A 57,671-nucleotide genomic window follows, 5' to 3' on the forward strand; every position below is an offset into this window, starting at 1 on the left:
CGCTTTTCAGAGCTATTTGGTGATCGTTGGGCAGTCCTGTTGACGAGTGTGGGATTCGGCCTACAACATTATTCGCTTGGTTTTTCTTGGGCTATATGCCTTGCTTTTTCGATAGGAGGGATATTCTTCGGAGGCGTTACCATCAAATCAAAAAGCATCGGGCCTTCAATTCTTTGGCATATGCTGCTAAATATGCTTATGTTTTTAAGTGGAATCATTTTCTTATAGATTTAACTTAAAAACAGTACAACAGAATTTGGATTTTTTTCCTCACGTTTACTATACAAATATTAGTAATTCTTTCATTTAGGGGCTTTTTAAAAACAAAATTCGACATTAAGAATTTATAAAATATAGCTTATCGTTGAAAATATAAAGCTGATTTTTTAAAAAAACACGCATGTTTTATTATCTTAATAAAATTCCAATAAAATTGTTTACTTATCATGCTATAGCGGAAAGTAATTGAAAAACAACACCAACAAGAAAGCGGGGAGGCTGACATTGCAGTCTTCTCCGCTTTTTTTTTAAGGTTCAACGGGAGCAACAAATTATTTATGAACTCTATTCAGTTAATAGTTTCATAGTAAATACCCGTTGTTTTCATAAATATGCAGTACCGTGCAACTATTTACATTAATAAATTGTCCATAATTTTTTTGTTGGTTGGTGAAACTTCTATTGAAGAAGCGGAACTCAAAAGGAATCGAAACATTTTTTAGAAATATATTTTCGACAATTGAAGAAGATATATAAGAAAAACGTTTTTGATTTCAGAATTAAAAGAATATTCTATAACCCTTTACATATTTTATGGCATATTATAGGCTTAAGGTATCGAAAAACAAAGTTTTAGTGATACGGAAACAAGAGTTATGGGCAAAAAGTATAAATTTTTGTCATTTGTGTCTAATAATAAATTATTGAATTTTCTAAATAATTGTCTTTTGGAACGTATGGATTATTCAACAAGGGGTGGAAGGAATGGTTGAAGTGGTAGATACTGATTCACAAGTATTCATTATAGAAAAAGTAAGCAAGTTGCTGGATATAGAAGTTGAGAGAGATTCGGAAATCTGTCATTTCAAAAAAAAGAGAACGGCCGAAGCACAGAAAAACTCCAATGTGTATGTAAGCTGGGCTTTAGATCTGAAGGTCTCCATTCGTTCACTCGAAAATGATGGACAAGCTGTAAATGAGGCAGAAATTTTTCTTCTGCCTGAGGAACTGCCAACTTTTACATCGGCTCTTATCCAGCATTCCATTTTGTTTCCGACAAATTTTTCACAGCAACTTTCAATGGAGCGTGGAATGTATTGCATCCGCTTAAAGTCACAGGAATCTCCGATAAATTTTGCAGAACGCCTTGTCGGAGCGCTTAAATCTCTTGCATAAACACCTTTGCTAAAGAAAGAAAAAGGAAATGGCCTTATTATTTTTGAGAATCCAGATTGAAAAGTGTAAAGGGGAGCATTTGAATGGCACAAATACAGCATATACCTCAAAAGTCTGTTGGCTATTATTTTCTTAAATCAAAAGATGTACATATTGAAAATGGTTCATCTTTTATAACATTCTTCGCGCGTCTGACACGGGAAATCCTTCATGAAAAAGAAGGAGAGAAACAAACAGAGGTACAGACCGTATGGGTCAAAATAGATGAAGTACAGTTGGAACAAGCCTCTGAAAAAGTGAAAGCAATGCCGAACTGCATGCAGCGGTATGAACTCACGCAAAATGTCTTCTATAATTTATATCAATTGTCCAAGCACTGTCCGAAAGAACTTTTTTTCGTGACACCATTTCACAGCAAATCCCAAAGGGAAAATTTCATCACCTGACATCATTTCACGCATTAGCTAAAGTAGGAACTAACGGATTCTATTTAAAGCTATAATTTTTTAGCTGAAATAGAATTCGAAATAATAGCATTTTTCGAAATATATTACTTTTCAAGCTGACAGTAAGGATTGTAGGAAATGAAATAACTGCCATGGATTAGAGAAGAATTACAAGCGGAACCATACCAAGGAGGATGAATTATATGAATGTTGTGATCAGAGAAGAAAAAAGAGTGAATGGCCAAACTACATCTTATTTGCAAATGTATCAGGAATTTATCAAAGGCTATAAGCAGTACAAAGAGGAAAGAGCAAATCAATATACTAAAGCTGCCAAGGCTGAAAGCGATGAAAAATGAAGAATATTTAAGTAAGCTTAAAACCGAAAAATTCTACTCTTATAGCCACTTGGATAAGGCCAGAGCTTCTTCACCGGATACTAGATCCGCCAATTTGCGGTTCAGCAGGAAAGTGGCGGAAAGCGGATCGGAGAAAGCCTGGTATGAAAGCTTGGTGAATATTGAAAAGTATTTGAGCGACAAGAAATAACCAGCGAGAGCTTAGAAAAAATCACGGATATTAGGCAACTTAAAACATAGACAAAAGGTGAAGAATTTGCTGATGACCAGCTTATTCTTCACCTTTTTCTTTTTTTGTTATTCAGGTTTTCAATTTTGGAGCTCTTCTATTTTTATTTGATGATTAGCGTCCACTATCATTTTTACAGTGGCCTTAGCTAAGTTCATCACAGTATCTAATCTGGTGCTATTTAAAGAATGGTGGGGGAATTGAGCATCCAGATAGTTTACCACTGCCGTCAAATGGTAATCACCGATGTCATGAAGCCCTTTGTTTAACGCTTTGCCCGGTTTGAATGGCCCTTCTTTTAAGTAAATAGAGCCAATTTGATGGTAATCACCGAGGCCGGCATCGATTCCGATAACGATTGAATTTTTATGATTTCTTTTTATGCCTTTTAATACTTTCTGCAGATTTAAGGCATGGACAGGCTCTGATAAAGTTCCATAGACAGGATACGGAATGAGGCTTTCTTTAAGCATGGTCCCGACCAAAGGGCCATAGGAATCTCCTGTAGAACGATCTGAACCAATGCATAAAAAAAGGACATCATTAGAGGCTTGAGCAATTATTTTCTTCAGTTCAAAAGTAAGTTTTGCACTTTCTTCTTCCAAATCCTCTAATTTGCTGCGGTGAATCACCTTTTCTTCTTTCTTCAGCATTTTTTTTCCTCTAATATGGTACATCTTTTATCCCCCCAACCCTGCAATAGATGATTTGAATAGTATTTATGCAAACTTTTTTCTTCTATAATAGAGGAGCTATACCAATCATACAAGTGGAAAAGCCAAAGCTGCCCAAAAGCGAAATTAAAATATAGAAAAATCAAGATGCAAATTAATATTGAAGAAAGCAGTAGAGTTTGTCAGATATGTAATAATTGGAATATAAAAGCAAGGAGGACTCAATTTGAATTTGCGGGCAGAGGCAATGAATAGAACACTAGCTGAAGAGGTACTGAACTGGAAATACACAGCACCTTATGATTTTTATAACAATGATTTAACTGATGAAGAAATCTCTGAACTTCTTAATGGGACATATTTTGCATTGCTCAATGAAGTTAAAGAATTAGCGGGGTTTTTCTGTGTGGGAACGAGCGCTCAAGTCCCAATGGGGCACCGGTATAATGTTTACGGAGAGTCTTTCGTCGATATGGGGCTGGGAATGAATCCAAAGCTAGTCGGCAAAGGACAAGGAACGGCTTTCGGTTCGTTCGTCCTTAATTATATAGAAGAAAGTCATCCAGGGCTTCCCGTCCGGCTGACTGTCGCTTCATTTAATAAACGGGCAATTCATCTTTATGAAAAACTGGGCTTTGTTAGGAAAAGTAGGTTTAGTACTGATCGTGTTGAATTTATTACGATGATAAAAAATGAGGAGAATAGGAAAAAAGCTGAACTTGTATCATAGATGATGGCAATAGCTGTCTGGAAGTTCAGCTCCTGATAGAAAAACTAAGCTGCTTTTTTACTGCGCCGGCTAATAAGCATAAATCCACCTGTCACCGCTACCAGCAGGCCGAGCATTGTATAAAGAGGTCCGTTTGAGGCCGTGGTCGGCATTTCGTCACCGCCAGCCATTACAACTTGGCCGCGAATTTCCCCTTCAGGATACTGTTCTGTATGAAGGTTCACGTAGATATCGCCTGCTACAAGTGCTTCAGTAAATTGATCCCAACTCATGTCTCCGGCTAAGTCGGCTTCAGTCAGTGTGCCGCTTGCCACTTCTCCGTTATAATCCATTGGCTCTGCATTCTCAAATAGAAGCAATTCGACGGGCCCGTTTTCACCAGGAGGAGCACTATGGAAATGACCTGCTAATGTATTCTCCAAGTTCTGGGCATTTACCGTATACTCTAAGGACGAACCATCTTCGCTAAATTCAATTTGGGCGTCTCCAGATGCATTGCTTTCCACTTCCATGGGTTCCTGATCTGGGGTCATTTCCGCCATGAACTCCTGGCCTTCATGAGCTGCAAAAACCGACCCTGCAAATCCTGCGACTGCCAACACTGCGGTCAACGGCAAAACCATTCTTTTCTTCATATACCAATCTCCTCTATTGCATATTTCGCCATTCGACGATACTATAATTTATAACACATTTATCTCAAAAAAGTGAAAATTCTGATAAAATGAATATTTTATCCTAAGGTAAAGTATTTTACTTCCTTCTTATACAAACTGATAATTTTTTATATTGCATTTTAGGAGGAGAGGCAGTGAGGAAGAAACTTGCATTGATACTCATTTTAACAGGACTGATCTTTGCTGGGTGGAACGGGTTTTCATGGGTGAATGAGAGTTCTTCCGGCAAAGAAGCTATTGGCAAAAATGATATTGTCAAAGCGGATAAAACCACAAATCTGGAAGAAGTAAAATCAGTTGTTGAGCAGGATAAAATAGAAGAAGTTCCAAGCGAAAAAAACGGAGACTTTCTTGAGAAAGAAGCACTCATTTATTCAAATCAAACAAAGCCGGAAGAAAGAATTGAAAAACCAAAATCACGCAATTATGAAGAGTATGATCGAGGGGCAAAAATCGGATGGCTTTTTATACCTTCGATCGATATGAAATACCCGTTATATTGGGGAACAGATGATGAGACTTTGACACAAGGAGTAGGCTATCATGCGGGAGCATTCACAACGCCTCCAGATGGGCTCGGTCACACCGTTCTGTCTGGACACCGGGATACGGTTTTTCGTGAACTTGGTGAATTAAAAGAAGGAGCCAAGATGTATGTGCAGTTTGAAGGTGTCCAGTATGAGTACGAGATAAAGAAGACCTGGATTACAGATGCCGAGGACCGAACAGTAATCGTCAATAAAGAGGAGCCAACTCTGACACTCACTACTTGTTATCCATTCCGGTTCATAGGAGCTGCGCCTGATCGCTATATTATTGAAGCGCCTTTAATCAGCAAGACGGATATGTAAGGTTTAAGGCTGAAAGTGATACCTTTCAATCCAATAAAAGACATTTAAAAAGATAAGCAGCAAACAGAAAAGCAGCAGACCCTTTCAATATAAGGCCTGCTGCTTTTTTCATTTAATTGTTCACGTAATTTGCATTAAGCGCTTGCAACCCGATTTCTGCCAGGACTTCCTGGCCTGCAGCAGTCGGATGAATATCCCCCGGCAAGACATATTGCGCTTGGTTATCGCCAAAGGCGCTATAGGCATCAGCCAATACGACGCCGCTATAAGTATTCGCGATACCTGCGAAAGCAGCGTTAATCTGTGGCAAGAATTGATCTGCAATTTGATGCAGCGGGTTATTCAATTGGAACGGATTGTAAATGTTGTACAGGACGATGGGAGCATCGGTCAATGACCGTATTTCTCCAATAGTGTTAGCGACATTGGCAAATACATCACTGTTCGCCAGCTTTTGTGCAAGCAATTGCTGGAATAGCTGCGGATTCCCGCCACTCTCGGCATTTGCTGTTCTTAAAATGTCCAGGAAATCGTTGTTTCCGATGGTAATTGTTACATAATCAGCGTGGCTGACAGCTTGGCGGAACTTTTGATTTGTTTCCAGGGCTGTGAGCAAATCCTGACTCTGCCATCTTGGTACTCCCAGATTGCGTACCCGCAAATCGGCTTCGTCGGCTAATAAAGACGGGAAAGCGATTTTGGCAGGGTTGTTGTTCTTTTGGCTAAGGTTAAAGCCAAAAGGTATAGAATCACCTAAAGCGACGAGCGATTCTTTGCCTTGATCCGATTTTGCAAAAGCGGAAGGCGTTCCAAGCGATAAGGCAATCAACACGGCAATAAAAATCTTGAATAGTTTATTCATGTAGCATCTCCCTTCTTTTTCTGAGTTTAGTATAAAACATAATTTCTGAATTGTCTGTAAAATTTAAATGATGATGGAAAAGATGGAAATTTATTAGTTGAATAATGAGGTATGAAGATACCATAATAACCTCAATTCTGAGACTGTAAATATAAGCTTTTTTGGAACCCTTATTTTTATCGGTTCACATTAAAAGTACTATCAGCTTTTAACTGTTCTGATACTTGGATTCCATAGCTAGGTTTCTCTATTACCGTTACGGCAATTAATGTATATACGAAAAACCGCATTGTACAATGATATTAGTACCTAATACTAATAGTTGATGGTAGAATAGAGCGAGGACATCAAGAAGGGGCGAAATACATGATTACTTCAAAAGCAAGAATTACAGCTATCGGATCTTACGTACCGGAGAAGAGGCTGACGAATCACCACCTGGAAGAATTAGTGGAAACAAATGATGAATGGATTGTCCAACGGACTGGAATAAAAGAACGCCGGATTGCAGCAGATAATGAATTCACAAGCGACATCAGCTTTAAAGCTGTTGAAAATTTAATGGAACGCTACCAGAAATCCCTAGATGATGTGGATATGATCATTGTCTGTACGATGACTCCTGATTTTAAAACGCCGAGCGTCTCTGCGCTTGTACAGGCAAAACTTGGCATAAAAAATACAGGTGCCATTGATTTGAATGCAGCTTGTTCCGGATTTGCGTATGGTTTGCATATGGCGAACGGCTTGATTACTTCGGGCTTAAACCGAAAAATCCTGGTGATTGGCGCTGAAACGTTTTCCAAAATCCTCGATTACAGCGACCGCTCGACTTGCATTTTGTTTGGAGACGGCGGCGGTGCCGTGCTTGTCGAATTCGATGAAGAAAAGCCAAGCTTTATTGCTTCGCATATGGGGACGGACGGGGAATTGGCAAAAAATCTTTATTGTACGGATCTTTCCAATCAAATGTTTGGCAACGAATTGGCGGTAAATGGATTTGTTACTCAAAATGGGCGGGAAGTCTATAAATGGGCAGTCAATACGGTGCCCAAAGGCATGAAAGCATTGATGGAAAAAGCCGGTTTTACCAATGAGCAAGTGGATTGGTTTGTTCCGCATAGTGCCAACTTACGCATCATTGAATCGATCTGCAACAGAAACGGCCTTCCACTTGACCGGACGATTTATAGCCTTGAGTATTACGGGAATACTTCTGCAGCTTCGATTCCGTTGTCATTGGATAAAGGAGTGCGTGAAGGCAACATCAAAGCCGATGACAAACTTCTCTTATATGGATTTGGCGGCGGTTTGACTCATGCAGGGATGATTATCAACTGGACGATTTAAAAGATGGAAAGACGTATAGAAAAAGTGGAATTAATAACTTTATTAGCGGAAAGTCTTCTTCGATTTTGAAGAAGGCTTTTTTATTTCGTAAGGAAACCGTTGGATTTTCACTTAATTTTCATCTAAGCCTTTTAAAGTGATGGTATGGAAAAGAAATCAAATTGATAAAGAGGCGAATAAAAAATGAAGCTCCCGATTGAGCGGCAAGCACAATTACTGAATCATTGAAAAACGAACTGGCATCAAATTGCTCGGAATAGTGCTGGAGTATGCGACAGGGGGAGATTTTAATGCCTATTCGATAGCGAAGTTTGACAACGGCTATACCGAAAATTCAACGTGGAATCTGGCGGAAGCGCTTGGCAGTTGAGGCCACGTGCTAGGCCGGTTCAACATCATGTTATACAATCTAAACATAAGGTAACTCAAAAACAAGTTATACCGGATACTTATGCGGTATTGCTTGTTTTAATTTAGAGCAAAATATGTAAAGTGCCCAAAAAATATCGATTGAGAAGAAAAATTTAATCTAATCTTAACCTTCATGTGGTGTATTGGAATTAGAAATAATAACGCCGTTGGGAAGGGTGTTTGCTGTGAAGATTTTATTGGCGGAAGATGATGAAATGCTCGGTGAATTAATCGTTCATTTATTGAAGAAAAAAGGAGCCAAAACGGTCGACTGGGTGACTGAAGGGGAAGATGCTTATGACTATGCCGCTGCATCGTTTTACGATGTTATCCTACTCGACTGGATGATGCCGAATGGAGATGGCATCTTTATCTGTAAAAAACTTAGGCAGAGCGGATATGGCGGAGCGATATTAATGCTCACTGCCAAAGACGCATTGATGGATCGTGTAGAGGGCCTTGATGCCGGAGCGGATGATTATTTGGCAAAGCCTTTTGAAATTGAAGAACTGTGGGCACGGCTGCGGGCTCTGGCCAGGCGCACATATTCTCCGCTGCAGGAGGAAGTCGTAGAAGTGAACGGATTAAATATAAATCGTACTGCACATTCTGTCAGCCGCGGGGATCATCAAATCAATCTGACACCCAGGGAGTTTCAGCTTTTGGATATGCTTGTCCAAAACCGGGGAACTGTACTGACAAGGGAATTGATTTTTGACCGCATTTGGGGATTCGATACGGAAGTGTCGATGAAAACCATCGATGCGACGGTTAAATTGCTGCGCAAGAAAATCGACGGTGAGGAAAGCGGCAGTTTGATCGAAACGATTAGGGGAGTAGGTTATAAAGTTGAAAAAACCTAAACTGCTTAGAAAGAGCGAAAAGGATGTCTTTGCCCAGACACGGAACCGCCTGACGCTTTTTTACAGCACCATTCTCACTTTATTCCTCGCTGCTTTTGTGGCATTGGCGCTGTTCGTATTTTACATCGTCGTTACCAATGATCAGGACCAGACGCTTCGCATTCTGTCTGACCGGGAAGTCAATATGGCGGAACGTGCGCTTGATGGTAGCGGTGGAGCGTGGAGAGAGCAGGAGCGCCGTGCGTTAACCGGAAATCAGGTCTTTTATTACATTACTGATGTTAACGGAGAGTTGATCATCAATAATGATGACCATGAAGAGTTGCGAGAATTATACTTAGATGTTATTGATGGATGGATGACAGACAATATTGAAGTCAAACGAGTGGAAATCGGCATTCCGGAAAACGATCCATTCCTGGAGGACTTTTCTGAAATGGATTTGGAAGTGATGGTGCTTGCACGGCCGGTCATTCATAATGGAGAACGGATCGCCATGATGTACATGGCAATCGATAATACATTTTACAGCAGCATGATCAAGTGGGTTGTTCTGATTTTTGTGTCCATTGCACTCGTGTTTGCTGTTGTTGGTGTTGCATTGAGCCGTTGGATGTCTAAACGGGCGCTCGAACCGGCTAAAGAAGCGTATAATTTGCAGAAAGAGTTTGTATCGAACGCCTCGCACGAATTGAGGACTCCTCTCAGCGTTATTTTATCAGCAGTGGAAGCACTTGGAATGGAGGTGGATAAATCCAATCCGTTTAAAGAGAAAATGCTGGGCACTTTAAAGCATGAGGTCAAACGGATGTCGGGTTTGATCACAGAGTTGCTGGCACTAGCCAGGTCTGATTCCGAACAAGCTGCAACACAGTTAAAAAAAGAGCGTTTCGATATACGCCCGGCAGCAGAGCAAATGATTGAATCATTCAGCGAATACGTATCTCAAAAAGAAATCTGCTTAAAACTGGTTGCACCGGAGCAGCTGGAAGTGTCCGGGGATCGCGATAAGCTTATCCAGCTGATGTATATATTGACGGATAACGCTATTAAATACACTCCGGCTGGAGGCCGCGTGGAAATTGCTCTTGAACAGCATAATAACAAAAAGCAATGTGAATTCGTCCTGTCTGTGTCAGACTCAGGAATCGGAATCTCTCCGGAAGACCAGAAACGGATTTTTGACCGCTTTTTCCGGGCCGATAAAATGCGTTCCCGCAAAGAAGGCGGTTATGGGCTTGGCTTATCTATCGCGAAGTCCATAACGACGGCACATAATGGAGAAATCACAGTTGAAAGCAATACTGGAGAAGGTTCTGTTTTTAGAGCAAGGATTCCTTTCATAGCGGAAGCTTCAAAAACCATGCATCCTTCAGGAAAAGCTTTGAACCAGATCTTATAGAATTTCCTGATTTTGAAGAAGAGTCACTGAATCATTATTTCGATTGCATTCTGGACTTTTCATCTTGAGCCGGGAAGTGAAGATGAAGCGAAGCTGGTTTATTGGCTGTTCTGCGGTATGCTGGGCATAGAGTTGCTTTTGACTTGAAAAGAAAAATGCCGCTGTTGGAGTCGAGGACTCCAGCAGCGGCATTTTGTGTTTGAATACTTGTTATGTAAGATTAACTTGCTGAAGTAGCGTATTCACCCTTTACCAATGCGTATTTCAATTTTAACTGTAATTATTTCAGATGAGATGAAAAAATGAACTATTGCAGAGCAGTTTAATTAACAGTGGACAGGGAAGAAGTAATCATGTAGGGATTCTCTGAATAAGTGGCTTACTTAAAGAAAGGAAATGAAAATATGCAGCAATTGAAGGCGTTATTTTTAAACTGTTCATTAAAAAGCTCGAATGAAGTTTCCAACACTGAAGGGTTAATTAAAGATGTACAAGTACATTATAAACAGCTAGGCGTGGAATCCGAAATAGTTCGGTTGGCAGACTACCACATTGCTTTTGGCGTGCAGGAAGATATGGGCAGTGAAGATCAGTGGCCAGCGATTTTGGAAAAAGTGAAAGCTGCCGATATTTTAATCATCGGAACACCGCTTTGGCTTGGTGAAAAGAGTTCACTTGCTACGCTCGCTATTGAACGGCTGTACGGCAGCAGCAGTGTCACTAATGATAAAGGACAGGCTGTTTTTTATAATAAAGTTGGAGGAGCGTTGGTGACCGGCAATGAAGACGGCGCTAAACACGCATCAGCTTCCTTGTTATATGGCCTGTCGCACATTGGTTATTTAATTCCGCCGAATGTCGATGCTTATTGGGTGGGAGAAGCAGGGCCAGGAGCTTCTTATATTGAAGCAGGAAGGGATAATGATTTTACAAAAGCAGCAGTAGAACGGTTAGCCTACAACACTTATCATTTAGCTGGATTGCTTAAAAACAACCCTATTCCAGCTGAAGGAAATACATTAGAGTAACGGCGAAGCAAGGTATCCGGCATTTTATTAATAGGAGCAGAGTCAAAATCTTTCCAAATAATCTACAAAGTCTCCGGAAATGTCTGTATTATTGATCCAGCGACAAGAACCGCGTGCCCTGTTTTACTAGAGCACGCGGTTCTTTTTTATATAAATTTCAGGTTAAAGAACTACAATTTAACTTTTTCTTGAGGAGGGACTTCAGCGGGAACCGGCACTGGGATCATATACTTGAAATAAGCCGCTTTTTCGACTGTTTCTTGTTTTAATGTAAAATGCTTTATAGCATTTCCTATTGCTTCTGCATGCTTCCGAAGTTTAGCGTCATCGATTGTCACTGAGTCTATGGAGATGAAAGAATCGGTAACTTCAATAATCCGGACTGCTTGGTCATCAAGTGCTGCTGACAATTGAAGAAAAGTCCATTGCTCTCGGGCGGCGAGGGAATTGCAGTGATTATGGCCGTTCACGTAAAGCCCGGCACCTTGTTTTTTGCTCAGAATGTCCCACATTGGAATATCGGGATGGATGCAGCGCTTTTCTTTTTCTGAGTTTTTGGTAGTGGAGAAGACGGGATGGTGGGCAAACAGGATGAGTGGCAGTTCCTCTGATTCCTTGACAATGGAATCCAGCCAATATTGTTGTACACCGTCCATCGTTCCGCCCCAATCTTCGTAATCCTGTTCCCGTGCTGTATCGAGAAAAGCTAAAACCACTGAGTCGGTGGAAACTGTATGGAAATGCTGTTGCTTGGTTGTGGAAAGGACTGCTTCACGTGTCATGGCGTAGAGATCATGATTTCCTAAAACATGTTTGAAAGGTTTGTTATGCTTTCGAATGATTGCATAAACTTCCTCTAATTCATCTCTGCGACCAAAATTCGTCAAATCACCAATGGATACATACAAATCTGCCGGGATTGAGAAAAAACGTTCCAAAAACGTTTCGTAAAAACTTTGGCGGTCCTCTTCAATATAAGCACAACCATCTTTCAATGTCGGATAATGCAAGTCACCAATCACAGCAATTTTCATCTTCTTCTTCATCCCCTTCTGTTTTCTGATAATTCAAGTATCTCATCAAATTGTTTAGCTGCATTTAAGGAATTGTAAAGATTTGTTAAGTTGATCAGAAAAATTTTGGACGTTGCTGAAATTCAACTAAAGGTTCACTTAAGAAATATAGACTTTAACAATGGCTGAAGGGGTATGGTAATTAGAAAAAGACTGGAATGATAATAATGCCAAAGCTTATTGCTCCATAAGCGAAGAACTTTGCAGGGAGGGATACATTATGGAAGACAAATACCTTAACTTGATCAAAGACCTGTCAGATCCGGCACTCGGCGGCCGGGAGCCAGGCTCATCCGGCCATAAAAAAGCAAGAGAAATGATAGTCCGACATTTTGAAGAGCTAAAGCTAGAGCCTTTAATGGAACAAGGATGGGGACAGCGGTTTCCGGTCACGAAAGTAATTACGGGAGAAAACCTGTTAGCTAGTAAAAAAGGAAATACCCAGGACTGGATTCTGCTAGGGGCGCATTATGATCATTTTAAAAATATTCCAGGTGCTGATGATAACGCGGCTTCAATCGGGATTGTTTTCGATGTGATCGCTTCGCTTGCTCAAATTTCCCATAACTTAACAGTAGTGCTCGGCATTTTCGATTTGGAGGAACCTCCGTACTTTTTATCCGAAAAGATGGGAAGCGTCTATTTTTACAATCATTTGCCTAAAACACTGGCCTTCGATCATTTTAAAGGAGCTATTGTTCTGGACTTATGTGGACATGATATCGCGATAAAAGGACGGGAGCATGCGCTTTTTGCGATTGGAGCAGATTCGAGCCCGCTGTTGTCTGCCAGTATCGCAGAAGCAGCAGAAAAGAATGCAAACTTATCGGTTTATCAAATCCTCCGCAGGCCGCGACTGCATCTCTCTGACCATTATATTTTTGATATGCACAATCAGCCGCACATCTTTCTGTCATGCGGCCACTGGCCGCATTACCACACGCCTCAAGACACTTTCGAGCGATTGAATTTAATAAAAGTGGCCCATGTTGCTGATTTTCTGAAAGAAGCGCTTCTTCGGATTGAGGAAAACTTAGGAAAAGAAACGGCTTTATTGAAGAAGTTCACTAGAGAAGATGAACTGGCAGAAGTGGGACGGTTAGTCGGAATGGAAATGCCGCCGGTCCGCTCAATCGATCCCATCCTTGGTGTTTTGATGCACACCATTTCAAGGAAGAAAAAAAGCTCGCTCCGGAAAGTGCAATTGATGGTGAAGGTATTGTTAAAGGGATTGTGAAGCGACAACCAATGTGATTAAGATAGATTTAATTAAAATGATAAGCCTTATTCATTTCGCTCCAGGACGGACGCTTTCCGTGGGGTGCGGCCCTAAGCCTCCTCGCTCGCTGGCGAAAACCATGTGCTCCTGCATCGCTGCTCTAGCTTCGAGACATGAAATGGCGCTGCTCCTGCGCAAGCTCGTCGCAAAGACTTGACCACGCAGTCTTTAGCCAATCTGTGGGGCAGCGCAAGCGACGAGACAGCCGAGACCCCGCAAGGAGCGAAGCGGCTGAGGAGGATTGGGCGCGAGCCCGCTGCAAGCGTAGCTGGTTGGTGTAATATCAGTTAAAGGATGATCACTAATACAATTTTTAACTTTCTCAATATGCCTTCCAATAAAATGTGAACAGTCTCTTTAAATTTTTTTAATCGATGCAAATCTTTTTAAAACAACCTTAAACATCTCAAAAGGTTTGATGGCATGAAGTATATTAGAATTGTTGATTTTATTATGATATTTCCAGAGATGAATGAAAAAATAAAAAAATATATTTAATTCTGAAAATATAGAATTTTAAGTTAAAAGGGTGTATAATGTAGCTGGATAAAAATACATATAGATTACATAGAAGATGGAAGAATCGCCTTATGGCAACGAGAAAGATTGAAAGTACAAATCAGTTAACTTGAATTTATTGTCTAGAGGCATAAATTCAAGTTAAAAGAGGGCTGGTAAAACTTAAACTTAGTAAGTATATCTTTAACCATGCCTAAACTGCCAATCAGGAAAATACATTAACAACATTTTCAGAACTACTTACCTGACACTCAGTTTTTGTTATTAAAATTAGGAGGTAAGGAAAATGGAACAGCAATTGAATAATGCTTTTTCGTTTGCGCACGGGGAAGGAAAAGCGTATTGGTTTCTTGGCACGTTAATAGAAATGAAAGCAACTGGCGAAGACACAAATGGCGTTTTTAGTTTATTTGAAGAACTGCATCCACCAGGCTATGAGACGCCGCTGCATCTACACCGCAATGAAGATGAAATATTTTATGTAGTGGAAGGCGAAGCGACATTCACCGTTGGGGAAAAAACGATTGTGGGAAAACCAGGCACTTTTCTTTACGCGCCGCGAAATATCCAGCACAAGGTTAAGATAGAAGGATCTGTGCCTGCGAAAATTCTCATTATGTTAACGCCTGCCGGAGGAGAACAATTTTTTGTAGAAGCGAGTGTGCCGGCTGACAATTTCAAGTTGCCGCCAGAGACTATTGTGCCCGATATGGATCAGCTGATGGCAGCTGCCCAGAAGTTTGATATTGAAATTCTGGGATGACAGATGAACGAATCAATATCATTTTCTAAATTCCATTAATGAAGACGTGTAGAAGTTGCCGATTGCCCAATTTAGCGCCATAAATATTGGGAGGTAACGAAAAATGGAACAACAATTGAATAATGCTTTCTCATTTGCACATGGGAAAGGTAGAGCCTATTGGTTTAATGGCACGCTAATGGAAATAAAAGCAACAAGCGAAGACACCAATGGCGTTTTCAGTTTGATTGAAGGCCTGCTGCCACCAGGTTATGAGACGCCGCTGCATAAGAAACAGAATGAAGAGGACATTTGCTATGTTTTGGAAGGTGAAGTAACCTTCACTTTCGGGGAAAAAACGATTATGGGAAAACCGGGAACTTTTGTTTATGTACCGCGCAACCTGGAACATAAATTCAAGGTTGAAGGATCTTCACCTGCAAAAGTGCTCTTCATGTTTACACCTGCTGGAGTCGAACAATTCTTTATTGAATCCGGTGTGGCAGCTGATGAATTCAAGTTGCCAACGGATATCGATACTGATATGGAGAAATTTGCGGCGACAGCACAGAAATACGGTGTAGAAATTCTGGGATGACATACGGTAATAAGGTCGACTTCTACACAAAATCATTATAAAGTGGCGGAGATTATGGGAGTTGTACTAGAGCGCTAAATTTTATTTTATCCCTTATGCGGCTTTGCATTCTTGCTGAGCCGCACCTTTTTGAATCCAGGGAGTTTCTTTTAATATCCAAGGGAAAGAACTGACAAATACGTAATTTATCCACTTTACAATTTGGAGGCAAGAAAAATGGATCATCCACTAAATAAAGCATTTGCGCTAGCGCAAGCTGAAGGAAAAATATTCTGGTTCCTAGGCACTTTATTGGAAGTGAAAATAACAGGTGAAGAAACGAATGGGGTATTCAGTTTGCTCGAAGAAATAGATCCGCCAAACTTTTACACTCCATTGCACATTCATCATAATGAAGACGAATTCTTCTACATTTTAGAAGGCAAAGCCACTTTTAAGATAGGTGATAAAACAATTGCAGCGAAATCAGGAACTTTTCTTTTTGCACCTCGGGATATTGCCCATATGTACACAATCGAAGGACCTGCGCCGGCTAGAATATTAAGTATATTAATGCCTGCAGGATTAGAGAATTTTTTCATTGAAACCAGTATTCCAGCCACAGAATATAAGCTCCCTCCGGCTGATGTAGATGCAGATATGGATAAGCTGTTTGCAGCTGCAGCTAAGTACGGAGTAGAGATATTAGATTGATCATGAAGATGGATTGAATCCTTCATTTAAATGAAGGGTTTTTCTTATCCTTTCTCAAAAGTACAGTTTTCATTAGTGAAGCAAAGTATTTCCAATGTCGAAGTATATAGGGAATTGTAAGTTTTCTCTGTTCGTTTGGAAGAAAGACATGTAAAATAAAAGGTAAAAGATTACAGGAATGAAAATAGTATGGAAAAGAAAAAATACCTGGGGTTCGAGAATTGATTTTCTAACTCCTCTGATTGGAGAACAAGTGGATGCTAAAGGAACAGACTCGATATTCCAGGCTTGCCAATATAACGAAAGTCATCAATACCAAGCTTGAGCTCCGTGAAGTGCTTCAGCATGTAACCACGGCGATTTCTGAAGAAATTGTCCAATGCAATTCCGTAGGCATTTTTCTGCCTCACGAAGACGGAAGTTTCCGGGCGTTTGTCGGAAAACCAGAATTTATCAACGGCAATTCGTTCGATTCACAAGTGCTTGACCTCGAAATGGATTTGCTGGCAAATGAAGTTATTGAAACTCAGAAGACGATTTATATACCGGATACTTCAAAAGACCACCGCCCGGATCCAAGATCGGTGGAAGCCTTCGAGATAAAATCGCTGTTGGGCTTGCCTATTTCATTTGAAAAAGAGTTGTTTGGACTGGTTTTTTTGTTCGATCACGGAGCACCGATGAATTTGACGGAATCTGAAATTCAAAGTGTGGAAGCATATGTCAATATGGCAGCGGTTGCGATTCAGAATGCGAAAAACTTAGCCCAGAAAGAGAACTTGATCGCCGAAAATCAGATGCTGCTAAACATTTCCCGGGAGCTGTCGATGTGCTCTTCCATTCAGGAAAGCATCGATAAATGTTTTTTCTATTTGTCCAAAGTTCTTGGCAGCGATAACATGGTTGCTCATCTATTGGATCCACTTGATAAAAAGAACATTTCTTTAACCAAGTGCAGTGAAGGCTGCACTTGGGAGGAAGCGGACTGCATGGGAGACCCCCGCAATATGCAAATGGATCAAGGCTACGATAGCCTGATTCAAAAAGTAATCCAATCCAGAAAAGCGATGACGGTTCCGTGCTTGGCCTCTAAAAACCTGCTCATCATACCGCTGGTTTCAATGAAAGAAGTGCTGGGAGTTATTACAGTCTTAAATCGGGATGGAGAAAACAGCAGCTACGATGCCAGCCAAATTCAATTGGCACAGTCGATTGTCGACACTACGGCACCTACTTTTTCTAATCTGCTTTATATGGACCAGCTGGAAAATATGGTAGAAGAACGGACAAGCGCGCTTGCTGCTGCAAACGAAAAAGTGACGAGTGTCATCGAAAGCATAACGGATGGTTTTTTTGCTTTAAACAAAGAATGGGAAATCATCTATATCAATAAGCATCAGTATTTGCCTGACAATAAGAAACCAAAAGAGGTATTAGGGAAAAATATTTGGGATGTCATTCCTCCACATACAGCTGAAATCATGTATGACGAATTTCACCGGGCGATGTTCGAACGCATTCCGGTACAATTTGAAATTCCATCTCTAAATGAAGAGTCTTGGTACGAAGTGGTTGCCTACCCGTTTGACGATGGGATTTGCTGTTTATTCAAGGATATAGCGGAAAAAAGAAAATATGAGAAAGAATTAAAAAGATTGTCCAAATTGGATTTGATTGGCCAAATGGCGGCAGGAATCAGCCATGAAATCCGAAATCCCATGACGACGGTCCGTGGATTTTTGCAGTTGTTAAAACAAGAAGAAGACCTCAATAGGCATTTCAGTTATTTTGATTTAATGATAGATGAACTGGACCGCGCTAATTCAATCATCACGGAATTTCTTTCGATGGGAAATACAAGGTCATCAGATTTGAAAATGATGGATTTGAATTCGTTGATCAGCGACATTGCACCTTTGATTAAAATAGATACTTTTAACCAAAATAAACTGATCGAGTTCAATACCCAGGAAATTCCTGAAATGCTGATGAACCGCAATGAAATCCGGCAATTGATCATTAACTTATGCCGCAATGGGCTGGAAGCGATGAATGAAGGGAACGTTTTGACGATTAGTACCTACCAGAATGAGGCTGGCTGTGTCGTTCTGGCTATTCAAGATGAAGGCGAAGGGATTCTTCCGGAAGTTCTGGAAAAAGTAGGGACGCCGTTCTATACTACGAAAGATAATGGCACCGGTCTGGGGCTAGGCATCAGCTACGCCATTGCGGCACGCCACAATGCCACTATTGATATTGAGACAGGACCGGGAGGCACGACGTTCTATACGACGTTTTGCTACCGTCGAGAAAAGTAATTCTTTTGACGAAAACCTGAAAATATAAATTTGAATTACAAAATGAGGACGTCTGACATTTACAGACGTCCTCTTTTTGAAAGCTTTTCGGATAGGTGTGAGCGGAAAATTTTTGCTTAATAAGCGACTCTCGGCTGGATATGAGCAACTCATCTAAAACTGCAAAAAAGCGGCACAAGCTAGTTTGCTTGTGCCGCTTAATGCAATTATTTAAAGAAAGGAACTTTTTTCAGTGCAATCACTGCCGGAATAGCTACAAGGAGCCCTACGACGTTCTGGACGATATTGCCGGGAATCGAAGCAGCCGGAACGATGAAGCTGTTGAAAATGATGGCTTCACCAATATAATAGATGCCGAGCATGAAAGGAATAGAAACAATAGCACCAATGATGTTGAACGTCTTGCTATTGCCATTGCGGCCATTTGACCAGGCAATTTTTCCAACAAGATAGCCTTGCAAACCGCGGGCCAGAATTGAAATCGGTGCCCACAAAGTCCAGCCGGAGATCAAGTCGAACAAGCCCATTCCGACCGCTCCTGCGATCGCCCCTTTTTTAGGGCCGAACAACATCGAAATGATAAAGAGCATCGCAGTGCCCAAATGCACCAGTCCGCCATTCGCTGTAATCGGCAATTTGATGTTCAGTAAAAGAGTCGCAACAAAGACAAGTGCAATTGACATAGCGGTAAGGATTAAATCAAAAGTCCGAGCGCGTGAGTATGTTGATGAGGCAGTGGTTGTTTTTTGCATAATCTTAACCTTCCTTATTGTCAGTTTTTATAATAAGGATAACTTTAGCAAAGGATTGGCCTAGTTGAAAGTATCAATATGACGAAATTCTTAGGGGTCAGTTTGCAAGCGCAATAGATTACATAACCAGCTGATTTTGAAATGAAACTAGCATATTTTTTAACAACACCATCTATCTAAGTAATTAAACGGATTTCGCAAGTAATTTAGGCCTCCATGATAAAGTATAAGTAAGAATTAAAGTGAGAGGAGGGTTCGATTTGTCGATTTTTTCGTATTGGACTAAAGAAAAGTTCTGGATGACTCCTGTCATTTATAGTGTATTTGCAGTGCTGTTATCCATTGGCTTTTTTTATGTCGATTTATTGCTTGTTGAACGTTTTAAGGAGTATATTCCGTTCATTCTTCTGACTAAAGTGGATTTGGCGAAAACAATCATGGGTGCATTATCCGGAGCGCTCTTGACCATGAGCACATTCACATTTTCCACCATACTGGTTGTTTTGACAATGTATTCCTCACAGTTTTCTCCAAGGGCTTTGAAGAACTTTGTGCATGATCCGGTGACTTGGCGGGTACTTGGTGTATTTTTAGGTGGATTCATCTATAACACCTTGTCGCTGCTGTTTATGCGCGAACATCTATATTCACATGACGTTATTTCCACCTTTGTCGGAATTCTCATCGCTTTTTCCTGTCTAGCTACATTTGCTTATTTTATCCATTATATCGCTACAACAGTGCAGGTAGGCAAACTAGTGGATGAATTAATCAAAGATACAGAGAAAGTCATTCACCTTTATAAGAAACTGGAAGATAAAACGTTAATGACCGCCGAAAGTGTTTCTTGGTCTCCGATTGGAGTGAAAACAGAAATTGCGGCACAGCAAGAAGGTTATCTGCAGTTTATCGCTCTTGATAAAATCGAGAGTTATGCAGAAGAGCATGAGATTGAAGTTGAAATAAAAGTATCAGTCGGCGATTATGTTTATGAAGGAATGCCGCTCATGCAGATTTATTCTAAAAATAGTACAGCGTACTCGATGAAAAAGTTTTATTCCATAGGAAGTGAAAGAATAGCTGAGCAAGATATCGCGTATGCATTGCAGAAATTGGTGGAGATTGCATTGCGAGCTATTTCTCCAGGAATCAATGATCCTAATACAGCCAACGATATTATCCTGCGAATCGGCAGCTTGCTTGGGAAAATCGGTTCCATCAAAACCGGAACTCATATTCTGGCAACTACCACTGGAAATAACCTGGTCAAGTATCATTTTCCTTCCTATCATGCCATTTTGTACAATGTGTTTTTCCAATTATCCCATTTCGGCAAAGAAGATATTTCCGTGTTGTATTCAATAACGGATTCATTAAGAGTAGCGGCCAAAATTGCTCCTGAAAAACACCATGAAACCATCTGGAAAATGCAGTTATATGTTCTAGAAGTGCTTGAAAAACAGCAGCTGAAATCATATGACCATGCATCTCTTCAAGAAAAAATTGATGCGCTTGCTGAAGCGACTAATCAAAGGCCAATTATACTGGAGGTTTTAGAAGGGAAAATATGATATTGACTTACATTATTTATTTACTTCGAAATGCCGGGAACCGGTTGAACAAATGCTGCCAATTTGATTAGGATGCAATCCCAAAAGATGAAATTCTATAATTTTTATAAGGGGATGAAGCAAATGCCAATGGAAATTGTCCGAAATGACATAACTAACATGCAAGTCGATGCCATAGTAAATGCAGCAAATAACGCGCTTCAAATGGGCGGCGGTGTATGCGGGGCAATTTTCCGTGCAGCCGGTGCCAAGGATTTGCAGGCGGCCTGCGATCTAATAGGCCATTGCCCAACAGGGGAAGCCGTACAGACAGAAGCTTTTAACCTGCAGGCCAAGTACATTATCCATGCTGTCGGGCCGGTTTGGAGTGGCGGCGACCAAGGAGAAGAGCGTTTGCTTCGAAGCTGCTACAAGAATTCGCTGGAACTCGCCGCAACTCTTGGCTGTGAATCAATTGCCTTTCCGCTCATTTCTTCCGGCATCTACGGGTATCCGAAAGAACAAGCGCTGCAAGTAGCGATATCTGAAATCCATGATTTTTTAATGCAGCATGAAATGCTCGTGTATATTGTGGTTTTTGACAAGCAATCGTTCGGCATCAGCGAAAAGTTGTACAAATCAGTCAAACAGTATGTCGATGAAAACTATATCGACAAGCATGAACTGCGCTATCCGCGCAACCGGCGCATTTTTGAACAGGAAATCATGTCAGAACCGGTTTACGGACAATCCCTGCAACAGGAGATTGACCAAAGAACACTGGAAGATATTGTCGGACAAATCCACGAATCTTTTTCTGCCAGATTGCTGCGGTTCATAGATGAGAAGAACATGACCGATGCCAAAACGTATAAAAAAGCGAACATTGACCGCAAGCTGTTTTCTAAAATCCGCAATTCCTTGAATTATACACCGATGAAAAAAACGGTCATCGCTTTCGCCATTGCATTGGAGCTTGATTTGGATGAAACGGCAGAATTGCTGGAGGCTGCAGGCTACACATTGTCCAAAAGCAGCAAATTTGATGTCATCGTTGAATATTTCATCGAGCGGGGCAATTACAATATTTATGAAATCAACGAAGCGCTGTTTGCGTTCGACCAGCAGCTGCTGGGTGCCTAAAGTGTCGCTTTTCAAGCGACCTTTTTGTTTGTCCAAAAGCTTATTCTTAAGTTGTAAATGATAACCGGAGAGCACTCCGGATTACAATTTGAGGAGGAAAATAAAATGGCATTAAAAGACAGTACGGAATTGGTATTTATTCTCGACAAAAGCGGTTCGATGGGCGGACTGGAAAGTGATACAATCGGCGGGTTTAATGCGCTGCTGGCTAAACAGAAAAAAGAGCCAGGAGATGTAAAAGTTACGACAGTGCTGTTCAATCATGATTACGAGCTGCTCCATGACCGCCTGCCGATAACAGGCATTTCGCCAATGACCGAGGAGGAGTACGAAGTCGGCGGTACCACGGCGCTGCTTGATGCAATCGGGTCAACGATCAATAAAATCGGCAATGTGCAAAAACGCACCAGTGAAGACCAGCGTGCTGGCAAAGTGATGTTCGTTATTACGACTGACGGCATGGAAAACGCCAGCTGCGAATACAATTACAAAAAAATCAAGTCGATGATCAGCCATCAGAAAGAACTGTATAATTGGGAATTCCTTTTTATGGGGGCCAATATTGATGCAGTAAAGACAGCGGGAGATTTCGGCATTGCTGAAGACTTCGCGGTCAATTACCACGCCGATGAAGCAGGCACCCAGTTGAATTACAAGGTGATGAGTGAAACGATCAGTTCTTTCCGCCGCGGCAAGCAAGTTGACCGTACTTGGAAAAAAGACATTGAAGTGGATTTTGATAAACGATCTCAGGAATGATAAAGAATGGGCCCTTGTATAAGAAGGGTCCATTCTTTATTTATACCTGCCTGTGAACGTGCTGCTTGGACATTGACGGGGTCCATACATACAATAGAAGAAAACTGAAAAGAGGCGATGGAAGTGAAAAAGCAAGTTTTGTTTATTCATAGTGCAGGGCCTCAAGGATTTAACCAAGGGAGCAGCGGGCTTATTCGATTTTTAGAGAAAGAACTGGATGGAGATTTTGAGCTGATTCATCCTGAAATGCCTGATCCTGAAAATCCTGTCTACACCGAATGGAAAGATCAATTGGCATTTGAATTCACTAAGCTAAGGGAAGGTGCGATATTGGCCGGCCACTCGCTCGGCGGTTCAGCTTTGCTTAAATTTCTGTCGGAAGAGCCTGTAAAAGGACCATTTCCAGCGCTCTTCCTTGTTGCGTCTCCCGTCTGGGGATTGGAAAAATACTGGGAAAAAGAAGATTTTACATTAACTGATGATTTTGCAACGAAACTTCCAGAGATTTCGCGGATCATCCTTTTTCATAGCACTGGCGACAGTATCGTACCTTACACGCATCTTGAAAAATATACGGAACTTCTTCCTTCGGCTGCTGTTAAAAGCCTTCCTGGCGATAGCCACCTTTTTGAAAAGGGATTAAAAGAACTGTCAGAGGAAATGAAAAGTTTATAAAAGCTTGAAAAAGGTAAACAAAACACAAACATTCTGTAACCGAATGAAAGAAATTTGTTTTCACCAATAACAGTGTCTTTTTGCTTTACCGATGATGATTATCCTTTGGAAACCATTATTCCATGAAGGTTAAACAAAATCGAAAAAGAAAAGAGTGTGATTACGATGAAAACAAGAAAACTGGGGCAGCAAAAACTTGAAGTTTCCGCTATCGGGCTTGGCTGCATGGGAATGTCGGATTTCTACAGCGGACGAAATGACAACGAATCGATCAAAACGATTCACCGAGCGATAGACCGCGGCATTACATTTCTGGATACCGCTGATATGTACGGTGTGGGTGCTAACGAGGAATTAGTTGGCCGGGCAATCAGGGGGCATCGCGATGAAGTCGTCATAGCTACTAAATTCGGGAATGTCAGAGGAGAGGACGGCTCTTTTAAAGGCATTAACGGCCATCCAGATTATGTTGAAAAAGCCTGTGATGCGAGTTTGATCCGTCTTGGCTTGGATACCATTGATTTGTATTACCAGCACCGTGTGGATCCGGACGTGCCAATTGAGGAGACGATCGGTGCTATGAGTGATTTGGTCAAAGAAGGGAAAGTCCGTTTTCTTGGCATGTCTGAGGCTGCGCCGCAAACTCTCCGGAAAGCAGCAGCAGTTCACCCGATTGCGGCACTTCAGACGGAGTATTCGCTTTGGAGCCGGGAAGTGGAAGACGAAATTCTCCCGGTATGCCGGGAGCTTGGCATTGGATTTGTGCCTTATAGCCCGCTTGGAAGAGGTTTTTTGACAGGGCAGATCCGGAAGTTTGAAGATTTGGCTGAAGACGATTACCGCCGCCGTTCGCCTCGGTTCCAGGGTGAAAACTTCCAAAAGAACTTGGATTTGGTAAAAAAAGTGGAGGAAATGGCAAAGGATAAAGGCTGTCGCCCGGCTCAACTCGCGCTTGCCTGGCTGCTGGCACAGGGAGAAGACATTGTTCCGATTCCTGGCACCAAACGGGTGAAATACCTGGAAGAAAATATTGGCGCATTAGAAGTGGAATTGTCGTCCGCGGACTTAAAGCGCATCAATGAAATAGCACCGCAGGGAATTGCGGCTGGGGACCGATATGCGAATATGAGAAGCGTTAATCGATAATAAATTGAACTAACAATACTATATAAACATGCGTCGCTGAAGCGGCGCTTTTTTATATGTATATTTTAAGAGACTAAGAATAGAAGTCAGACAAAAGATTCTAATGAAAATGGTATATTTTACTAACCAATAAGGCATTTTTATTCAAAATGAAGGAAAAAAGATATAATATTCAAAAAAATTAGTTAAATAAGTTTAAGGAAAATACCGGAAGGGAAACGGAGTAAAGGCTGCTTGCGCTTGCTAGCTCGTTCTCCTTGGCCATACATATACAGTGGGCACTGGTTGCCAAAAAAATATAGGAGGTTTTGGAATGAAAGCAATGAACAAAGCAACCACCCTGTTATTGATTTTAGTGATGCTGATCCCGGTTGGAGGAGGGGCGGCGCTGGCAGACAGCCACCAAAGTGAAGTGGCGACTGTTGACACTGCAGCCTTGGAAATGAGAAGTGAAATTGATCGTCTTTTGTCGGAACATGGCTTTGGCACCATCACATTGATGCGCAAGATTTTCAACAAAGAGCCGGATGTAGAACAGCTGAAAGAACTGGCCAATCTGAACAGCCAGGATCTGCGCGCCGGATTTGCCTCTGTCTATGGTGAAGGACCTGCCGATGAGTTTATCGCACTTTGGAACGAGCACAATGCTTTATTTGTTGAATATGCGACTGCTGCCGCCAATAACGACCAGCAAGCGATGCAGAATGCGATGGACAAAATGGAACAGGGTTCCCATAAAATTGCCGCTCTCCAAGCAGAGGTGTCTGAAGGGAAATTGCCTGAAGCCGCTGTGGCAGAAATGCTCATGACGCATGAACAGCAGGTCAAAGCGTCGTTCGATGCCTATGTAGCAGGCGATTACCCAACCTCCTACGCAATGCAAAGTGAAGCAATGGCGTATTTAGTGAATACGATGAGCAAAACGCTATCCACCGCATATGCGGAGCAATTCCCTGAGTTATACGATAATTCGAAGGCGTTGACAGTGGCAGGCAATCTCCGCTCTGATCTGAACCTGCTGCTCGGTGAGCACTTTGCTGTTGCCGGCACAGTCATGCATAAGCGTTTCCAGGATGCACCGGATTTTGAAGCGAGCTTGGCTGCACTGAACGCCAATACGGGCAAAGTTGCTGCTGCCATTACTTCCATTTACGGGGAAGAAGCCGGAAACCAATTTGCGGCGCTTTGGAACAGCCATAATGAATACTATCTCCAATATGTAGATGCCGTTAAAAACAATAACGCCGAAGAAAAAGAAGCGGCCGTGGCAAATCTTGGCCAGTTCCGGGATGAATTTTCTCAATTCATGAGTACAGCAACTGAAGGAATCCTTGATGTCGACACTGTTTCCGAAGCTTTGCAGATGCATGTCGATACAACACTCGGCACATTTGACAGCTTTGTAGCAGGTGATTATGCAAAAGCCTGGACGACTGCACGTGAAGGATATACACATATGTTTGCTACGGCAAAGTTGTTCAGTGCAGCTTTTGTTCAGCAATTCCCGGATAAATTCGCAGGCGTCCCGGCCATGCCTGAAACCGGACAGGGCGGCATGGCTCACATGTTTGATATGAACTCGATTCTTTGGAGCCTGCCTTTCCTTATAATCGCTGCTTTGCTCGTATTCTCCAGAAGGAAAGTTTTGGAGTGAATGATGTAAAAGGAGAGGGGAAACTTTCCCCTCTTTTTCTTCAGAGAGGTGATATATTTGACTTCGTTTGCCAAAAAATTTATCCTCCTGTATTTCCTGTTTTTATTCACGACAATCAACGGCAACCCAGTCCAGCCGCTGGAAACATTGGCAAATGGCTCTAATGACAATCAGCAAGAGTTCATGAATTTGAGCTTGAGCGACCGGATATGGGAAAGGCAGATGCGCAGAGAGAAATTTGAGGACAAAAACATCCCAGTTCCAAAACCGCCGGTGAAAATGGATCCAATCATCCAGCCGAAATTGCCTGGAGTTGTACCGATAGCCATCGAGATTCCGGCTATCGATGTAAAGGCGGATGTCGTCCATGTCGGAAAAGCCAAGGATGGCAGTATGGCAGTGCCTGAAGATATCGAGACCGTCGGCTGGTATAAACATGGTGCAAAACCGGGAGACTCCGGAAATGCAGTAATGGCAGGGCATGTGGATGGGTTATCAGGGCCAGCAATTTTTTATGGCTTAAATAAATTAGAAAAAGGTGATCAAATCCACGTTGCCGATGCAGATGGCAATCAGCTGACGTTCGTGGTGACAAAGAAAAAAATCTATCTGCCTGATGAAGCGCCATTGATGAAAATCTTTGGTGACCACAAAAAAGCCAAATTGAATTTGATTACATGCACCGGTTCGTTTAATCGGAAGATTGGGCATTATGAAGAACGGCTCGTGGTATATACAGAGCTTGTTGAACAGAAAGACAAGCAATAAGGTTGATGATCAAACTGAAGATCCTTCTGAAACCAGGGATGAGAATTCCTTGTTTTCGGAAAGGATCTTTCTTTAGGCAGTTCTGAAAAACCGATTATGCAAAATCCGGAAAATCACTTTTCGAGTTTTGGCAATAATTGAATTTCCGCCGCGAATTCAGTTATTGCCGAGATATATTGTTTTGGTTTGAAGGCATGGATGACATGGTTGGCATGGATCTTTTTGTAGCAGACATGCGGGGCCAGTTCCAAAATCCGTTCGGCATCCCGGTCATCCATAGTTCCAACCAGCCCGTAGTCCGGATAGCGATGCCAATCAGCATGGAGCACCAGAATCGGACACTGGAGGCGCCGGAGTGCAGCGGCGTGATCAATTCCTTCATAAAAACGGCCATCGACAAACGCCCGGGCAAAATCCGGGTCGAACATCGAAAGTGATTTCAACAGCAGCCTCAGCGTACTTGGAAACCCGGTTTCTATCGGCTGTCCGGGATGGGCGTCTTCAAATTTTTGTATTTTTTTGGACAAATAGCGGATAAACTGCGGCGGCACCCGCTTGACCCGTGTTTCTGAAACCGGCATTTCCATCCCGTTAAAATAAGTGGCCAGATCCCGGTTTTCCGGATCCCCTATATTGTCAACGAGCTTTTTCAACCCGTTGTAGACAAAACGGTCCTGATCTTTGAATCGCGGCATTTCGACAGAAAACACTGGGGCATCTTCCAGCACAATGGCTGATACAAGATGTGGGAGATTGGCTGCGCACCATAAAGCGATGATTCCGCCTGAAGAATTGCCGGCGATTAAGGCTTTCTGTTTCACTATATTTTCCAAAAATGCTCTCATATCAGATCCCACAGTTTCCCAGGAGTAGTCTCCGGGAGTCCAGCTGGATTTGCCGTGTCCCCGTATATCCACGACATACACTTGGAATTTTTTTGAGAGCGGCGCCATCACTTTTTGATAGCTTTCCCACATGCCTATTTGAGCAGGAATCAGTACCAGTGGAGGACCGTTATCCGGACCTGCCACATAATTGAGTTTGATCTGACCGGTATCAAATTGAAGTTCTTGAAAGCCGGCTTTTGTTATTTTAGGAGCAGTAATCTTTCCAGACAGTTGTTCATATGGATTTTTGTACATAGAATCTCCTTTCCCATGCATCTGTACTTATCATTATACTCTTTTTGTCCATTGAAATTTTTATAGCATCCATCGCTGTCTCAAATTTATACTGCTGCAAACTGTCACTTGAAAAATTATTTGAGTTTTTCATAACCCTTTTAGGGTAAGCAGGTATTAGGATCAAAAATGGAAATTAGCTTTTGAAATACAACAGAACATAAGAAGCACTATTTACTTTAAGGAAAGAGGCGAAGCCAGTGAGTCAGGAAAAAATGAAAGCATTAGGATTTTATGCGCCAGGAGACCGATCGAAATCCCCTGAATTTGAATCCGTTGAAATCGACAGGCCCGTACCAACCGGCAGAAATCTGCTTGTCGAAGTTCGGGCTATTTCGGTAAACCCGACAGATTTACGGACACGTGACGCCAAAAAAGACAATGATGATTCATTGACGATTGTCGGCCGCGACGTTGCCGGTGTGGTCGTGGCTACCGGAGAGAATTGTTCGTTGTTTAAAACAGGTGATGAAGTCTTCTATGCAGGTACGAGTGCTGCGCCAGGCGGCCAAAGTGAATTGCATTTGGTGGATGAACGCATCGTCGGAAAAAAACCGCAAAGCCTTGATTTTGCGCAGGCGGCGGCTATGCCGCTGACCAGCTTAACGGTATGCGAAGCGCTGTTTGACCGTTTAGGAATTTCCCGCACTGCAGCGGATAATAGCGGAAAAACAATTCTGATTATCGGCGCTGCAGGCGGTGTCGGATCAGCAGCGACCCAGATTGCGAAACTGGTTGGCCTTCAAGTGGTGGGTACTGCTTCAAGGAAGGAAACAGCCGAGTGGGCAAGAGAGCATGGAGCCGACCATGTCATCAATCACCGCGAGCCGATTCCTGAGCAATTGAAAGAGTTGGGTCTGGATGGAGTGCAGTATATTTTCTGCCTGACAAATATCGACGACCACATGGAAGCAATGGGCAAAGTGATTTTGCCGCAAGGAAAGGTATGTTCGATTCTGCCGGCTCAAAAGCCGATCTCTATCGCTTTCTTCTCTAAAAGCGTGACGTTTGTTTATGAATTGATGTACACCCGGTCGATTTATCAAATGGAAGATATGATTGAACAACACCATTACCTCAATGACTTGGCGGATTGGATTGACGAAGGCAAACTGCGTTCTACGCTGAACAAACACTTTAAGCCCATCAATATCGAGAATTTAAAACAAGCCTATGACCAATTGCTGACAGGCAAAACCATCGGGAAAATTGTACTCGAAGGCCCATTTGAACAGTAATCAATAGAAGCGATAAGCGGCTCGAAAGGAATGCTGTATAAATTTAATGAGAAATGAGGGGAAGCAATGTTTGAAAACAAGGCTGGCAGTTATGTAATCGACTTGCTCAAGGAATGGGGCGTAGACCATATTTACGGAATGCCTGGAGATTCAATTAATGAATTTATGGAGGAACTGCGTAAAGAAGATGCGATTCGTTTTATCCAAATCCGCCACGAAGAAACTGGTGCATTGGCTGCATCCGCATATTCAAAACTTACTGGCAAAATCGGCGTTTGTATGTCGATTGCCGGGCCGGGCGCAGTCCATTTGCAAAACGGATTATACGATGCGCAAAAAGACAAGACGCCCGTACTGGCGATTGTCGGCCAAGTAAGCAGCACATCGGTCGGAACGGATACATTCCAGGAGCTGAAACTTGAATCAATGTTTGAAGACGTGGCCGTCTATAACCGGAGCGTGCAAAAGGCGGAACAGCTGCCGGACATGCTGAACCAGGCAATCCGGACTGCTTACGCTGAAAAAGGGCCGGCGGTATTGATTGTGTCGGATGATTTATTCGCTGAAAAGATAAAACGGGACGTACCCTTGACGTCTTCAGCATATGCTATACCAAAAATCCGTGCGGCAGAAGACGATTTGCAGGAAGGTGCCCGTTTGATTCAGGCAGCGAAAAAACCAGTGATTTTGGCTGGCAAAGGCGCAAGAGGAGCTGAAGCGGAATTGCTGGCATTTGCTGAAAAGATCAAAGCGCCCATTATCGCTTCGCTTCCTGCAAAAGGGATTATACCGGATGACCATCCGCAAAATCTCGGGCAGCTTGGCCAACTGGGAACCAAGCCGTCTGAAGAAGCGATGAAAGAAGCAGATTTGCTGATTTTGGCGGGCACTGCATTTCCTTACCGTGACTATTTGCCAGACAATGCTCCAGCGATTCAAATCGACATTGAACCGCGAGTGATTGGAAAATATTATCCCGTGACAGTAGGGATTGTAGGTGATCTTGGACCGGCAATTTCATGGTTTACAGCACAAGCGGATGAAAAGGAAACGGATTTTTTAGAAAAATACATGCAGAAACGAAAAGTTTGGCGAGCTGAGATGCAAAATGATATGGACAAAGAAACTCCGGTTCTCCAGCCGCAGCATGTATTAGCGGAAGTTCAGCAAATCATGGAGAAAGATGCTGTTATATCACTTGATGTTGGCAGTGTTACCATCTGGACTGCCCGTTATCTGCAGCTTTCGGGACAGTCTCTTGTCGTATCGGCCTGGCTTGCAACAATGGGCTGTTCACTGCCAGGAGCTATCGCTGCAAAATTGGCTTATCCGGAACGGCAAGTGATTGGATTGATTGGCGATGGCGGTTTTTCCATGGGGATGCAGGATTTCGTTACGGCCGTCAAATACAACTTGCCAATGACGCTTGTTGTCTTTAACAACCAAAAAATCCAGCTTATCGAACACGAACAAGAACAAAAAGGCAATCCCGCGACGAATGTGGAAATCGCCAATATCGATTTTGCTGCTTTTGCAGCGGCTTGTGGTGGAATCGGCTATACCGCAAAGAGTCGATCAGAACTGAAAGAAGCGTTGGCTAAAGCGAAAAGAAGCAATAAACCGGTTGTCATTGATGCTTATGTTGAGGATATCTCTCCGCTTGAATAATGGCCTGTTAAAATCCTTTGTCTATTTTAGACAAAGGATTTTTTTCTGTTTTCTGAAACCGGCGCTTCTTTTTTCGTAAAATGAATGGAGAGGGGAGGGGACTAGATGAACAATCAACCGAAAATCGATATTACAAAACCTCGCTTTGCGCTTTTGCTCGATGCAATTGCAATCATCGCATTTGCAGCATTGCTCATTTATCTCTTCAGCCAGTATGGTTCATTGCCAGAACGGGTGCCAGGGCATTATAACGGTGCAGGAGAAGTTGATCGATGGGGAAGTAAAAATGAATTATTCTTTTTGCCGATCATCGGCGCGGCTTTATGGATCTTCATGTTCGTTATGGAGAAGTTTCCCCATACCTATAATTACTTGAATCTTACAGAGAAAAACGCAGAAGCCCAGTATAAAATTGGGATGCTCATGATGAATGTGCTGAAAAATGAAATGATCTTATTATTTTGCTTTATCACTTATCAGAACATGCAAGTGGCAAGTGGAGATGCAGAAGGATTAGGTGTAGGATTCATGCCGATTTTTCTGAGCTTGATTTTCGCTACCATTTTAGCATTTATGGTTCGGATGATCCGGCTGTAAAGTAAAAAAAGAGTGTGGCTTCCGATTGTATTTGGAAACCCACTCTCTTTTTTCAATGGGGGAAACAACCGATTCTTTTTTGTGAAAAATAGGCCGGCAGGGGAGGGGAGCGGAAGTGCATTATACTGGCATTTCTTTTACATGTTCTGTATTTAGGCTGTAGACAAAAATGAATAGCAGCATTCAATTAGTGGAAAGGCAACTGAAGATTAAAAAAGCGAAATGAAGCAAAATCGTGGATAATCAAGTCGAAAAAGACACGTATAATTTAAATAGAAGACTTTGATGTGAGTAACCCACATGTTTTATGAGTTATCCCCAGTGCCTTAAAGTTATTAACTTTTTGCTAATACAACTGTATTGAAAAGATAGTGTAAGCAAAATTTATTTAATACAGTTGTATTAATATATTGAAAATTAATAGTATTCTGATAAAATAAGGTTATGCCAAAACTAACTAATCACGAAGAAGTTAAACAGTCGATAGCTGAAGCCGCGTGGAAAATCATTTTAGAACAAGGTCTGGGAGGAGCATCCGTAAGAGCGGTCGCAAAGGAGGCGGGAGTATCGTTAGGAGCGCTGCGTTATTATTTCTCCACCCAAGAAGAGTTAATTGCGTATTCCAGAGAGCTCGTATATCAAAGGACTGCTGAAAGGATGAGAAGAGTATTTAAGCTCGACATGCCGCCGAAAGAAAAAATCGTCCAGGTATTGCTTAATTTATTGCCGTCCTCTGAAGAAAAAAGGCTGGAAGTGGAAGCAAGGCTGGTATTCAAGGTTTATACACGGCATAAAGGAGATAAATTCGATGCCCAGCAGGACAGCGTGTATTTGGCGATTAAAGAAGTCATGTCGTATCTAGTCTTGCTGAATCTATTGAAAAAAGATTCAGATCTGCATCTGGAAACGGAAAGGCTGTATTGTTTAATGGATGGCCTGGCGCTCGATGCCATGATCAGACCAGAACTTTTAGAGGCGAACAGGATGAAAAGAATCATCATTTATCATTTGAATTCAGCTTGCAGCGAAGAATTCGGAACAACAGGCTGGTAGCTGAAAGACGAAAATCACCGCGGCAATGAGTCGTTTGCATAAAGATACACAGAATGAATATCAATTATAACTATATTATGTAATCTACTTTGTGGTTACCTGCTAATTAAACTACGCCGCTTGCCAGTTAAATAAACAAATCCAGCCGCTAGTCAGGGCTGGATTTTTTCTTGTTGAAACTGAATTGAAATATTAGACGGATCTTTCAGGATTTTTTTAACCAGCCCTTTTTTTATGCATTTAATAGTTCAACACCATTATATAAGCAGGATTTTCATTGTAAGTTGTGCTTCCACAGTGCTCCTCAACATACTTTTTCTTTTGAAGTGTTCCCTGCTTTTTTTCGTTCTATAAGTAAATCCACTTTAAAAGTTTCAACAATAAAAAAATTTACAAATTGTATGCAGTATATTGCGTTTGTTAGAATTGTGTGATAAATTAAACAAAATCATAAATGAAGCATAAACTTCATTTAGTAAATAAAAGACGTCTCAACTTCAAAAGGAAGATACTATGAAATTATCGGAATTGATTCAAGAACGATACAGCGACTTATCAAAAAGCCAGAAAAAAGTGGCTACCTATGTCTTGGACAATCCGAGAAAAATAGCCCTTGAACCGGCTCAGGATGTTGGGGATTCCATAGGGGTCAGTGAAACCACGGTAATTCGTTTTTGCTACAGCCTTGAGCTGTCCGGCTATGCAGAGTTGCAAAAGGCCATCCGGGAGCAATTGCTTTCTAACGAAAGCAGCTTGGATGCCTATCAGCAATCCAAAATGGATTTGGAGCAGCAGCCTCATTTTTTAGAAGAAGTAATGGAGCGCGATCGGTCAGCCATTTACGCAACAATGAAACAAATTGATGAAAAACATTACGAAACCGCGGTTGAAAAATTAGCAAAAGCGGACACTGTCTATATATTGGGGCTCCGTTCATCGTTTGCGGCAGCACATTGGCTAACATTTACCCTAAATCTTGTTAGAGGCAAAGTGTGCCAGATCCGTCCAGAAACGGAAGACATCATCCAGGTACTCAGTGAAATGGACAGCAATTCCGTTTTGGTCGCCATTTCCTTCCATCGTTATTTGAAACAACCGATCCGGATCGCGGAACTGGCAAAACAACAGGGAGTCTTTATCATTGGCGTGACAGATTCCCAATTGGCACCAATCCAGCAACATAGCGATGTGGTGTTTCCGATTTATTCGCCAAACAAGTCAACGCTTGACGCGACAGCGACATTATTTTCTTTTCTAAACGCACTGGTAGCAGGAGTCGTGGTGAAAGGCAAAGGGAAGTTTCGAAAACGGCAGGAAGATTATCGGGCTTTGGACAGTGATTTCTTATTTATGGAAGGGGCAGATCGTCAATGAAAGCAGTACTGGAAGAAATAAAACCGGTCGTGGAAGAGGTATTCCAGCATTTGCATACACATCCGGAAATCAGCTGGAAAGAAGTTGAGACCACCAACTATTTAAAAGAGCTGCTGGAAAGTGAAGGATTTGAAGTACAGACTTTCGATGATTCAACAGGATTGGTTGTCACAGTGGGCAGCGGTGAGCCGTGTATCGGGCTTCGTACAGACATCGATGCATTGTGGCAGGAAGTGGATGGAAAGTATCAGGCCAATCATTCCTGCGGACACGATGCGCATATGACGCTTGCTGTCGGGGCACTTCTTACGTTGAAAAAACTTGGCATCCCGGAAAAAGGCCGCTTGAAAGTGATTTTCCAGCCGGCAGAAGAAAAAGGCACGGGCGCCCTGTCATTTGTCGAGAAAGGAATTGTCGACGACATCGATTTTCTGTATGGCGTCCATCTTCGTCCGTTTCAAGAAATCAGCCATGGCTATGCATCTCCAGCTATCATGCACGGATCCGCAAAAATGCTCAAAGGATCGATTCATGGAACAGATGCACATGGAGCACGGCCGCACGAAGGGCAAAATGCCATTGAAGTGATGGCGCTTCTTGTACAGGCCATTCATTCCATCCAAATCAATCCGATGGTCCCGCATTCCGCAAAATTGACGATGTTCCAGGCCGGCGGTGAATCGGCAAATATCATTCCGGGAAATGCAGTGTTCAGCATTGATATGCGTGCCCAAACAAATGGGGTCATGGATAAATTATTTGCACAAGTCATTAAAGCGATGCAGGCTGTGGCAGAAATGGCCGGAGTGAAAATTCCTTATGAAGTGGCGGCAGAAATCGCGGCTGCTGAAGTGGATGACACGGCTGTTGAAATTATGGGACAGGCCATTGCAGAAACTGTAGGCGAAGAATTTTTAGTGCCGCCAATCATTACACCTGGAGGAGAAGATTTTCACTTTTATACGCTGAAGCGTCCTTCAATCAAAGCGACGATGCTTGGGCTTGGCTGCGATTTAGCTCCTGGCCTCCACCATCCGGCAATGACGTTTAATCAGGATAGTTTGATTGTTGGCATTGAGATTCTGGCCCGTACAGTCCAACGTACTTTTGAACATCTAGAACAAGGGAAGTGACAGACATGATAGACGGAATTATGATTCGCAGACTAGAAACCAATGCCGATATGCGCTTGATCCAACAACTCGAACGCGAAGTATGGGACATGTCGCCGGTACCGACGCACCAGACATTTACCGCTGCTAAAAATGGTGGAATTTTGGTCGGTGCTTTTGACGGCGAACAGCTGGTCGGCTATTGCTATGGCTTTGCCGGGTTTAAAGACGGCAAAACTTATCTCTGTTCTCATATGATGGGCATCCATCCGGAATATCAGTCGAAAGGCATCGGCAAACGCCTCAAACAGGAACAGCGGAAAATCGCGCAGCAGATTGGCTACGATTTAATCACCTGGACTTTCGATCCATTGGAAAGCCGCAATGCGCATCTCAACACCTCCAAATTATTCGGCATCAGCACCACTTATATTGAAGACTGCTATGGCGAAATGGATGATGGCTTAAACCGCGGGCTGCCGACTGACCGTCTGCAGATTGAATGGTGGATTTCAAGCAGCCGTGTTGAAGATGCTTGGGTGCCCAAAATCGCCGAGTATAAAAATCCGTTTCAAATCACGCAGACTCCGAATGGCTTTCCGGTACTTGAAATTAATGAGAGTGAAGTTCTATCCGGTGCGGAAGGAATTGAAGTGCCAGTGCCACAGGATTTTCAGACGATTAAAAAACTGGACCCTGAATTGGCGCTGGACTGGCGCATGAAGATCCGGACAGTGTTCCAGCAGTTATTCGCAGCCGGCTTCGCAATCACCGGTGTTCGAAAGGTTGAGGAAGGCGTCCATTATTATCAATTTGTTCCGGCAAAGACCATTCCATTACAACCAATAGAAAGAGGCGATAGGCAGTGAAAATTACAGAAATCAGGATTCGGAAGATGAAGATGATGATGAAAAAACCATTTACCACTAGTTTCGGGACATTCCAGGAAAAGGACTTCCTATTGCTGGAAGTAAAAGATGAACTCGGCAATTCAGGCTGGGGAGAATCGGTAGCGTTCCATTCTCCTTGGTATAGCGAGGAAACGCTGGAAACAAATATGCACATGATCAAGGATTTCCTGGTGCCGATCGTATTTGAAAATGACATCCGCCATCCGGACGAAGTCAGTGAATTATTCAGCCATCTCCGCAAAAACAATATGGCGAAGTCGACAGTTGAAGGAGCCATTTGGGACCTTTATGCGAAACGCAACAAAATGACGCTCGCAGAAGCTCTCGGAGGTACCCGCAGTAAAATTGAAGTCGGCATCAGCATCGGAATCCATGAAGACATTAATGATTTGATCGATACAGTCGCTGGATTTGTGGAAGAAGGCTATAAACGGATCAAAGTAAAAATCAAGCCGGGCTATGATGTGAATGTGATGCGGGAGCTTCGTGCCAAATTCCCGGATGTGCCGATGATGGCAGATGCCAACTCGGCTTACCGCCTGAAAGATATCGATTTGCTGAAACAATTGGATGAATTCAATTTAACGATGATCGAACAGCCATTGGCTTCAGACGACATTATCGACCACGCCAAACTGCAGCCGGAACTTGCTACGCCAATCTGCCTGGATGAAAGCATTCATTCATTGGAAGATACCCGGAAAGCGGTGGAGCTTGGAAGCACCAAAATCATCAATATCAAAATCGGCCGGGTCGGCGGATTGACGGAAGCGAAAAAAATCCACGATTATTGCATGGCCCAAGGCATTCCGGTTTGGTGCGGCGGGATGCTCGAATCAGGAATCGGCCGTGCACATAATATTGCACTCACAACTTTGCCGAACTTCATCCTTCCAGGAGACACTGCCGGTTCGTCGCGTTACTGGGAAGAAGACGTCATTTCTCCGGAAGTGATTGTGGAAGATGGGTATATCACCGTTCCCGAGGCTTATGGAATTGGCTACGCCATCAATCAAAAAGCCATGGACAAGTTCACCGTTGAAGAACTCATCTTCAAAACACAGCGAACAGCAGCGGGCACCGGACAATAAAATACGTTTAATCAAACGGGGGAAAGAACATGAGAAAAAGTTTTCAAATTGGCGGTGCCTTTATCGGTGTAATCGTTGGCGCAGGGTTCGCTTCCGGGCAGGAAGTTCTGCAATTCTTTACGAGTTTCGGGATTTATGGAATTATCGGATCGTTGATTGCCATGGCGCTTTTCGCTTTTCTTGGGATGAATCTGACACAACTCGGCAGCCGTCTTCAGACAAAATCGCATCAGCATGCCATTCGCCATATTTGCGGCAAGTATTTGGGTCCGGTCGTTGACGTCGCCATTACATTCTTCTTATTCGGCGTAACGGTCGTCATGTTTTCCGGATCCGGTGCCATTTTCGAACAGCAATTCGGCATACCCGGCTCGGTCGGGAATATACTGATGGCCGTTCTAGTGATAGCTTCGGTAATGCTGAATGTCCAAAAAGTGATTTCACTGATTGGCGCTTTCACTCCGGTATTGCTGGTCGTCGTCATTATCATAACTGCGTATTCTCTTTTCAAATTCGAAATGTCGGCTGCAGAAATCGATGCGGCGACAGCTGCTGCGGCGAACAGCCAAGCCGCTCCCCATTGGCTGCTCGGCGCCATCCTTTACGTCTCTTATAATTTGGCTGCCGGTGCTGCAATGATGACGGTCATGGGTGGAACGGTAAAAGATGAGAAAGTTGCTGCGTGGGGCGGGATTATCGGGGGATTGGGCCTTGGTTTGCTGATCTTGCTGATCAATGTATCGATGCTGACACAGTTGAAGGAAATCGCAGCGGTGCCGATGCCGATGCTGGTATTGGCCAACAATATCAGCCCTTTTATCGGAGCAATCATGTCAATCATCTTGCTTGGCATGATCTACAACACGGCCGTCGGAATGCTCTATGCTTTCACAGCGCGCATTGTGAAGTCTGATAGCCCGAAATTCAAAGTATCAGTCATTGGTTTTGGCACTGCAGCATTTGCTTCCAGCTTTTTTGGATTTGTGACGCTCGTCGGAACTATTTATCCGGTGATGGGTTATTTAGGGTTCACGCTGATTGCGGCAATTGTCATCGCGTGGTTTCGGAGAAGGAAAGTGCAAGTGGCTAAGGAAGCGCTCAGCTGAAAGATAAGTTGGCTGAAAACTCAAGGAAAAGAAAAAGTTACCTCTGGCATTTCGTTTAATGCCGGGGGTTTTTCTGTCTAAAGCCAGCTTCATCAAATTTGATTTTGATGGATTTAATTTATCTTAAGTAACAGCGTTTCTCATACTAAGAAGTTTTTATCGCGGGCTCTTCGGGAACATAAAACTAGGTGCGAATATGGCGTACTCCTGTCAATGAAGTAATTGCATCATGTTCCGGTTTTGTATGTCTGAAAATTCAGTCATTATCTATCGTCAGCGATAGGAATATGCTACTATTTAAGTGAATTCATGCATCTTCTTTTAGATTTTACTCAAAAGAGAGCAGAGGTGGTAAAACGTGTAATACGGTCAGCTTTTCATTCTTATATTCGGCATGCCAAAAGGAAATGGCAGGCACATTGTAAAGCCCAATTATTTATACCTTCAGTATGGCTGAACTTATCATCGACATTGATAAAATTGGAGAAGAGAGGGATTAATATGGCTGATGCAAGCGTCCGTGCGCGAATTCAGCGCTTCGGAAGTTATTTGAGTGGAATGATCATGCCAAATATCGGTGCCTTTATTGCTTGGGGTCTTATTACTGCTTTGTTCATACCGGATGGCTGGTTCCCGAATGAAACTTTGGGTTCGCTGGTCGGCCCAATGATCACATATTTACTGCCCTTATTGATCGGGTTCACAGGCGGCCGGCTCGTCTACGATTTTCGCGGTGGTGTTCTTGGGGCCATAGCAACAATGGGGGTTATTGTCGGAGCTGAAATTCCGATGTTCCTTGGAGCCATGATCATGGGTCCGCTTGCCGGGTTTGCGATGAAACTGATAGACGGCTGGTTCCAGCATAGAATCAGAGTCGGTTTTGAAATGCTTTATAATAACTTTTCCGCTGGTATTTTAGGGGCATTCCTGGCGGGAATCGCTGTTTTCTTCGTCGGGCCAATCGTCAATACGTTGACGAATACACTGGCCAATGGGGTTGAAGTGATTGTTGAAATGGGATTATTGCCGCTTGCGAGCATCATCATTGAACCGGCGAAAATCCTCTTCTTGAACAATGCCATTAACCATGGGATTCTAAGCCCATTGGGTGTGGAACAAGCGGCAGATGCAGGAAAATCCATTTTGTTTCTGCTTGAGACAAATCCAGGTCCGGGGCTTGGTGTGCTTTTAGCTTTCTCGGTATTCGGCAAAGGGATTTCAAAAGCGTCCGCGCCAGGAGCAGCCATCATCCAATTCATGGGTGGGATTCATGAAATTTATTTCCCATATGTCTTAATGAAACCCATTTTGCTTCTGGCTGTAATTGCCGGCGGGATGAGCGGCGTATTCACATTTACCGTATTTAATGCCGGTCTTCCGGCAACACCGTCTCCCGGCAGTATTTTCGCATTGCTTGCCTTGACGCCGCAAGGAAATTACTTGGGCGTCATTTCCGGAGTGGTCGTAGCGGCAGCGGTATCGTTTGCTGTTGCATCTGTCGTATTGAAAACCAGCAAAGTGGAAGATGAAGATTTAGCTTCGGCAGCGGGAAGAATGGAAGAAATGAAAGGCAAGAAAAGCGATGCAACTGGTTACTTGACTCCAAAACCAGCGAAGGAAGTTGTGGGGATGACTTCAGGTGACCGGGTTGAAGCTGATAATACACAGCCGGTCAATGCGGCTCCGCTTAAAAACACGGAAGAGATACGAAAAGTCGTTTTCGCTTGCGACGCCGGAATGGGATCAAGTGCCATGGGGGCTTCGCTGCTCAGAAACAAATTCAAAAAAGAAAGTATCGATGTACCGGTGTCCAATACAGCAATCAACCAGCTTCCGGAAGATGCAGACATCGTAGTTACCCATAAAGATTTGACTGACCGAGCAAAAGCGAAACTGCCGAATGCTGAACATATTTCAGTAGAGAATTTCATGAACAGCCCGGAATACGATAAGCTGGCGAGACGTTTGAAAAATCAGTAGCAGCAATCTAAAAGAAAAATTCCAGTAGGAGTGATTTGGATGGCGAAAGAAGTGTTGAGCAAAGAAAATATCAAATTGAATGTGCCGTTGAGTGGGAAAGAAGAAGCAATTCGATTCACAGGAGAGATTCTTGTAAGGCAAGGATATGTCGATGCCGGTTATATCGATAAAATGTTTGAACGGGAAGAAATGGCTTCCACTTATATGGGGAACTTTCTGGCGATTCCGCATGGTACGGAAGATGCCAAAAAAAATGTCTTTGAAACGGGTATTTGTGTTGTAACTGTACCGGATGGCATTGATTTTGGAGATGGCAATCTGGCCAAGATATTCATCGGGATTGCTGGAAAAGGGAACGAGCACCTAGAGATTCTTTCGAATATCGCGATTGTCTGTTCGGAAGAAGAAAACATCGATAAAATTTTGAATGCCCGATCAGAAGAGGAAATCCTGGATCTCTTTAGCGAGGTGGGGTAAATGCAGGCAGTGCATTTCGGGGCAGGAAACATCGGCCGGGGGTTCATCGGCCTTCTACTCAATCAATCGGGATACAGCACGCTTTTTCTCGATGTCAACGACTCAGTCATCAATGCAATAAATGAAAAGAAAGAATACGAAGTCACTTTATCGGCTACGGAAAGAGAAGTGATACGGGTCGATAATGTATGGGGCATTAACAGCATGTCGAATGCAGAAGAAGCAGCTGAATTTCTGAGCAGAGCAGACCTTGTCACGGCAGCGGTAGGACCGAATGTGCTGCCTGCGATTTCGGGGTTGCTGGCTGAAGGATTGAAAAGAAGATTTCAGAACCGCCCGGAGCCATTGAATGTCATCGCCTGTGAAAATATGATCAATGGCAGTTCTGTGTTGAAAGAACATGTTTACAAGCATTTATCCGTGGAAGAAAGAAACATGGCTGACGAATTGATTGGCTTTCCCAATGCTGCTGTAGACCGGATAGTCCCGGATCAGCGCAGCGGCGATCTGCTTGGCGTAGCCGTAGAGCCATACTATGAATGGGTTGTTGAGCAGCCGGCAATCAAAGGGCAACGGCCACCCGTAAAAGGCATCACCTACGTGGAGGATTTGAATCCTTATATAGAGCGCAAACTTTTCACAGTGAATACCGGCCATACTGTCCCTGCTTATTTAGGCCGCTATAGAGGACATCAAACGATCAATGAAGCGATGGATGATGAAGGAATTGAACGCATTCTACAAGGGGTGCTTCGGGAAACGGGAGAAGTACTGATTCAATTGCATCATTTTGACAGTGCCCAGCACGAAGCATATACCCGGAAAATCATCGGCCGGTTCCGAAATCCATATGTTTCAGACTTCGTTACACGTGTCGGGAGAAGTCCAATCCGGAAATTAGGAAATAATGACCGTTTGGTCCGCCCGGCAAGCCTTTATCTGCAGCTAACCGGAAAAGAGCCGGTCAACTTGGCCACTGTGATTGCAGCCGTGCTGCTTTACGAAAATGATGAAGACGATGAAGCGCGCGAATTGCAGAAATTGGTTAAAGAAAAAGGATATGAGGATGCTTTCCGACAAGTTTCGGAATTACCGGTTGGCGACCCGCTAATTCCGGCAGTAATGAAGCAATTGGCTAATATGAAACAATAAAGATTGAAGAAAAGCGACACAAAAAGCGGCAGTCCGACTGCCGTTTTTTGTGTCGCTTTTATAAAATAAACGTCTATTCAGCAATTATTCAATGATTTATAAAGTCCTCAATTGTACTGAAATCATTATGCCATACTGAAGAGGTATTTAAGAAGCTGAAGGGGGTTGACTCGAAATCAGTTAGGGTGTGCAAGTGCGCGGAGCTTCGAAACCTCTTATCTCCGTTATGATCATTAAATATTATACAAATGGCCGAAAATGCAGTTCGACCGTTTGTTTTTTATTTAAAATGTTAGGTATCTTAAAAATTTGGGTAAAGCAACGTTATACAGAAGTTATATCATAAAATTAAAAGAATAATAAAAAAATATTGTTTAGATGGAAACATACGGGGAATATGGAAGAAGCAATCATATATAAATTGCAAAAAAAACGAAAAATGGAGGGAGAAGTCTATGAACCAATTCACGGGAGCTTTTCGGGACATGGGAACCACAATCGTGAATTTCCTGCCCAACGTCATTGGCGCCATTCTGCTGTTATTAGTCGCTTGGCTCGTTGCCACAATCGTCCGTGCAATTTTTACGAAAGGGCTGAAAAAAGCTGGAGCACCCAATGCCATGGTCAAGGGCCATATGGCAAAGACGCAGGAAGATGCGAACAGTAAACTGGACTCGATCGGCAAAATATTATACTACTTAATTTTCATCCTGTTCTTGCCTAGTGTATTTGATCAACTGAATATGAGAGCCGTAGCAGCACCCATTACAAATATGATGGACAAATTGCTAGCCTTCATACCAAACTTGCTGATGGCAGCGATTATCCTCATACTTGGCTATTTCGTCGCTAAATTTGTAAAGAATCTGGTTGCAACCCTTCTGACTACAATTAATATCGACAAATGGTTCAACAAATTGACAAACAAAACTGGAACTCCGGAAAAAATGTCTGCAAGCAATAAAAACACATTAGCAAACGTTCTTGCAAATGTTGTTTTCGTTCTAGTCTTGATTCCAATCATCACAGTGGCACTTGAAACGTTGAATATCGATTCGATTTCGCGTCCGGTTTCCGACATGCTCAACCAAGTGCTGAATATGATTCCGAATATTTTTGTTGCGATTATCCTGATTTTAGTCGGGGTGGCAATCGGTAGATTTATCGGCGATTTGCTGGCCAGCCTCTTGAAAGGTACGGGGCTTGATAATATTTCCCAGTCGTTGAACTCGGGTTCGAGACCGAATATGCCAACGCTTGATTTGGCTACAATTATCGGGAAAATTGTTCAAGTATTGATTATCGTTTTCTTCACAGTTGAAGCGTTGAACGTTTTGGAGCTGGAAGTGCTTAACAATATCGGGACTTCCATCATTGGCTACTTGCCGCTTGTGTTAAGCGGACTTATCATTTTGGGCCTCGGCATAATCGGCGCCAACTTGCTTGGCAATTACATCCAGCGTGCTTCTGGAAACCGCATGTACGGTGCAATTGTCAAATACGCGATTATCATCATTGCAGTATTTATGACGCTTGACCAATTGAATTTTGCCACAAGCATCGTCAATTTGGCATTCCTGTTCATCATCGCTGGGCTGGCTGTGGCATTCGCCATTTCGTTCGGCATCGGCGGCCGGGATTTTGCGAAACGCCAATTGGACAAATTTGAAGCGAAAGCACAAGCAGAAGATAACAAACCGAATGACGGAAATTTATAAGTTCAGTAAAAAGAGAATGCCTTATAATAGGCATTCTCTTTTTCAGGCTATCGGGAAACTTTCAGCAGTCTTTTCTCATTTCGCTCTAGGACGGACGCTTTTCGCGGGGGCGGCCTGAGCCTCCTCGCTCGCTGGCGAAAACCGTGTGCTCCTGCATCGCTGCGCTAGCTTCGCCGCAAATGAATGGGGCAAACTGCTTTTGCCCCATTCATTCCCTGGGGGGTCTCAGGACTCGCCCTGTTTCCGCAGAAAAGGCATCACCCAACCATAGTCGGGTGGTGCCTTTGCGACGAAGCGCCTGGCGCTGTAGGAGCACATCTTTGCCCTTCGCCGCTTTCCGCTGCATTCTGCTCTCTTTTACTACTTTTAGAGACGCTCTAAAAGTGTGATGGTTTTGGAAAGCTCGTGAATGTTTGTACCTCCTCTCCAGATATGGAGCCAACCGGCGGAGAAAACATACTGCTCCTGCGCAAGCTCGTCGCAAAGACTTAGCCTCGCAGGCTTCGGCTAATGTCTTGCCTGCGGGGCAGCGTAAGCGACGAGACAGCCGAGACCCTGCAACGCCCTTTCATGTTTCGAAGCTAGCGAAGCGATGCAGAAACAGGAGCGTAAGCGACGAAGCGGCTTGGCGCTCGCCCGCGGCTAAAACATATGCTCCTGCAGCGCTGTGCGCTTCGTCGCAAAGACATTAGCCTCGCAGGCTTCGGCTAATGTCTTCGCAGCTGGTTGGCGGAATATCGGTTAGGAGAGGATCACCAATACAAGTTTTACTTTTTCATCAAGCTTAAAAGAGAAGGTCTATAAAAATCAATCTCTTTTTATTGCTCATTTAGTTTCATCTAGCAGATTCTTAAGAGCTTGTTTCTCCAAACTGATCTCATTTCCTGTTCTTGCACCCATTTTTCGAAGCAGCGGCAAAGGAGGGCACCAGCCTTGGACAGCCTGCTGAATCATGAAAAGACTGGCAGCTCCACTGAGATACATCCATTTCTTATTGGAAATTATGCCAAGAATAGAAGAAGTGAATGCAATGGAAGCTAAATTCACTTCCAATATGCGCTCCGCATCCCATTCCTTTTCCAATTCAATGACGCGTTGCTGGATTGTTTCTCTATCTTTCCCTTTAAAGTAATTTACATTTGCTTCAATTTGACGTTCAATTTCTTCGTTAATAAGGTCTGGTGTATGCTGGGCAATTCTTGATTGGGTTGAAGGTAATGTTTCGATTTCCATGGCCATGTTTATGCTACCTGCTTTCATTTTTTGTCTTAAGAAGTATTATTCCGCTATTTTCAAGTTTTAAACATGGAACAAGGAATTTATAAAGCCAGGCTTTAGATTATGATATAAAACTGAGGAGGTTTTACAATGCCTGTATTCAGCTTGGGAGAAGCGATGCCTGATTTTATACTGCCAGCAATATCTGGGGAAATTTTTCTTTTGAATCACAGAAAAAAACAGATAAAGAATGGCACTTCATTGTGTTTTTCAGGGGGTCCTGGTGTTCAGCCTGCATCAAAGCGCTTAAAGACTTGGAAAGCAATAAAACATATTTTGACGGGGAAAACATTCACCTGATTGCAATTTCTACAGATATGCTTGCAGATTTGAAACAAATGTCAGACGAACTTGGATTATCCTTTCCAGTATTAGCAGATGAAAGCCTGAAGTTTTTAAAGCAATACGGCGTCTATCTGCATGGTGAAGAGGCCCCATACGAAGATACAGGAATACATGGTGAACCGGCGTATTTTTTGATGGATGAAAACGGGGAATTGCTTTATCAGCAAAGACAGACCAGTCCTTATGGACGCCCGACAGCCGATGAACTGCAGCAGATTATAAGGTTCATCAAGAAGAAGTTGCAAACTGTCTAAATTCAGATAAAAGCGGATTCGAATTTTGCGAATCCGCTTTATTTATTGACTTAGCTTTCAAAAAGAACATATAAATTACCTGAATATTGCATTATACTTAATTCACCAGATGTGCCGGAATTAGAAAAGAGGGGTTTTCGTGCAAAGATACATTTGCGAAACATGCGGTGTGCAATATGAGAATTCTGCTGTTCCACCGAGCCAGTGCAAGATCTGCAACGAAGAACGGCAATATATCAACCCGATGGGGCAAAGCTGGACCACTTTGGAACATATGATGAAAGGGGCTCCTTATAAAAATTGGATTGCGGAGGATGAAGAGGAAATTCACAGCATTGTTACGAAACCCGATTTTGCTATTGGCCAGACAGCCTATTTAGTGCGAGAGAAAGGGTTTAATCTCTTATGGGATTGTATTACCTATATCGATCCTACGACAATTGAGGAAATAAAAGACCTGGGAGGTGTTGACGCCATCGCACTCTCTCATCCACATTATTATGCAAGCCAAGTGGAATGGGCCGATGCGTTCAATGCCAATATTTATATTCATGAAGACGACAGGCAGTGGGTGACCCGGCAAAGTGAAAAAATCATATTCTGGTCAGGACAGTCGATTGAACTACATGAAGGATTGATACTGCATAAACTCGGCGGGCATTTTAAAGGGGCGACTGTGCTCGAATGCCAAAAAGGCATTATATTTTCCGGAGATATTGTCCGGGTTACGCCAGACTTCCATTGGGTCACTTTTATGTACAGCTATCCTAATTTCATTCCATTGCCGGCATCAACCATCCAAAGGATGGCAGATTATTTGAACGGGATCAACTATTATCGGATTTACGATGCTTTCCACCGGATAATAAAGGAAGATGCGGATGAAAAAGTGCAAAAATCAGCACAGCGGTATATTGATGCGCTGAACGGAAATTTCTTTTCTACGTAACGCTTTCAGGCAAAATAAGGAGGAAGAAAAATTTATGGATCGTGAACAGCTGAAAAAGAGAATTTTCACAGCAAATAAACAACAAGCAGCCGAGCTGGTGATTCGCAATGCAAATATTGTGAATGTCTTTACGAAAGAACTGACTCAAGGAGATATTGCCATTACAGACGGCGTGATTGTTGGAATCGGGGAATACGAAGGCGAAAAGGAAATTAATGCTGCCGGACGGTATATTTGCCCGGGCTTGATTGATGCTCATGTCCATATAGAATCGTCAATGGTGACTCCCCATCAGTTTTCCCAGGTCGTGCTGCCTCACGGAGTGACAACTGTCATTACTGATCCGCATGAAATTGCGAATGTCAGTGGATCCGAAGGCATTGAATTTATGCTGAACGATTCCGAAGCTGCCATGCTGGATATACTTGTTATGCTGCCTTCTAGTGTGCCGGCAACTTCTTTTGAAAACTCAGGCGCTACACTGACTTCAGATGATTTGCAGAAATTTATCGGCCGTGACAGTGTTTTAGGGATAGCGGAAGTGATGGATTTTCCTTCTGTTTTGAATGGGAAAGACGGCATGCTGGACAAGCTATTCCTTAGCCGGCAAATAGACGGCCATGCGTCAGGATTAAAAGAAAATGACATCAATGTCTACCGCACTGCCGGCATATTGACAGATCATGAATGCGTCACCAAAGAAGAAGCGGTTATCCGGCTGCAGCGAGGCATGTATGTCATGCTAAGGGAAGGATCGGTAGCCAAAAACCTGTCAGCGCTGCTCGAAGCAGTTAACGAAAACAATGCACACCGCTGTTTATTTTGCACAGATGATAAGCATTTGGACGACTTAATCGAAGAAGGCAGCATCGATGTTAACGTCAGGGCCGCGATACAATATGGCATTAATCCAATTACAGCGATCTCTATGGCAAGTTTTAATGCGGCACAATGCTACGGTTTGCATACAAAAGGCGCAATTGCCCCCGGATTTGATGCGGATTTTATCCTTCTGGACAATCTGGAGGAATTTACAATTTATGAAGTTTATAAAAAAGGCAAGCTTGCGGCTGCAAATGGCCGGTACGCGGGTCCCGATTCTTCTGTGACAGCTACCGAAAAAGTGCGGGAGACGGTAAATCTTAGCCGATACACTCAAAAAGATCTGCAGATCCATTTAGGAAAAAGCACAAAAGCGAATATTATCGGCATCAATCCCAATAGCCTCATAACGGAACATTTAATTGAAGAAGTAGAGACGATAGACGGCTACTTCCTGCCGGACATTGAAAAAGATCTGCTTAAAATCGCAGTGGTCGAAAGACATCGTGCAACCGGAAATATCGGCCTTGGCATCGTCAAGGGTCTTGGATTGAAAAGCGGAGCCATTGCGACTACTGTCGCGCACGATTCGCACAATATCATCGCGGTCGGAACCAATGATGCAGATATCTTACGCGCTGTTGATGCACTCGAGAGAATGGGAGGCGGACTCACGGTGGCGGAAAACGGGGAAGTGTTGGCGGAATTGCCGCTGCCGGTAGCGGGACTGATGTCTGAAGAAACCTTTGAAAAAGTCTATAAAGAATTAAAGCAAGTGGATAAAGCCCTTTCAAAACTGGGAGCCCCGTCACACTTTAATGCCTTTCTCACTTTATCTTTTTTATCGTTGCCAGTTATTCCCCATTTGAAGATCACCGATTGCGGTTTATTCGAAATGGCAGCGTTCCGGCACATTGAAGTTCCGGTTGATGAGGAAAGATAGGAAATCAGCTTTAATACTTAATCTTTAAATGATAAACCAAGAGCTTGATTCATTGTTGGATCAAGCTCTTTAAATCGGGCAAGAACAATTCAGTGTATTCAACTACTTAGGCCAAATCCTGGAGCCTTATATGTCCGATTTTTTTCGTTCTGAATTTGATAAAATGCCAATTATAGAAAAAGTGGTTTAAAAAATTTACGAAGAAGGAATTAGTGCAGAAGATATATGTTTTGTGGCTGAATTTGCTCTGCGGCTCGAATTATAATATTATTAAGAAAAATATTTAAAATAATTGAAATTTCTGATTTATTAGGAAGGAGTGGAGAAATAAGGTTACCACTATATTTCAAGGAAGAATGTAAGCGCTAACATTAGAAAAGGGGGCTAAATTGATGAAAAAATTTTTATTGTATCTCGCTATTATTTCAGTTCTAATATTGTCGGGATGCGGCGGCGGTTCTGGCAGTGGAGAAACCGCTGACGGAAAAATTGAATTGACCTTCATTAACGGATTTACCGGCGGTGACGGAGATTATATGAAAAAAATCACCAATGGCTTTAATGAATCACAAGATAAGTATGTAATCAAAGAATCCCAGGAAAAAGATCATTACACGAAATTCAAAACTGGAAATTATGATTTAGTCATGATCCATACAGATTTGCTTGAAACATTCAAGCAAGATGGCATGATTCAAGATATCAGCAGTTTAATGGAAACGGCTGGAATTAGCCCAGACGATTTTCATCCTGTTGCAAAAGAACAAGTGACTTTTGACGACGGTGTCTTTGCGCTGCCTCTGGATATCCATCCCATGACCATGTTCTATAATAAAAAACTAGCTCCTGAAGCTCCTCAAACCTATGAGGATTTCGCAAAATTAACGACTACGCTCCAGCAACAAGATCCCAACCTGTTTGCGACAGGTGTCCCGAGTGCAGGCCTTGGGGAATGGTTCATTATGACAGTAGCAGCTCAAAATGGAATCAATATGGTTGAAGACAATCATGTGAACTTTTCTCAAGAAGAACTGGCTGATGCTTTAATGATTTACCACGACATGATTTTTAAAGACAAAATATCTCCCCAAGGCTTAGGGCTGGATGGAGAATTCCAGGCGTTCATGAAACAAGTGGATGAAGGCGGCAGTGCCGTTCAGACGGCTACAGCATTAACGGGTCCTTGGTATTACCAAGCTGTAAAAGAAGCCTATGGAGATGATTTAGGAATCGCTTCTGTCCCAGTAATCGCAGAGCAGCCGGGTGTTTACGGCGCTGGACATACACTTGCACTGCCTTCTTCAGTAACAGATGAGGAGCGCATGGCTGGACTTGCGGAATTCCTGAAATACATGTATACACCTGAAAACTTACTCAACTGGGCAGATAGCGGACAAGCGCCTACGCATATACCGACAATGGAATTGGTGGAAGCCGATCCTGAAAAATATCCGCTTTCCGCGCAAAACATCAAACAATTTGATTCTTTCGAAGGTGCTCCTAAATTGTATCAGTATCGCGAACAGGTCCGTTACGTAGTAGAGAATGTATACCCGAAAGTTGTTGGGGAAGAAAATATGACAAAAGAAACACTGATGAGCGAACTGGAAAAAGCGACAGAGCAAGCGAAACAAGTCGCAGAGACGGCACCTCAGTAACTGGTTGATAAAGAGATATAAATGAACGGCATTTCCTACTGTAATTCAGTGAAATGCCGTTCTATTTAAATAATCGGGGGTGTCATGGCTATGCGAATTTCAAAAACCTGGTCCATTATTTTATTTCTGCCATTTCTGATCTGCTTTACCTTATTTCTAATTGTTCCATTCGTATATGGCCTTTATATCAGTTTTCATCAATGGTCTATTTTTGGAGGAAATGGGGGATTTGTCGGTCTTGATAACTACGTAGCGATACTGACACCTGGCAATGTTTACAGCAATGCTTTTTACAATGGATTAAAGAACACGCTGATTTTCGTGGCCATTAGTGTGGTGCCGCTTGTGGTGATTAGTTTAGCTTTGGCTTTAGTGGTCGACAGCATCCCAGATAAATTGAAAGTATTTTACCGGACGGTCTTCTTTATTTCTTATGCTGTTTCCGTTACTGCGGTTTCAGCAATTTTCAAATGGCTTTTTACTGGGAATGGCGGGTATGTTAATAATGTTATGAACACTTTCGGTCTTGGCACACCGAACTGGCTCAACGATCAGCCACTTGCCTGGATTGCCATATTAATTGCGACAGTGTGGTGGACAATTGGATTTAATATGATTTTGTTCATCAATGCTTTGGATGAAGTGGACCAGAATTTGTACGAAGCTGCTGGTTTGGACGGAGCCAATTGGTGGCAGCGGTTCAGTTATATTACGTTTCCTTCCATTAAAGGAGTTTTTGTTTTTTTGACAATCATAACCGTCATTGCGTCCTTCAATCTTTATGGCCAAACTTTGCTCATTACAGCTGGTGGCCCGGCGCAAAGTACAACTTCCTTGATCATGGTCATCCAGCAGGTAGTCTTTAACCAGAACAACTTAGGGATGGCTTCTGCGATGTCGATGCTAATGGGCTTTGTCATGGTCTTGATTGTAGCCGCTCAGTATTTCTACACATTCCGCAAAGATTAGGAGGTAGTGGAACTATGAAAAAATCCAAGGGTAAAAATGCATTTATTTTAGTCGCTGCCACCCTGCTTGCAATTTTATTTCTGCTGCCTTTGATTTTCATGCTGTTCACATCGTTCAAGGCATTGAGCGAATCTATGTCATCTTCAGCGCTATTTCCGAGAGCCTGGACCATGGAAAACTACAGCAGTATTTTTGGAGTTGCGGCAGATGTTCCTGTAATTCGCTGGTTGGCAAATACAGGGATCGTAACGATTGCAGGCACCGCCTTGGTGGTTTTTGTCGATGTGCTGGCTGCCTATGCATTGGCACGCTTAAATTTGCCCGGGAAAAAGTTTTTTTTCACCATGGTAGTGGTGGCATTAACGATACCGGGCATCGTTACGCTGTTTCCGATGTTTTATATCTTCCGTGAATTGAACTTGATCAATACCTTTGCGCCGCTGATTTTAATTTATTCTGCCAATACGATGGGAGTATTTCTGGTTTATAGTTTTTTGAAAGGTTTTCCGAGAGATTTGGAGGAAGCGGCAGTTATTGACGGTGCTTCACTTTGGCAGATACTGCGATTTGTCATTTTCCCAGCGATACGGCCGGTTGTTGCCACTTTAGCTGTTTTGACTTTCCTGACAATTTACAATGACTTCCTATGGCCATCTGTCGTCACCAGTGCGGATGAGATGAAAACGGTAACGGTTGGAGTAGCGAATCTTGTTCAAGGAGCCAACTTCGTTAACCCGGGCCGGATGATGGCGGCGACCGTTGTTGCCACGTTGCCCGCATTGATCATTTTCGTAGCTGCAAACAGGTATTTTGTACGCAGTGTCATCAGTTCCGGAATCAAATAAGACTTTGTGCAAAGCGTGTATGCTGTAAAAGATGCACGCTTTTTTGTGCTTTCTTGAATTATGGGCAAATATCCGGACAAACTTCTAAACAAGCAGCAGAAATATACGATATGATGGATGCATGGAAAAGAAAAACTGTCATTTTGATTTGTTTAGGAGGAAAATTAAGTGAATTGCTTTATTGTCATGCAAGGCGAAACGTATCAAGAGGAAAAGAAAATGAGTTTGTTATGGACACCTCAACGGGATAAGTCCGGAATGGTGCCGCATTCCTATAAAAGGATGCGGGATATAAAAAAAGGCGACCGGATTTTTCATTACGTGAAAGGGTATATTGTTGCTCTCAGTGTGGCAAAGGAAAATTGCCGATTGGGGAATAAGCCGATAGCGGTTAACATGGCTAATGGAAAGGAAGAAAAGGGCTATTATGTTTCTGTCGAGTACCATGAACTGGAACAGTCTTTAAGCATACATGAGCATTTTGATGAGCTTGCCAGTTTGCTGCCGGTCAAATATGCGGCTTTCCAGGAAGACGGAAGCGGCAATCCGGGTTATCTGTATCCCTGCAATGAAGAGCTTGCCATCAAAATGCTGGAAGGCATCAGTATGCTGAATGTCTATGTGCCTGAAGAAGAACAGCTGGAATTAGCGATTGAAGTGATCAGGACGACCGAACATAATCCTTTGGTGCCTTTGATCGCCGAAACGATACTGGAAGCGAAAACAAAGATGCAGCGCGGTGAGCAGCAATTCCGGAAACGGCTGACGCCATTATGGAATAAATCATGCCCTCTTTGCGGAATGGACTTGGAGCCTGTGCTGAAAGCGAGTTATGCAAAACCATGGAAAGATAGTTCAGATCCGGAACGGCTTGATCCATATAACGGTGTTTTACTGTGCAGCAATCATGATTCGATGTATACTTACGGACTCATTACCATCAACGCAAATGGCAAGCTGCAAATTTCCGCAACCATTCCAGAAGAAAAATACAGCGATTATGGATTGTCCGCGCGTCTGCGAATACCGGTCTATCCTGACAACAGCGGTTATTTCAAATGGCATAAAAAGAATATTTTCATAGATAAAAGAAGCCGGATTGCTACCCTTCATGAAGAAAAACCGGTGATTGAAGAAATAAATTCGGAACAGGAAGCGGCAGAGAAAAATTAATGAAGGCATGCAGTGAACCGCGTGATTCCGGGTATACAAGGATTACACCTTAACCCCTGGAGAACGGAGAGCCTATATGGATATTTTGATGACGGTATTGCTGTTGATCAGTTGTTTGCTGATTTCTAATATAGTTAGCCACTATACCCCTTTTATTCCCACTGCATTAATTCAAGTCGCGTTAGGGGTACTCCTTGTTTTCATCTTTGACGATATTACCTTTGATATCGAAACAGAATGGTTTTTGCTGCTATTTATTGCCCCGCTTCTATACAACGATGGCCGGCATTTCCCGCGGGAAGAATTGTGGAAGATGAGAGGGCCGATACTGGGGAATGCGGTATTGCTTGTGCTGATTACGACAGTGGCGGGAGGGTACTTCATCCATTGGATGATCGATGATATCCCGCTTAGCGCAGCTTTTGCATTGGCTGCCATTTTATCTCCTACTGACCCAGTGGCAGTCAATGGGATTGCCCAGCGCATTCATATCCCCCAAAAAGTATTGAATCTGGTCCGGGGTGAATCGCTGATCAATGACGCCTCCGGGCTTGTCGCTTTCAACTACGCAGTGGCAGCAGTAGTGACGGGATACTTCTCGTTATCTGAAGCGGCATTAGACTTTTCATACAAATTTATAGCTGGAGCAGTTTTAGGCTTGGTTTTGGGCTTGCTTATTATCTGGATCCGTTATATTCTGCGCCGGCAAGGCATCAACGATGTCACTTTTCAATCACTTCTCCATGTCATGACTCCTTTTATCATTTTCATCATTACTGAAGATCTGCTGCATGCTTCGGGAGTTATCGCTGTAGTCGTTGCCGGGATTGTCCATTCATTGATCCGGGAACGAACCGAAACGCTGGTAGCGGAAGAACAGATGCTTGCTGAAAATATATGGACAATTATGCTGTTCGTGCTGAACGGCATTGTTTTTCTGCTGCTCGGATTGAACATCCCTTCTTCGATGAGCGGTGTGCTTGAGAATCCGAATATCAACGAATGGATGCTGTTCGGCTATGTAATCGCAATCGCGCTTGTTATTTTGGGTCTTCGTTTTGTATGGGCGCATTTATTTGAGACTTATGAATACCGGTTTGGAAAAGTGGAAGACAGTCCAAAGCCTAGCCTTAAAACCACCTTATTTGTCAGCTTAACAGGGGTTCGCGGAACCGTTACGATGGTTGGTGTCTTATCGATTCCTTTCTTTTTGGAAAATGGAGAGTCTTTTCCAAACCGTTCATTGATCATTTTCTTAGCCGCTGGAACGATTTTGTTCACCTTGGTCGCGGCCACAATTCTATTGCCTTTGCTGAGCAGAGGCATGTTGGAAGAAGGGGAACAAACGGACTTTTTGGATACAGAAGAAGCGAGAAGGCGTATCCTGTTGGCTTCCATTAAGAAAATAAAAGCTGAAATGGACGAAGAAAATGAAGTGGCAGCTTATGAACTGATGGACGAATACAAATTGCGGCTTCATCAGACACTTTCAGAGAAAAAAGCTTTATCCAATAAAACAAAAAGATACAGAAGGAAGTCAAAAGAAATTCGATTAATGGCATTAGATACAGAAAGGAAATTTGTAGAAGAATCTCGTCGAAATGACATGGACAGGGAAATAGTTGAGGCTTTTGAAAAGTCGCTTGAACGCCGGGAAGAAATTATCCGGCAAAATATCCGCTCTCTTACCGTACATTTGCAAGGTAAACTCATCAGGGCCTGGAAAAGGTTCAGAGGACAGTACTTGAAGGATGAAGAAACGCGTCTTGTCAAAATACAGATTGGCAAAGAAGTCCAATTGGGAGCTTTGCAGGCAGCAGTAAAAAAACTGGAGGAGTATAAAAATGAATCGGCTGATAAAGAAATCGTTGATTCGGTGATTTCCGATTATAATCAGATGATCAGCGGTTTGAAACGGCCTGAAGCCCAGTATAATGAACAATTCGAACTTCAGAAAGAAGAATTGCGCATCATCGTGATGGATACCAGTAGAGCAGAGATAAAAAGCTTGTATGAAGCGGGAGATATTACAAGAGAACAAGCAAGGGAATTGAGAAGATTTGTAAACTATATTGAAAGCATCACGCTTTATGAACGCGGAGATTAAAATATCATTGAAAAAGGTTTGCAAGCTTATCTGAAGCGATGCAGCCTTTTTTTGTATGCGTGCAAGAAAATGATTGCTGCGGGGAACCAAGAGCACATTTATATAAAGTACGGCTTGTTTAATAGTCCGAATAATAAGATAATTTAAATGCCTATGAAAACTTACAAGGAGGGGAAAAGATGGAAGGACAAACGAATATCATAAGATTGAGCAATGGATTCCATGTATGGACCAGAAAAGCTGGAGAAAGCCATATCAAAGTATTATTGTTGCATGGCGGTCCGGGATTGTCGCATGATTACTTAGAGAATTTCCAGGAATATCTGCCGCCTGAAGGAATTGAAATTTATTTTTACGAGCAATTGGGTTCTTTTTATTCCGATCAACCGGATCAGGATGCACTCTGGAACTTGGAGCGTTTTTGTGACGAAGTGGAAGAGGTGCGATTAGGGTTAGGGCTTTCAGATTTTTATCTTTATGGCCACGGCTGGGGCGGCATGCTGGCGATCGAATACGCGCTGAAATATGGAGATTCTTTAAAAGGATTAATTATATCCAGCATCACTGCAAGCACGAAATCATTTGTAAAGAGTGGAAACGAAAGCAGAGATGCGTTGCCGGCAGAAGTCGTTGAAAAAATGAAATCTCTGGAAGAGTCCGGTGGCAGCGAAGCGCAGGAATATGAAAATCTGTATTGGGAATATTATGGAAAAAAGCACATCTGCAGACTGGATTCCAAGCCGGAACCTGTCGCCCGTACTGAAAAACGGATAAATTTGAAGGTATTGACACCATTGATGGGAGATAAAGAATTTGATGTAAATGGAGCGCTGAAAGACTGGGACTGCTGGGAGAACCTGAACGAAATAACCCGTCCTTCTTTGGTGATTGCCGGTCGCCATGCTGCTCTATATGAGGAAGATATTGAAGAAATGGGCAGGCGCCTGCCAAATTCCCGGGTGGCTTATTGTGAAGACGGCAGTTTATTGGCCATGTGGGACGACCCGAATGCTTATTTTAAGCACATCCTTTCTTTTTTGCAGGATGTTGAAAACGGAAAAATAGAGAGACAGAAAAAATAAAGAAAAACCGGATTCGATGGATGGTTTTCATCCTTCCCGAATCCGGTTTTTCTTTTTGGCTTCTAAACTTAGGAATTTAACAGAATGCCAAATTCTTCTTCAAGCACTTTGAGTTTTTCTTCCGGCGAAAGTTGGGTTTTTTCTTTCTTTCCATTTTCAGAACGCGTCAATTGATGATCGGATAATGTGACGCGGCCTTCCGGAGTTGCCTTGGTGACCAAGTCATCATGGGTAAACGGAGAGTCTTTTGAAATTTGGTTAAAAACACAGCCTTCATGAAAATCGGCAAGCTGCTTTTCTTCCAGGCTGAAGCGGTAGAGCGTCCGCTCTTTGCCGTCATTTTCCCGGACCAGGTCATAGAATTTCTCGTCAACTTGTTTAATGGTGTAAGTTCCGCTATGGTCGGTATGCCGTTCACCTCCAAGCGGAATCGGAGTGATAGTAGAATCGCCAAATCCGGCATCAACAAGGTAAGGAACATCGAGATTCACCAGAATTGCCGCATGGGTATCCGCTTTTGACCATGTGCCATCCGGCTTCTGGACGGTTGCAGAAATCAGTTGGGCATCGAATCCCAGTTCTTGGAGCAGCCAGTGGAACAACCCGTTAATTTCATAGCAATAGCCGCCGCGTCTTTGGTTAACAATTTTTTCATATATATTCTCAACGTTCAAGTAAATGGGAACCTCACGGATTACATCCAGGTTTTCAAAAGGGATGTTCTGCATATGCAAAGACTGCAGGCGGGCAAGGTCCTGCAAAAAGCATTCCTCCACCGGGTAAGCGTTGAATCTTTTCAAATAAGCGACCGTATCCATATTCTATCTTCATTCCTTTCATACTATATCTCCATTAATAGTAGCATGGCAACAATAAATGAACACGAAATTTGAATCTTGAAGAGGCAACAATTATCAGATGTTCTTTCTGTGCCGCTTATAAAATGCCGGCATTGCTGTGCCATCATTTGAGTTGCTGAGTTTTTCTGAAAGGATATATTTTACTGTTATTTATCTGATTTTTTGAATAATTAGTCATTTAAATTGCAAGTGTTTAATTTTCTGGGTATTAATTCCCTTTTTAATTTAATGAAATTTTAGTAAGATAAAGATAATTGAGAAAACTCCGTTACTTTAGAATGTAATTTTATTTCGATTAGTTTTTTCTTTAAGTCTTTGGGTTCGGAAATTATTCCGCCTTTTTTACATAATCATTTTTAAAAAAAGATATTAATTTTTCTTTTCCTCCTGCTGTATTGTGCAGAACGGGACCATGTATGAGGAAAAGAAAATTTGCAGGTGGGAAAGAACTTTGGCTTCAGCACTTCAAAAAAAAGTTCAAGAGATCAACACTATGGAAATGAGGTTCTCCAGAATGTTAATCAGGTACAAAAAATCATGTGAAAAAATCGCCATGGGCTTGCTTTCTTTTATGCCGGGAGAGAAAGACCTAAAAAAATTAAAGCAAACGATACAAAAATACGAAGAGAATGCCGATTGCCATTTATACCTTTGGAGAAAAGGGGATGATTTCATCGGATTGATCGGTGTAGAGCTGGAGGATTCCCATTTCACAGTTCATCATATTTCAGTGATGCCATCCTACAGAAGTGAAGGCATTGGACGCGCCATGGTAGAAAAAA

The 57,671-nt window shown here is 42.8% G+C and carries 55 protein-coding genes and 1 pseudogene (2 of these 56 running past the window's edge); 48 read left to right on the forward strand and 8 right to left on the reverse strand.

All coding sequences use genetic code 11. The features are described from left to right. From ACSFXN_RS06265 to ACSFXN_RS06280, 4 genes are all read left to right on the forward strand, one after another. Nucleotides 1-228, forward strand: partial view of a CPBP family intramembrane glutamic endopeptidase gene (locus tag ACSFXN_RS06265; RefSeq protein ID WP_437149329.1) — the end only. 381 nt of this gene lie to the left of the window's left edge; the window shows 228 of its 609 coding nt (coding positions 382-609); the start codon falls outside the window, past its left edge; the stop codon is at nucleotides 226-228. Nucleotides 229-984: 756 nt separating this feature from the next. After that, complete coding sequence (locus ACSFXN_RS06270; RefSeq protein ID WP_437149330.1) at nucleotides 985-1,395, forward strand: hypothetical protein; 411 nt, start codon at nucleotides 985-987, stop codon at nucleotides 1,393-1,395. Nucleotides 1,396-1,478: 83 nt separating this feature from the next. After that, nucleotides 1,479-1,841: a hypothetical protein gene (locus ACSFXN_RS06275; protein WP_437149331.1), complete on the forward strand. Its 363-nt coding sequence runs from the start codon at nucleotides 1,479-1,481 to the stop codon at nucleotides 1,839-1,841. A 203-nt stretch (nucleotides 1,842-2,044) separates the two neighbouring features. Further along, on the forward strand, nucleotides 2,045-2,200 hold the full coding sequence (locus tag ACSFXN_RS06280) for a hypothetical protein (protein ID WP_437149332.1): 156 nt from the start codon (nucleotides 2,045-2,047) through the stop codon (nucleotides 2,198-2,200). Nucleotides 2,201-2,509: 309 nt separating this feature from the next. Here the strand turns inward: ACSFXN_RS06280 and yyaC are convergent, their stop codons facing one another. Continuing rightward, entirely contained in the window at nucleotides 2,510-3,106 is a 597-nt protein-coding gene (gene yyaC, locus ACSFXN_RS06285; RefSeq protein ID WP_437149333.1) for a spore protease YyaC, read from the reverse strand. Nucleotides 3,107-3,329: 223 nt separating this feature from the next. On the opposite strand from yyaC, the gene ACSFXN_RS06290 reads away from it, so the two are divergent. Continuing rightward, entirely contained in the window at nucleotides 3,330-3,833 is a 504-nt protein-coding gene (locus ACSFXN_RS06290) for a GNAT family N-acetyltransferase (protein WP_437149334.1), read from the forward strand. A gap of 44 nt (nucleotides 3,834-3,877) precedes the next feature. Here the strand turns inward: ACSFXN_RS06290 and ACSFXN_RS06295 are convergent, their stop codons facing one another. Then, entirely contained in the window at nucleotides 3,878-4,468 is a 591-nt protein-coding gene (locus tag ACSFXN_RS06295; protein WP_437149335.1) for a CHRD domain-containing protein, read from the reverse strand. Nucleotides 4,469-4,644: 176 nt separating this feature from the next. On the opposite strand from ACSFXN_RS06295, the gene ACSFXN_RS06300 reads away from it, so the two are divergent. Further along, on the forward strand, nucleotides 4,645-5,361 hold the full coding sequence (locus ACSFXN_RS06300; protein ID WP_437149336.1) for a class D sortase: 717 nt from the start codon (nucleotides 4,645-4,647) through the stop codon (nucleotides 5,359-5,361). A 112-nt stretch (nucleotides 5,362-5,473) separates the two neighbouring features. Here ACSFXN_RS06300 and ACSFXN_RS06305 read toward each other — a convergent pair whose 3' ends face one another. Next, nucleotides 5,474-6,223, reverse strand: coding sequence for an SGNH/GDSL hydrolase family protein (locus ACSFXN_RS06305; protein ID WP_437149337.1), 750 nt, complete (start codon nucleotides 6,221-6,223; stop codon nucleotides 5,474-5,476). Nucleotides 6,224-6,589: 366 nt separating this feature from the next. Between ACSFXN_RS06305 and ACSFXN_RS06310 the strand changes: the two genes are divergently transcribed. From ACSFXN_RS06310 to ACSFXN_RS06330, 5 genes are all read left to right on the forward strand, one after another. Further along, on the forward strand, nucleotides 6,590-7,573 hold the full coding sequence (locus tag ACSFXN_RS06310; protein ID WP_437149338.1) for a ketoacyl-ACP synthase III: 984 nt from the start codon (nucleotides 6,590-6,592) through the stop codon (nucleotides 7,571-7,573). Nucleotides 7,574-7,820: 247 nt separating this feature from the next. Further along, nucleotides 7,821-7,943, forward strand: coding sequence for a hypothetical protein (locus tag ACSFXN_RS06315; protein ID WP_300989170.1), 123 nt, complete (start codon nucleotides 7,821-7,823; stop codon nucleotides 7,941-7,943). A gap of 226 nt (nucleotides 7,944-8,169) precedes the next feature. Next, nucleotides 8,170-8,847, forward strand: coding sequence for a response regulator transcription factor (locus ACSFXN_RS06320; protein WP_301857355.1), 678 nt, complete (start codon nucleotides 8,170-8,172; stop codon nucleotides 8,845-8,847). Further along, entirely contained in the window at nucleotides 8,834-10,249 is a 1,416-nt protein-coding gene (locus ACSFXN_RS06325) for a sensor histidine kinase (RefSeq protein ID WP_437149339.1), read from the forward strand. The genes ACSFXN_RS06320 and ACSFXN_RS06325 overlap by 14 nt, the downstream gene beginning before the upstream one ends. Nucleotides 10,250-10,653: 404 nt before the next feature. Beyond that, on the forward strand, nucleotides 10,654-11,277 hold the full coding sequence (locus tag ACSFXN_RS06330; RefSeq protein ID WP_437149340.1) for a flavodoxin family protein: 624 nt from the start codon (nucleotides 10,654-10,656) through the stop codon (nucleotides 11,275-11,277). A gap of 170 nt (nucleotides 11,278-11,447) precedes the next feature. Here the strand turns inward: ACSFXN_RS06330 and ACSFXN_RS06335 are convergent, their stop codons facing one another. Beyond that, nucleotides 11,448-12,311, reverse strand: a complete 864-nt coding sequence (locus tag ACSFXN_RS06335; protein ID WP_437149341.1) for a metallophosphoesterase family protein — start codon at nucleotides 12,309-12,311, stop codon at nucleotides 11,448-11,450. Nucleotides 12,312-12,570: 259 nt separating this feature from the next. On the opposite strand from ACSFXN_RS06335, the gene ACSFXN_RS06340 reads away from it, so the two are divergent. From ACSFXN_RS06340 to ACSFXN_RS06360, 5 genes are all read left to right on the forward strand, one after another. Beyond that, complete coding sequence (locus ACSFXN_RS06340; RefSeq protein ID WP_437149342.1) at nucleotides 12,571-13,587, forward strand: M28 family metallopeptidase; 1,017 nt, start codon at nucleotides 12,571-12,573, stop codon at nucleotides 13,585-13,587. 847 nt (nucleotides 13,588-14,434) lie between these two features. Beyond that, nucleotides 14,435-14,911, forward strand: coding sequence for a cupin domain-containing protein (locus ACSFXN_RS06345; protein ID WP_300989164.1), 477 nt, complete (start codon nucleotides 14,435-14,437; stop codon nucleotides 14,909-14,911). 103 nt (nucleotides 14,912-15,014) lie between these two features. After that, entirely contained in the window at nucleotides 15,015-15,488 is a 474-nt protein-coding gene (locus ACSFXN_RS06350; protein ID WP_300989163.1) for a cupin domain-containing protein, read from the forward strand. Between the two features lie 216 nt (nucleotides 15,489-15,704). Next, the gene (locus tag ACSFXN_RS06355) at nucleotides 15,705-16,181 is read left to right on the forward strand and encodes a cupin domain-containing protein (protein WP_437149343.1); all 477 of its coding nucleotides are present in this window, start codon (nucleotides 15,705-15,707) and stop codon (nucleotides 16,179-16,181) included. A 257-nt stretch (nucleotides 16,182-16,438) separates the two neighbouring features. Then, nucleotides 16,439-18,499 (forward strand): GAF domain-containing sensor histidine kinase, encoded by a 2,061-nt coding sequence (locus ACSFXN_RS06360; RefSeq protein ID WP_437149344.1) that lies wholly within the window; start codon nucleotides 16,439-16,441, stop codon nucleotides 18,497-18,499. Between the two features lie 206 nt (nucleotides 18,500-18,705). Here the strand turns inward: ACSFXN_RS06360 and ACSFXN_RS06365 are convergent, their stop codons facing one another. Next, complete coding sequence (locus ACSFXN_RS06365) at nucleotides 18,706-19,251, reverse strand: ECF transporter S component (protein WP_300989160.1); 546 nt, start codon at nucleotides 19,249-19,251, stop codon at nucleotides 18,706-18,708. Between the two features lie 260 nt (nucleotides 19,252-19,511). Here ACSFXN_RS06365 and ACSFXN_RS06370 point away from each other — a divergent pair, with 260 nt between their 5' ends. The 7 genes from ACSFXN_RS06370 (at nucleotide 19,512) to ACSFXN_RS06400 (ending at nucleotide 26,946) form a co-directional block, all read left to right on the forward strand. Continuing rightward, entirely contained in the window at nucleotides 19,512-20,822 is a 1,311-nt protein-coding gene (locus tag ACSFXN_RS06370; protein ID WP_437149345.1) for a DUF2254 domain-containing protein, read from the forward strand. Nucleotides 20,823-20,945: 123 nt separating this feature from the next. Beyond that, nucleotides 20,946-21,944 (forward strand): macro domain-containing protein, encoded by a 999-nt coding sequence (locus tag ACSFXN_RS06375; protein ID WP_437149346.1) that lies wholly within the window; start codon nucleotides 20,946-20,948, stop codon nucleotides 21,942-21,944. Nucleotides 21,945-22,049: 105 nt separating this feature from the next. Further along, nucleotides 22,050-22,703 (forward strand): vWA domain-containing protein, encoded by a 654-nt coding sequence (locus ACSFXN_RS06380; protein WP_437149347.1) that lies wholly within the window; start codon nucleotides 22,050-22,052, stop codon nucleotides 22,701-22,703. A 117-nt stretch (nucleotides 22,704-22,820) separates the two neighbouring features. Next, nucleotides 22,821-23,378 carry an alpha/beta hydrolase gene (locus ACSFXN_RS06385; protein WP_437149348.1) on the forward strand — a complete coding sequence of 186 codons (558 nt, stop codon included), beginning with the start codon at nucleotides 22,821-22,823 and terminating at the stop codon, nucleotides 23,376-23,378. A 165-nt stretch (nucleotides 23,379-23,543) separates the two neighbouring features. Further along, nucleotides 23,544-24,524 carry an aldo/keto reductase gene (locus tag ACSFXN_RS06390; protein WP_437149349.1) on the forward strand — a complete coding sequence of 327 codons (981 nt, stop codon included), beginning with the start codon at nucleotides 23,544-23,546 and terminating at the stop codon, nucleotides 24,522-24,524. A 313-nt stretch (nucleotides 24,525-24,837) separates the two neighbouring features. Further along, nucleotides 24,838-26,178: a copper amine oxidase gene (locus ACSFXN_RS06395; protein WP_437149350.1), complete on the forward strand. Its 1,341-nt coding sequence runs from the start codon at nucleotides 24,838-24,840 to the stop codon at nucleotides 26,176-26,178. A 57-nt stretch (nucleotides 26,179-26,235) separates the two neighbouring features. Next, a complete protein-coding gene (locus ACSFXN_RS06400) occupies nucleotides 26,236-26,946 on the forward strand; it encodes a class F sortase (protein ID WP_437149351.1) in 711 nt (236 codons plus the stop codon). A 113-nt stretch (nucleotides 26,947-27,059) separates the two neighbouring features. Here ACSFXN_RS06400 and ACSFXN_RS06405 read toward each other — a convergent pair whose 3' ends face one another. Beyond that, on the reverse strand, nucleotides 27,060-28,088 hold the full coding sequence (locus ACSFXN_RS06405; protein ID WP_437149352.1) for an alpha/beta fold hydrolase: 1,029 nt from the start codon (nucleotides 28,086-28,088) through the stop codon (nucleotides 27,060-27,062). 254 nt (nucleotides 28,089-28,342) lie between these two features. On the opposite strand from ACSFXN_RS06405, the gene ACSFXN_RS06410 reads away from it, so the two are divergent. The 14 genes and pseudogenes from ACSFXN_RS06410 (at nucleotide 28,343) to ACSFXN_RS06475 (ending at nucleotide 43,604) form a co-directional block, all read left to right on the forward strand. Beyond that, nucleotides 28,343-29,365, forward strand: coding sequence for a zinc-binding alcohol dehydrogenase family protein (locus ACSFXN_RS06410; RefSeq protein ID WP_437149899.1), 1,023 nt, complete (start codon nucleotides 28,343-28,345; stop codon nucleotides 29,363-29,365). 66 nt (nucleotides 29,366-29,431) lie between these two features. Further along, the gene (locus ACSFXN_RS06415; RefSeq protein ID WP_437149353.1) at nucleotides 29,432-31,033 is read left to right on the forward strand and encodes a pyruvate oxidase; all 1,602 of its coding nucleotides are present in this window, start codon (nucleotides 29,432-29,434) and stop codon (nucleotides 31,031-31,033) included. A gap of 105 nt (nucleotides 31,034-31,138) precedes the next feature. Beyond that, complete coding sequence (locus tag ACSFXN_RS06420; RefSeq protein WP_437149354.1) at nucleotides 31,139-31,630, forward strand: DUF1648 domain-containing protein; 492 nt, start codon at nucleotides 31,139-31,141, stop codon at nucleotides 31,628-31,630. Nucleotides 31,631-32,074: 444 nt separating this feature from the next. Then, nucleotides 32,075-32,236: pseudogene (locus tag ACSFXN_RS06425) on the forward strand (TetR/AcrR family transcriptional regulator); the annotation flags it as partial. Nucleotides 32,237-32,287: 51 nt separating this feature from the next. Beyond that, nucleotides 32,288-32,683 (forward strand): TetR family transcriptional regulator C-terminal domain-containing protein, encoded by a 396-nt coding sequence (locus ACSFXN_RS06430; protein WP_437149900.1) that lies wholly within the window; start codon nucleotides 32,288-32,290, stop codon nucleotides 32,681-32,683. A 513-nt stretch (nucleotides 32,684-33,196) separates the two neighbouring features. After that, the gene (locus ACSFXN_RS06435) at nucleotides 33,197-34,057 is read left to right on the forward strand and encodes a MurR/RpiR family transcriptional regulator (protein ID WP_437149355.1); all 861 of its coding nucleotides are present in this window, start codon (nucleotides 33,197-33,199) and stop codon (nucleotides 34,055-34,057) included. Continuing rightward, nucleotides 34,054-35,190, forward strand: a complete 1,137-nt coding sequence (locus tag ACSFXN_RS06440; protein WP_437149356.1) for a M20 peptidase aminoacylase family protein — start codon at nucleotides 34,054-34,056, stop codon at nucleotides 35,188-35,190. Before ACSFXN_RS06435 ends, ACSFXN_RS06440 begins: the two co-directional genes overlap by 4 nt. 5 nt (nucleotides 35,191-35,195) lie before the next feature. Beyond that, nucleotides 35,196-36,038 (forward strand): GNAT family N-acetyltransferase, encoded by an 843-nt coding sequence (locus ACSFXN_RS06445; RefSeq protein ID WP_437149357.1) that lies wholly within the window; start codon nucleotides 35,196-35,198, stop codon nucleotides 36,036-36,038. Beyond that, the gene (gene menC, locus ACSFXN_RS06450) at nucleotides 36,035-37,171 is read left to right on the forward strand and encodes an o-succinylbenzoate synthase (RefSeq protein WP_437149358.1); all 1,137 of its coding nucleotides are present in this window, start codon (nucleotides 36,035-36,037) and stop codon (nucleotides 37,169-37,171) included. The genes ACSFXN_RS06445 and menC overlap by 4 nt, the downstream gene beginning before the upstream one ends. 29 nt (nucleotides 37,172-37,200) lie before the next feature. Next, complete coding sequence (locus tag ACSFXN_RS06455) at nucleotides 37,201-38,277, forward strand: YkvI family membrane protein (protein ID WP_437149359.1); 1,077 nt, start codon at nucleotides 37,201-37,203, stop codon at nucleotides 38,275-38,277. Between the two features lie 501 nt (nucleotides 38,278-38,778). Then, the gene (locus tag ACSFXN_RS06460) at nucleotides 38,779-40,257 is read left to right on the forward strand and encodes a PTS mannitol transporter subunit IICB (RefSeq protein ID WP_437149360.1); all 1,479 of its coding nucleotides are present in this window, start codon (nucleotides 38,779-38,781) and stop codon (nucleotides 40,255-40,257) included. A gap of 39 nt (nucleotides 40,258-40,296) precedes the next feature. Beyond that, nucleotides 40,297-40,734 (forward strand): PTS sugar transporter subunit IIA, encoded by a 438-nt coding sequence (locus ACSFXN_RS06465; RefSeq protein WP_437149361.1) that lies wholly within the window; start codon nucleotides 40,297-40,299, stop codon nucleotides 40,732-40,734. Continuing rightward, nucleotides 40,735-41,886 carry a mannitol-1-phosphate 5-dehydrogenase gene (locus ACSFXN_RS06470; RefSeq protein ID WP_437149362.1) on the forward strand — a complete coding sequence of 384 codons (1,152 nt, stop codon included), beginning with the start codon at nucleotides 40,735-40,737 and terminating at the stop codon, nucleotides 41,884-41,886. 455 nt (nucleotides 41,887-42,341) lie between these two features. Beyond that, nucleotides 42,342-43,604 carry a mechanosensitive ion channel gene (locus tag ACSFXN_RS06475; protein WP_300989139.1) on the forward strand — a complete coding sequence of 421 codons (1,263 nt, stop codon included), beginning with the start codon at nucleotides 42,342-42,344 and terminating at the stop codon, nucleotides 43,602-43,604. Between the two features lie 825 nt (nucleotides 43,605-44,429). Here the strand turns inward: ACSFXN_RS06475 and ACSFXN_RS06480 are convergent. Beyond that, entirely contained in the window at nucleotides 44,430-44,843 is a 414-nt protein-coding gene (locus tag ACSFXN_RS06480) for a DUF2892 domain-containing protein (RefSeq protein ID WP_437149363.1), read from the reverse strand. 129 nt (nucleotides 44,844-44,972) lie between these two features. Here ACSFXN_RS06480 and ACSFXN_RS06485 point away from each other — a divergent pair, with 129 nt between their 5' ends. The 10 genes from ACSFXN_RS06485 to ACSFXN_RS06530 all read left to right on the forward strand — a co-directional run bounded on the left by ACSFXN_RS06485 (nucleotide 44,973) and on the right by ACSFXN_RS06530 (nucleotide 56,029). Beyond that, a complete protein-coding gene (locus ACSFXN_RS06485) occupies nucleotides 44,973-45,182 on the forward strand; it encodes a hypothetical protein (protein WP_437149920.1) in 210 nt (69 codons plus the stop codon). After that, entirely contained in the window at nucleotides 45,086-45,481 is a 396-nt protein-coding gene (locus tag ACSFXN_RS06490; RefSeq protein WP_437149364.1) for a peroxiredoxin family protein, read from the forward strand. Before ACSFXN_RS06485 ends, ACSFXN_RS06490 begins: the two co-directional genes overlap by 97 nt. 139 nt (nucleotides 45,482-45,620) lie before the next feature. Then, nucleotides 45,621-46,430 carry a hypothetical protein gene (locus ACSFXN_RS06495; RefSeq protein WP_437149365.1) on the forward strand — a complete coding sequence of 270 codons (810 nt, stop codon included), beginning with the start codon at nucleotides 45,621-45,623 and terminating at the stop codon, nucleotides 46,428-46,430. 34 nt (nucleotides 46,431-46,464) lie between these two features. Beyond that, a complete protein-coding gene (gene ade / locus ACSFXN_RS06500; protein ID WP_437149366.1) occupies nucleotides 46,465-48,195 on the forward strand; it encodes an adenine deaminase in 1,731 nt (576 codons plus the stop codon). Between the two features lie 392 nt (nucleotides 48,196-48,587). After that, a complete protein-coding gene (locus ACSFXN_RS06505; RefSeq protein ID WP_437149367.1) occupies nucleotides 48,588-49,853 on the forward strand; it encodes an extracellular solute-binding protein in 1,266 nt (421 codons plus the stop codon). Nucleotides 49,854-49,937: 84 nt separating this feature from the next. Continuing rightward, the gene (locus ACSFXN_RS06510; protein ID WP_437149368.1) at nucleotides 49,938-50,822 is read left to right on the forward strand and encodes a carbohydrate ABC transporter permease; all 885 of its coding nucleotides are present in this window, start codon (nucleotides 49,938-49,940) and stop codon (nucleotides 50,820-50,822) included. 14 nt (nucleotides 50,823-50,836) lie between these two features. Continuing rightward, the gene (locus ACSFXN_RS06515; protein WP_437149369.1) at nucleotides 50,837-51,667 is read left to right on the forward strand and encodes a carbohydrate ABC transporter permease; all 831 of its coding nucleotides are present in this window, start codon (nucleotides 50,837-50,839) and stop codon (nucleotides 51,665-51,667) included. A gap of 168 nt (nucleotides 51,668-51,835) precedes the next feature. After that, nucleotides 51,836-52,840, forward strand: a complete 1,005-nt coding sequence (locus tag ACSFXN_RS06520) for an HNH endonuclease (RefSeq protein ID WP_437149370.1) — start codon at nucleotides 51,836-51,838, stop codon at nucleotides 52,838-52,840. Between the two features lie 76 nt (nucleotides 52,841-52,916). Then, nucleotides 52,917-54,947: a Na+/H+ antiporter gene (locus ACSFXN_RS06525; protein WP_437149371.1), complete on the forward strand. Its 2,031-nt coding sequence runs from the start codon at nucleotides 52,917-52,919 to the stop codon at nucleotides 54,945-54,947. A gap of 179 nt (nucleotides 54,948-55,126) precedes the next feature. Then, nucleotides 55,127-56,029, forward strand: coding sequence for a proline iminopeptidase-family hydrolase (locus ACSFXN_RS06530; RefSeq protein ID WP_437149372.1), 903 nt, complete (start codon nucleotides 55,127-55,129; stop codon nucleotides 56,027-56,029). Between the two features lie 68 nt (nucleotides 56,030-56,097). Here the strand turns inward: ACSFXN_RS06530 and ACSFXN_RS06535 are convergent, their stop codons facing one another. Further along, nucleotides 56,098-56,847: an arylamine N-acetyltransferase family protein gene (locus ACSFXN_RS06535; protein WP_437149373.1), complete on the reverse strand. Its 750-nt coding sequence runs from the start codon at nucleotides 56,845-56,847 to the stop codon at nucleotides 56,098-56,100. A gap of 493 nt (nucleotides 56,848-57,340) precedes the next feature. Between ACSFXN_RS06535 and ACSFXN_RS06540 the strand changes: the two genes are divergently transcribed. Then, a protein-coding gene (locus ACSFXN_RS06540; RefSeq protein ID WP_437149374.1) for a GNAT family N-acetyltransferase crosses the window boundary here: on the forward strand, nucleotides 57,341-57,671 show its 5' portion. Its footprint extends 95 nt past the window's final position; the window shows 331 of its 426 coding nt (coding positions 1-331); the start codon lies at nucleotides 57,341-57,343; its stop codon lies beyond the right edge, outside the window.

Source organism: Planococcus sp. 1R117A (assembly GCF_051417975.1).
Lineage (GTDB): Bacteria > Bacillota > Bacilli > Bacillales_A > Planococcaceae > Planococcus > Planococcus shenhongbingii.

Coding starts and splice junctions, on each gene's coding strand:
- ACSFXN_RS06330 (WP_437149340.1), top strand. CDS start 10,654: ATGCAGCAATTGAAGGCGTTATTTTTAAACTGTTCATTAAAAAGCTCG.
- ACSFXN_RS06365 (WP_300989160.1), bottom strand. CDS start 19,251: ATGCAAAAAACAACCACTGCCTCATCAACATACTCACGCGCTCGGACT.
- ACSFXN_RS06385 (WP_437149348.1), top strand. CDS start 22,821: ATGGAAGTGAAAAAGCAAGTTTTGTTTATTCATAGTGCAGGGCCTCAA.
- ACSFXN_RS06350 (WP_300989163.1), top strand. CDS start 15,015: ATGGAACAACAATTGAATAATGCTTTCTCATTTGCACATGGGAAAGGT.
- ACSFXN_RS06460 (WP_437149360.1), top strand. CDS start 38,779: ATGGCTGATGCAAGCGTCCGTGCGCGAATTCAGCGCTTCGGAAGTTAT.
- ACSFXN_RS06270 (WP_437149330.1), top strand. CDS start 985: ATGGTTGAAGTGGTAGATACTGATTCACAAGTATTCATTATAGAAAAA.
- ACSFXN_RS06455 (WP_437149359.1), top strand. CDS start 37,201: ATGAGAAAAAGTTTTCAAATTGGCGGTGCCTTTATCGGTGTAATCGTT.
- ACSFXN_RS06340 (WP_437149342.1), top strand. CDS start 12,571: ATGGAAGACAAATACCTTAACTTGATCAAAGACCTGTCAGATCCGGCA.
- ACSFXN_RS06295 (WP_437149335.1), bottom strand. CDS start 4,468: ATGAAGAAAAGAATGGTTTTGCCGTTGACCGCAGTGTTGGCAGTCGCA.
- ACSFXN_RS06345 (WP_300989164.1), top strand. CDS start 14,435: ATGGAACAGCAATTGAATAATGCTTTTTCGTTTGCGCACGGGGAAGGA.
- ACSFXN_RS06440 (WP_437149356.1), top strand. CDS start 34,054: ATGAAAGCAGTACTGGAAGAAATAAAACCGGTCGTGGAAGAGGTATTC.
- ACSFXN_RS06530 (WP_437149372.1), top strand. CDS start 55,127: ATGGAAGGACAAACGAATATCATAAGATTGAGCAATGGATTCCATGTA.
- ACSFXN_RS06485 (WP_437149920.1), top strand. CDS start 44,973: ATGCCTGTATTCAGCTTGGGAGAAGCGATGCCTGATTTTATACTGCCA.
- ACSFXN_RS06405 (WP_437149352.1), bottom strand. CDS start 28,088: ATGTACAAAAATCCATATGAACAACTGTCTGGAAAGATTACTGCTCCT.
- ACSFXN_RS06505 (WP_437149367.1), top strand. CDS start 48,588: ATGAAAAAATTTTTATTGTATCTCGCTATTATTTCAGTTCTAATATTG.
- ACSFXN_RS06335 (WP_437149341.1), bottom strand. CDS start 12,311: ATGAAAATTGCTGTGATTGGTGACTTGCATTATCCGACATTGAAAGAT.
- ACSFXN_RS06470 (WP_437149362.1), top strand. CDS start 40,735: ATGCAGGCAGTGCATTTCGGGGCAGGAAACATCGGCCGGGGGTTCATC.
- ACSFXN_RS06275 (WP_437149331.1), top strand. CDS start 1,479: ATGGCACAAATACAGCATATACCTCAAAAGTCTGTTGGCTATTATTTT.
- ACSFXN_RS06355 (WP_437149343.1), top strand. CDS start 15,705: ATGGATCATCCACTAAATAAAGCATTTGCGCTAGCGCAAGCTGAAGGA.
- ACSFXN_RS06515 (WP_437149369.1), top strand. CDS start 50,837: ATGAAAAAATCCAAGGGTAAAAATGCATTTATTTTAGTCGCTGCCACC.
- ACSFXN_RS06525 (WP_437149371.1), top strand. CDS start 52,917: ATGGATATTTTGATGACGGTATTGCTGTTGATCAGTTGTTTGCTGATT.
- ACSFXN_RS06310 (WP_437149338.1), top strand. CDS start 6,590: ATGATTACTTCAAAAGCAAGAATTACAGCTATCGGATCTTACGTACCG.
- ACSFXN_RS06415 (WP_437149353.1), top strand. CDS start 29,432: ATGTTTGAAAACAAGGCTGGCAGTTATGTAATCGACTTGCTCAAGGAA.
- ACSFXN_RS06510 (WP_437149368.1), top strand. CDS start 49,938: ATGGCTATGCGAATTTCAAAAACCTGGTCCATTATTTTATTTCTGCCA.
- ACSFXN_RS06375 (WP_437149346.1), top strand. CDS start 20,946: ATGCCAATGGAAATTGTCCGAAATGACATAACTAACATGCAAGTCGAT.
- ACSFXN_RS06380 (WP_437149347.1), top strand. CDS start 22,050: ATGGCATTAAAAGACAGTACGGAATTGGTATTTATTCTCGACAAAAGC.
- ACSFXN_RS06535 (WP_437149373.1), bottom strand. CDS start 56,847: ATGGATACGGTCGCTTATTTGAAAAGATTCAACGCTTACCCGGTGGAG.
- ade (WP_437149366.1), top strand. CDS start 46,465: ATGGATCGTGAACAGCTGAAAAAGAGAATTTTCACAGCAAATAAACAA.
- yyaC (WP_437149333.1), bottom strand. CDS start 3,106: ATGTACCATATTAGAGGAAAAAAAATGCTGAAGAAAGAAGAAAAGGTG.
- ACSFXN_RS06420 (WP_437149354.1), top strand. CDS start 31,139: ATGAACAATCAACCGAAAATCGATATTACAAAACCTCGCTTTGCGCTT.
- ACSFXN_RS06360 (WP_437149344.1), top strand. CDS start 16,439: ATGCTAAAGGAACAGACTCGATATTCCAGGCTTGCCAATATAACGAAA.
- ACSFXN_RS06280 (WP_437149332.1), top strand. CDS start 2,045: ATGAATGTTGTGATCAGAGAAGAAAAAAGAGTGAATGGCCAAACTACA.
- ACSFXN_RS06390 (WP_437149349.1), top strand. CDS start 23,544: ATGAAAACAAGAAAACTGGGGCAGCAAAAACTTGAAGTTTCCGCTATC.
- ACSFXN_RS06445 (WP_437149357.1), top strand. CDS start 35,196: ATGATAGACGGAATTATGATTCGCAGACTAGAAACCAATGCCGATATG.
- ACSFXN_RS06465 (WP_437149361.1), top strand. CDS start 40,297: ATGGCGAAAGAAGTGTTGAGCAAAGAAAATATCAAATTGAATGTGCCG.
- ACSFXN_RS06410 (WP_437149899.1), top strand. CDS start 28,343: ATGAAAGCATTAGGATTTTATGCGCCAGGAGACCGATCGAAATCCCCT.
- ACSFXN_RS06435 (WP_437149355.1), top strand. CDS start 33,197: ATGAAATTATCGGAATTGATTCAAGAACGATACAGCGACTTATCAAAA.
- ACSFXN_RS06480 (WP_437149363.1), bottom strand. CDS start 44,843: ATGGCCATGGAAATCGAAACATTACCTTCAACCCAATCAAGAATTGCC.
- ACSFXN_RS06305 (WP_437149337.1), bottom strand. CDS start 6,223: ATGAATAAACTATTCAAGATTTTTATTGCCGTGTTGATTGCCTTATCG.
- ACSFXN_RS06430 (WP_437149900.1), top strand. CDS start 32,288: ATGAGAAGAGTATTTAAGCTCGACATGCCGCCGAAAGAAAAAATCGTC.
- ACSFXN_RS06475 (WP_300989139.1), top strand. CDS start 42,342: ATGAACCAATTCACGGGAGCTTTTCGGGACATGGGAACCACAATCGTG.
- ACSFXN_RS06395 (WP_437149350.1), top strand. CDS start 24,838: ATGAAAGCAATGAACAAAGCAACCACCCTGTTATTGATTTTAGTGATG.